Annotated in this window: 53 protein-coding genes, 1 tRNA gene and 1 pseudogene (2 of these 55 running past the window's edge); 34 read left to right on the top strand and 21 right to left on the bottom strand. The window is 67.7% G+C overall.

The window, feature by feature from the left end; translation table 11 throughout:
• From MRAB57_RS05520 to MRAB57_RS05510, 3 genes are all read right to left on the bottom strand, one after another.
• Positions 1–1,500, bottom strand: partial view of a PPE family protein gene (locus tag MRAB57_RS05520; RefSeq protein ID WP_077086669.1) — the 5' portion only. The gene continues 132 nt to the left of window position 1, outside the view; only the first 1,500 of its 1,632 coding nucleotides appear in the window; its start codon is at positions 1,498–1,500; the stop codon falls past the left edge of the window.
• Positions 1,501–1,741: 241 nt separating this feature from the next.
• Entirely contained in the window at positions 1,742–2,701 is a 960-nt protein-coding gene (locus MRAB57_RS05515; RefSeq protein WP_077086668.1) for a sulfotransferase family protein, read from the bottom strand.
• Positions 2,701–3,843, bottom strand: coding sequence for a cupin domain-containing protein (locus MRAB57_RS05510; RefSeq protein ID WP_245835844.1), 1,143 nt, complete (start codon positions 3,841–3,843; stop codon positions 2,701–2,703). Before MRAB57_RS05510 ends, MRAB57_RS05515 begins: the two co-directional genes overlap by 1 nt.
• A 149-nt stretch (positions 3,844–3,992) precedes the next feature.
• On the opposite strand from MRAB57_RS05510, the gene MRAB57_RS05505 reads away from it, so the two are divergent.
• The 13 genes from MRAB57_RS05505 to eccE all read left to right on the top strand — a co-directional run bounded on the left by MRAB57_RS05505 (position 3,993) and on the right by eccE (position 21,869).
• The gene (locus tag MRAB57_RS05505) at positions 3,993–4,898 is read left to right on the top strand and encodes a class I SAM-dependent methyltransferase (RefSeq protein ID WP_077086667.1); all 906 of its coding nucleotides are present in this window, start codon (positions 3,993–3,995) and stop codon (positions 4,896–4,898) included.
• Positions 4,899–5,062: 164 nt separating this feature from the next.
• Positions 5,063–6,601, top strand: a complete 1,539-nt coding sequence (locus tag MRAB57_RS05500; protein WP_077086666.1) for a PPE family protein — start codon at positions 5,063–5,065, stop codon at positions 6,599–6,601.
• 543 nt (positions 6,602–7,144) lie between these two features.
• Complete coding sequence (eccA, locus tag MRAB57_RS05495) at positions 7,145–8,998, top strand: type VII secretion AAA-ATPase EccA (protein WP_077086665.1); 1,854 nt, start codon at positions 7,145–7,147, stop codon at positions 8,996–8,998.
• The gene (gene eccB / locus MRAB57_RS05490) at positions 8,995–10,596 is read left to right on the top strand and encodes a type VII secretion protein EccB (protein WP_077086664.1); all 1,602 of its coding nucleotides are present in this window, start codon (positions 8,995–8,997) and stop codon (positions 10,594–10,596) included. The genes eccA and eccB overlap by 4 nt, the downstream gene beginning before the upstream one ends.
• A complete protein-coding gene (eccCa, locus tag MRAB57_RS05485) occupies positions 10,593–14,561 on the top strand; it encodes a type VII secretion protein EccCa (RefSeq protein ID WP_077086663.1) in 3,969 nt (1,322 codons plus the stop codon). Before eccB ends, eccCa begins: the two co-directional genes overlap by 4 nt.
• Before the next feature lie 43 nt (positions 14,562–14,604).
• The gene (locus MRAB57_RS05480) at positions 14,605–14,913 is read left to right on the top strand and encodes a PE family protein (protein ID WP_077086662.1); all 309 of its coding nucleotides are present in this window, start codon (positions 14,605–14,607) and stop codon (positions 14,911–14,913) included.
• A gap of 2 nt (positions 14,914–14,915) precedes the next feature.
• A complete protein-coding gene (locus MRAB57_RS05475; RefSeq protein WP_077086661.1) occupies positions 14,916–16,415 on the top strand; it encodes a PPE family protein in 1,500 nt (499 codons plus the stop codon).
• A 66-nt stretch (positions 16,416–16,481) separates the two neighbouring features.
• On the top strand, positions 16,482–16,775 hold the full coding sequence (gene esxG, locus MRAB57_RS05470; RefSeq protein ID WP_077086660.1) for a type VII secretion system protein EsxG: 294 nt from the start codon (positions 16,482–16,484) through the stop codon (positions 16,773–16,775).
• 30 nt (positions 16,776–16,805) lie between these two features.
• On the top strand, positions 16,806–17,096 hold the full coding sequence (locus tag MRAB57_RS05465) for a WXG100 family type VII secretion target (protein ID WP_077086659.1): 291 nt from the start codon (positions 16,806–16,808) through the stop codon (positions 17,094–17,096).
• 10 nt (positions 17,097–17,106) lie between these two features.
• A complete protein-coding gene (locus tag MRAB57_RS05460; RefSeq protein ID WP_077086658.1) occupies positions 17,107–17,976 on the top strand; it encodes an ESX secretion-associated protein EspG in 870 nt (289 codons plus the stop codon).
• 82 nt (positions 17,977–18,058) lie between these two features.
• On the top strand, positions 18,059–19,471 hold the full coding sequence (gene eccD, locus MRAB57_RS05455; protein WP_108638053.1) for a type VII secretion integral membrane protein EccD: 1,413 nt from the start codon (positions 18,059–18,061) through the stop codon (positions 19,469–19,471).
• Positions 19,468–20,859, top strand: a complete 1,392-nt coding sequence (gene mycP / locus MRAB57_RS05450; protein ID WP_077086656.1) for a type VII secretion-associated serine protease mycosin — start codon at positions 19,468–19,470, stop codon at positions 20,857–20,859. Before eccD ends, mycP begins: the two co-directional genes overlap by 4 nt.
• Positions 20,856–21,869: a type VII secretion protein EccE gene (gene eccE / locus MRAB57_RS05445; protein WP_077086655.1), complete on the top strand. Its 1,014-nt coding sequence runs from the start codon at positions 20,856–20,858 to the stop codon at positions 21,867–21,869. The genes mycP and eccE overlap by 4 nt, the downstream gene beginning before the upstream one ends.
• Here the strand turns inward: eccE and MRAB57_RS05440 are convergent.
• Positions 21,846–23,039 (bottom strand): alpha/beta hydrolase family protein, encoded by a 1,194-nt coding sequence (locus tag MRAB57_RS05440; protein ID WP_077086654.1) that lies wholly within the window; start codon positions 23,037–23,039, stop codon positions 21,846–21,848. The two genes, eccE and MRAB57_RS05440, sit on opposite strands and share 24 nt — an antisense overlap.
• Positions 23,040–23,159: 120 nt before the next feature.
• On the opposite strand from MRAB57_RS05440, the gene MRAB57_RS05435 reads away from it, so the two are divergent.
• Positions 23,160–23,945: a trans-aconitate 2-methyltransferase gene (locus MRAB57_RS05435; RefSeq protein WP_077086653.1), complete on the top strand. Its 786-nt coding sequence runs from the start codon at positions 23,160–23,162 to the stop codon at positions 23,943–23,945.
• Between the two features lie 3 nt (positions 23,946–23,948).
• Here the strand turns inward: MRAB57_RS05435 and MRAB57_RS05430 are convergent, their stop codons facing one another.
• Positions 23,949–25,304, bottom strand: coding sequence for a sulfatase family protein (locus tag MRAB57_RS05430; protein WP_077086652.1), 1,356 nt, complete (start codon positions 25,302–25,304; stop codon positions 23,949–23,951).
• Positions 25,305–25,440: 136 nt separating this feature from the next.
• Between MRAB57_RS05430 and MRAB57_RS05425 the strand changes: the two genes are divergently transcribed.
• Complete coding sequence (locus MRAB57_RS05425; RefSeq protein ID WP_077086651.1) at positions 25,441–26,307, top strand: SMP-30/gluconolactonase/LRE family protein; 867 nt, start codon at positions 25,441–25,443, stop codon at positions 26,305–26,307.
• On the opposite strand, the gene bluB is transcribed toward MRAB57_RS05425, so the two are convergent.
• On the bottom strand, positions 26,235–26,984 hold the full coding sequence (bluB, locus tag MRAB57_RS05420; protein WP_077086650.1) for a 5,6-dimethylbenzimidazole synthase: 750 nt from the start codon (positions 26,982–26,984) through the stop codon (positions 26,235–26,237). The genes MRAB57_RS05425 and bluB overlap by 73 nt on opposite strands.
• 56 nt (positions 26,985–27,040) lie before the next feature.
• Here bluB and MRAB57_RS05415 point away from each other — a divergent pair, with 56 nt between their 5' ends.
• A complete protein-coding gene (locus MRAB57_RS05415) occupies positions 27,041–27,325 on the top strand; it encodes a hypothetical protein (protein ID WP_077086649.1) in 285 nt (94 codons plus the stop codon).
• Here the strand turns inward: MRAB57_RS05415 and MRAB57_RS05410 are convergent.
• A complete protein-coding gene (locus tag MRAB57_RS05410; RefSeq protein WP_077086648.1) occupies positions 27,309–27,791 on the bottom strand; it encodes a hypothetical protein in 483 nt (160 codons plus the stop codon). The genes MRAB57_RS05415 and MRAB57_RS05410 overlap by 17 nt on opposite strands.
• A gap of 67 nt (positions 27,792–27,858) precedes the next feature.
• On the opposite strand from MRAB57_RS05410, the gene MRAB57_RS05405 reads away from it, so the two are divergent.
• The gene (locus MRAB57_RS05405) at positions 27,859–28,485 is read left to right on the top strand and encodes a phosphatase PAP2 family protein (protein WP_077086647.1); all 627 of its coding nucleotides are present in this window, start codon (positions 27,859–27,861) and stop codon (positions 28,483–28,485) included.
• Positions 28,486–28,545: 60 nt separating this feature from the next.
• Positions 28,546–29,226, top strand: a complete 681-nt coding sequence (locus MRAB57_RS05400; protein ID WP_077086645.1) for a L,D-transpeptidase family protein — start codon at positions 28,546–28,548, stop codon at positions 29,224–29,226.
• A 7-nt stretch (positions 29,227–29,233) separates the two neighbouring features.
• On the opposite strand, the gene MRAB57_RS05395 is transcribed toward MRAB57_RS05400, so the two are convergent.
• Both MRAB57_RS05395 and MRAB57_RS05390 read right to left on the bottom strand, forming a co-directional pair.
• Complete coding sequence (locus MRAB57_RS05395) at positions 29,234–29,713, bottom strand: nuclear transport factor 2 family protein (RefSeq protein ID WP_173813901.1); 480 nt, start codon at positions 29,711–29,713, stop codon at positions 29,234–29,236.
• Between the two features lie 4 nt (positions 29,714–29,717).
• Complete coding sequence (locus MRAB57_RS05390) at positions 29,718–30,338, bottom strand: TetR/AcrR family transcriptional regulator (RefSeq protein WP_077086643.1); 621 nt, start codon at positions 30,336–30,338, stop codon at positions 29,718–29,720.
• A 38-nt stretch (positions 30,339–30,376) separates the two neighbouring features.
• Between MRAB57_RS05390 and MRAB57_RS05385 the strand changes: the two genes are divergently transcribed.
• From MRAB57_RS05385 to MRAB57_RS05370, 4 genes and pseudogenes are all read left to right on the top strand, one after another.
• Entirely contained in the window at positions 30,377–31,606 is a 1,230-nt protein-coding gene (locus tag MRAB57_RS05385) for a hypothetical protein (RefSeq protein ID WP_077086641.1), read from the top strand.
• A gap of 153 nt (positions 31,607–31,759) precedes the next feature.
• A pseudogene (locus MRAB57_RS05380) lies at positions 31,760–33,537 on the top strand (Hsp70 family protein).
• A 104-nt stretch (positions 33,538–33,641) separates the two neighbouring features.
• Positions 33,642–34,028 carry a hypothetical protein gene (locus MRAB57_RS05375; RefSeq protein ID WP_077090406.1) on the top strand — a complete coding sequence of 129 codons (387 nt, stop codon included), beginning with the start codon at positions 33,642–33,644 and terminating at the stop codon, positions 34,026–34,028.
• Between the two features lie 7 nt (positions 34,029–34,035).
• Positions 34,036–37,212 (top strand): adenylate/guanylate cyclase domain-containing protein, encoded by a 3,177-nt coding sequence (locus MRAB57_RS05370; RefSeq protein ID WP_281254359.1) that lies wholly within the window; start codon positions 34,036–34,038, stop codon positions 37,210–37,212.
• A gap of 6 nt (positions 37,213–37,218) precedes the next feature.
• Here MRAB57_RS05370 and MRAB57_RS05365 read toward each other — a convergent pair whose 3' ends face one another.
• Positions 37,219–37,983, bottom strand: a complete 765-nt coding sequence (locus MRAB57_RS05365; RefSeq protein ID WP_077086640.1) for a DUF3060 domain-containing protein — start codon at positions 37,981–37,983, stop codon at positions 37,219–37,221.
• A 46-nt stretch (positions 37,984–38,029) separates the two neighbouring features.
• Here MRAB57_RS05365 and MRAB57_RS05360 point away from each other — a divergent pair, with 46 nt between their 5' ends.
• Positions 38,030–39,055: an NADP-dependent oxidoreductase gene (locus MRAB57_RS05360; protein ID WP_077086639.1), complete on the top strand. Its 1,026-nt coding sequence runs from the start codon at positions 38,030–38,032 to the stop codon at positions 39,053–39,055.
• A gap of 89 nt (positions 39,056–39,144) precedes the next feature.
• Here MRAB57_RS05360 and MRAB57_RS28905 read toward each other — a convergent pair whose 3' ends face one another.
• Positions 39,145–39,801 (bottom strand): hypothetical protein, encoded by a 657-nt coding sequence (locus MRAB57_RS28905; RefSeq protein WP_077086638.1) that lies wholly within the window; start codon positions 39,799–39,801, stop codon positions 39,145–39,147.
• 114 nt (positions 39,802–39,915) lie between these two features.
• Between MRAB57_RS28905 and MRAB57_RS05350 the strand changes: the two genes are divergently transcribed.
• From MRAB57_RS05350 to MRAB57_RS05340, 3 genes are all read left to right on the top strand, one after another.
• Complete coding sequence (locus tag MRAB57_RS05350) at positions 39,916–40,335, top strand: MarR family winged helix-turn-helix transcriptional regulator (protein WP_077090404.1); 420 nt, start codon at positions 39,916–39,918, stop codon at positions 40,333–40,335.
• Between the two features lie 18 nt (positions 40,336–40,353).
• Complete coding sequence (locus MRAB57_RS05345) at positions 40,354–41,184, top strand: glycoside hydrolase family 16 protein (RefSeq protein ID WP_077086637.1); 831 nt, start codon at positions 40,354–40,356, stop codon at positions 41,182–41,184.
• A gap of 126 nt (positions 41,185–41,310) precedes the next feature.
• A complete protein-coding gene (locus MRAB57_RS05340) occupies positions 41,311–42,150 on the top strand; it encodes a glycoside hydrolase family 16 protein (protein WP_077086636.1) in 840 nt (279 codons plus the stop codon).
• Here MRAB57_RS05340 and MRAB57_RS05335 read toward each other — a convergent pair whose 3' ends face one another.
• Positions 42,151–43,668 (bottom strand): glycosyltransferase family 39 protein, encoded by a 1,518-nt coding sequence (locus MRAB57_RS05335; protein ID WP_077086634.1) that lies wholly within the window; start codon positions 43,666–43,668, stop codon positions 42,151–42,153.
• Between the two features lie 45 nt (positions 43,669–43,713).
• Complete coding sequence (locus MRAB57_RS05330) at positions 43,714–43,926, bottom strand: hypothetical protein (RefSeq protein ID WP_245835841.1); 213 nt, start codon at positions 43,924–43,926, stop codon at positions 43,714–43,716.
• Positions 43,927–44,112: 186 nt separating this feature from the next.
• Between MRAB57_RS05330 and MRAB57_RS05325 the strand changes: the two genes are divergently transcribed.
• Both MRAB57_RS05325 and MRAB57_RS05320 read left to right on the top strand, forming a co-directional pair.
• The gene (locus MRAB57_RS05325) at positions 44,113–44,418 is read left to right on the top strand and encodes a hypothetical protein (RefSeq protein ID WP_077086632.1); all 306 of its coding nucleotides are present in this window, start codon (positions 44,113–44,115) and stop codon (positions 44,416–44,418) included.
• Between the two features lie 60 nt (positions 44,419–44,478).
• Complete coding sequence (locus MRAB57_RS05320; RefSeq protein WP_077086631.1) at positions 44,479–45,171, top strand: GAP family protein; 693 nt, start codon at positions 44,479–44,481, stop codon at positions 45,169–45,171.
• A gap of 14 nt (positions 45,172–45,185) precedes the next feature.
• On the opposite strand, the gene MRAB57_RS05315 is transcribed toward MRAB57_RS05320, so the two are convergent.
• Entirely contained in the window at positions 45,186–45,965 is a 780-nt protein-coding gene (locus tag MRAB57_RS05315; RefSeq protein WP_077086629.1) for a hypothetical protein, read from the bottom strand.
• 44 nt (positions 45,966–46,009) lie between these two features.
• Between MRAB57_RS05315 and MRAB57_RS05310 the strand changes: the two genes are divergently transcribed.
• Positions 46,010–47,500: a bifunctional phosphatase PAP2/diacylglycerol kinase family protein gene (locus MRAB57_RS05310; RefSeq protein ID WP_077086627.1), complete on the top strand. Its 1,491-nt coding sequence runs from the start codon at positions 46,010–46,012 to the stop codon at positions 47,498–47,500.
• Here MRAB57_RS05310 and MRAB57_RS05305 read toward each other — a convergent pair.
• Entirely contained in the window at positions 47,497–48,261 is a 765-nt protein-coding gene (locus MRAB57_RS05305) for an alpha/beta hydrolase family protein (RefSeq protein WP_077086626.1), read from the bottom strand. The two genes, MRAB57_RS05310 and MRAB57_RS05305, sit on opposite strands and share 4 nt — an antisense overlap.
• A gap of 261 nt (positions 48,262–48,522) precedes the next feature.
• Here MRAB57_RS05305 and MRAB57_RS05300 point away from each other — a divergent pair, with 261 nt between their 5' ends.
• Complete coding sequence (locus MRAB57_RS05300) at positions 48,523–49,095, top strand: hypothetical protein (protein ID WP_077086625.1); 573 nt, start codon at positions 48,523–48,525, stop codon at positions 49,093–49,095.
• 196 nt (positions 49,096–49,291) lie between these two features.
• On the opposite strand, the gene MRAB57_RS05295 is transcribed toward MRAB57_RS05300, so the two are convergent.
• Positions 49,292–50,098, bottom strand: coding sequence for a L,D-transpeptidase (locus tag MRAB57_RS05295; protein WP_077086624.1), 807 nt, complete (start codon positions 50,096–50,098; stop codon positions 49,292–49,294).
• Positions 50,099–50,184: 86 nt separating this feature from the next.
• Between MRAB57_RS05295 and MRAB57_RS05290 the strand changes: the two genes are divergently transcribed.
• Positions 50,185–50,808 (top strand): hypothetical protein, encoded by a 624-nt coding sequence (locus MRAB57_RS05290; protein WP_245835840.1) that lies wholly within the window; start codon positions 50,185–50,187, stop codon positions 50,806–50,808.
• Between the two features lie 89 nt (positions 50,809–50,897).
• Entirely contained in the window at positions 50,898–51,131 is a 234-nt protein-coding gene (locus MRAB57_RS05285; RefSeq protein ID WP_216823729.1) for a carboxymuconolactone decarboxylase family protein, read from the top strand.
• 33 nt (positions 51,132–51,164) lie between these two features.
• On the opposite strand, the gene MRAB57_RS05280 is transcribed toward MRAB57_RS05285, so the two are convergent.
• Both MRAB57_RS05280 and MRAB57_RS05275 read right to left on the bottom strand, forming a co-directional pair.
• Positions 51,165–52,265 (bottom strand): ferritin-like domain-containing protein, encoded by a 1,101-nt coding sequence (locus MRAB57_RS05280; protein ID WP_077086623.1) that lies wholly within the window; start codon positions 52,263–52,265, stop codon positions 51,165–51,167.
• 152 nt (positions 52,266–52,417) lie between these two features.
• Positions 52,418–53,221 (bottom strand): mycofactocin-coupled SDR family oxidoreductase, encoded by an 804-nt coding sequence (locus MRAB57_RS05275; protein WP_077086622.1) that lies wholly within the window; start codon positions 53,219–53,221, stop codon positions 52,418–52,420.
• Positions 53,222–53,476: 255 nt separating this feature from the next.
• Here MRAB57_RS05275 and MRAB57_RS05270 point away from each other — a divergent pair, with 255 nt between their 5' ends.
• A complete protein-coding gene (locus MRAB57_RS05270; RefSeq protein ID WP_077090402.1) occupies positions 53,477–54,289 on the top strand; it encodes a carotenoid biosynthesis protein in 813 nt (270 codons plus the stop codon).
• Positions 54,290–54,518: 229 nt separating this feature from the next.
• On the opposite strand, the gene MRAB57_RS05265 is transcribed toward MRAB57_RS05270, so the two are convergent.
• The 3 genes from MRAB57_RS05265 to MRAB57_RS05255 form a co-directional block, all read right to left on the bottom strand.
• Positions 54,519–55,781, bottom strand: coding sequence for a CaiB/BaiF CoA transferase family protein (locus tag MRAB57_RS05265; protein WP_245835838.1), 1,263 nt, complete (start codon positions 55,779–55,781; stop codon positions 54,519–54,521).
• A 64-nt stretch (positions 55,782–55,845) separates the two neighbouring features.
• A complete protein-coding gene (locus MRAB57_RS05260; RefSeq protein WP_077086621.1) occupies positions 55,846–56,082 on the bottom strand; it encodes a hypothetical protein in 237 nt (78 codons plus the stop codon).
• Between the two features lie 153 nt (positions 56,083–56,235).
• Positions 56,236–56,309 (bottom strand) — tRNA-Gly (locus tag MRAB57_RS05255).
• Positions 56,310–56,456: 147 nt separating this feature from the next.
• Between MRAB57_RS05255 and MRAB57_RS05250 the strand changes: the two genes are divergently transcribed.
• Positions 56,457–56,853 carry the 5' portion of a VldE C-terminal domain-containing protein gene (locus MRAB57_RS05250; protein ID WP_077086620.1) on the top strand. 251 nt of this gene lie beyond the right edge of the window, so only the first 397 of its 648 coding nucleotides appear in the window; it begins with the start codon at positions 56,457–56,459; its stop codon lies beyond the right edge, outside the window.

Below are 56,853 nucleotides of genomic sequence, written 5' to 3'. Positions count from 1 at the left end.
GCCGAGGGCGCCCGCACCTTGATCCGAAGCCGTCACCAATTCTGGCTCCAGGTCCATGTACTCATAGCCGCGGCCTAGTTCCTTCACTTTCGTGCGGCGGCGACGCACCCGTGCGGGTTCTCGCGTGCCGGCCGGGGCGGGGAGCGCGGGCGCCTTGCTGCCGCTACGGTAAAGCGGCTCATCCGTTTTGACCCGATCCTTGGCCCGCAACCCCATCGCCAAGTTACCCATCATGTAGCCGAAGCCCTCGGCGCCCGGTGAAATCGCCGGCGGCGGCGCGGGGGCCGGCGGAGCTGGCGGTGCCGTGATAGCGGGAACCGCAGACGGCACGGTCGCCGGTGTGGCGGCCGGCATGGACACCGGACTCGGGGCTGCGCTCAACACAGGCGCGAGCGCGATCGGCGGCACGGCCGGCGCCAGCGCCGGAACGATGGCGGGTAGAGCGGCGGCGTGCTGGGCAAGGGCTGCCAGCCCCGCGAACCCCGTGAGGCCCACCGTGGACAGGGGCGCGAACACGGGGAGCAACGGTATGAGGTACTGCGGCTCGAGGGCGAGATAGTTGACGACCGCCAGTATGTTGCCGATTCGCATGATGACGTACGAAAACAAGACCGCGATGGTGTTGAGGGAAAATATCTGGGAGAGATTCCCGTGCGCGATGGCCTGTAGGTCGGCCGGGAGCAGGTAGGTCGTCGTGTACCAGAAGTAGAAAAGCTGTTGTCCCACTTCCTGTCCCAGTGTCTCTCCCGGGTGGATCGTGAACTCGCCGGCGGTGATGTTGAGATCGTTCAAGATATTTGACAGAAAGCTGCCGCTGAGCGTTGGGTACTGACCCGGATTCACTGGGAGCGGCACTTTCGTCGGCGGAGTGTAGCCCAGCCACTTGAGGAGTTCCTGCAACCAGGACGGCAATGGCGGTGGTGCGCCGGTCGTCTTGGCGGCCACAGCGGTTGTCGCGTCGGCCTTTTCTATTTGGGGTGCGGGCGTGGCTTCCGGCGCCGCGGCCACTGCGGCCGTGGCGACGGCCTGGTAGGTGGTCATCGTGGTAGCCGCCTGCACCCACATCCGCGCGTAGTCGGCCTCGTAGACCGCGATCGGGATGGTGTTCACGCCAAAGAAATTCGTCGCCAGTAACGCCGCGTGGGTGACGTGGTTGGCGGCCAGCTCGCCCAACGTCGGCATGACGGCCAACGCCGCGGTGTAGGCCGTCGCCGCGGCCACATGCCGAGCGGCGAGCTCGGTGCTGTTCACGCTGTTCTCCCGCAACCAGGCCACGTAGGGCGCGTTAGCGGACACATAGGACTCGGCACTCGGCCCTTCCCAGACCCCGGCCTGGACTGCCCCGACAGTCGCGCCGAGTTCGTCAGCCACGGCGGCATACTCGTTACCGAGGGAACCCCATGCGGCCGCAGCGGCCAGCAACGAGCCCGGCCCCGGGCCGCTGCTCAGCAACGCCGAATGCACCTCCGGTGGAAATGCCATCCAGACCGGCGCGGTCATCTGAGGATCCGTGTCATCTCGCGTTCTCCTCCATGTTGAACGCTGTCGACTGCGTCAGTCAAAGTCGTTCAGGCAGAACAGTTTCTGTCAGAAGTAGCTTAGGCCGAGCCGTGCCATTGCCCGGCGGCATCGGCCCAATCGGTACTCAGCGTGAACAAGGGCTGTGGGCGCAGCCTACGACCGCTAGCTTCTGAGTGAGCTGTGAGTTTCCTCCGCGTTTGCAACCAAAGGTACCGCAGAACTACGGGTGCGACGAAAGCGCGCGGTAGCCCGGCTCGGCGAAGCGCTGGGCGGCCCGGCGGACAGCACCGGACACCGCCTGCTGCTCGGGGCTGTCGCCGGTGAAGGCTCTCGGCGTCGGATCCTTTGCGTAGAAACGGGATTCGGCGACCATGCGATCGATCGCCGCCGCGTCGACCTCAATCCCGAAGTGCGGTGCCACCCGCTGCCACACCGCCGCCGGCAGCTCGGCGTAGTCGACGCAAAGGCGCCCAGCCGGATCCGTCGCGGCCCCCTCTAGCATCGAGCCGAGCACACGGGCCGCGAACTCGGGACGCGTCATGGCGCCGACCGCCGCCGGGTCGAGGCCGAAACGTTGTGCCGCCTGCTGGGGCGCGGTCTGAAGGCGAAGCCAGCCAGGCGGTTTGGCGAGCAGCGAGGCCAGGACGCGCGTCGGGTCGCGCTGCACCCAGACCCACGGCGTCTCGGGAAAGGCGGCGGCCAGGATTGCCCGGCGGCGGACATTCCAGCTCGTGCACTTGAGCACCAACTGTCGTTCGTCGCCGTGCCGGCAGCGGCCCAGCGCCCGCACCACGAGCCGCACCAGCCCGGCCAGCCTCGCGTCGTCGACCCGAGTGGGGCCGAGCCCCAGGAGCGCGTTGAGCGGCGCCGGCTCGGCCACCACGACCACACCGGGAAGCGTGCCGAGTAGCCGCGAGACGAGCGTCGATCCGCAACGTGAGAGGTGAAAGATCATGCCCGCCGGCTCGAGCGACGGCTCACCATCGAGGGCGCGGAGCGCGTCGAGCCCGGTCCTGACGACCGGCCGTGCCCGCGGACCCGCGGCCCAGCGGGTGACGGTCTGTTCGAAGAAAGGCTCGGCGAACCGCTCCTCCGACAGATCGGCCCACTCGACCGTGGGGACGGCCCCGGAGAAGTCGAGCCGGACCGGCGTCCAGCGCGCGAGGTCAGCGTGCTCCATTACTCGTCGGGCAGCCGGATCAGGAATCCGCTCACGATCAGCGACCGGACCAGCTCGATCTGCTGCTTCTCGGTTAGGCCGGGCAGATCGCTAACCCGAAAGGGCTCAGTGCTTTTCGAGACGAACTTCATCGCCGCGTCATGGTCGGCACCGGCGCCGACCGACAACGTCGCGAACTGCAGCGCGACGCCGGTGTCAACAGCCTTGACGCGCGAATAGAGCGGCTGGAATTTTCGCACGACGGTTTCTCCGTCGATTCCCGTGCTGTTGGAGATCGGTCTGATTGGCGGGCAGCGGCCGCGGCGGACCAAGACGTCCGCCAACGCGTCCAGCCCTCCCGCAATGGCGTTCGGGTCTTCGACGGCTTTGACGGCGTCCCTCACGAGGGCGTTCAGATTTGCTTGTGCCCCGGCGTCATCGAGATGTCGTGGCGGCAGCTGGGAGTTCCAGCGATCGTCTTGGAAGCTTTGCGTATACAGCGTTCCGACGGCGAGCATCAGCAGGGTCGGCGCGTGAATTCCGACGGTCAGGTGGATCGACGGTTCTGAAGTGGTTTCCGCCATATGAACCCGGCCACGGGGCAGGTACAGCACGTCGCCGGGTTCCAGCCGTAAGTCGCTGGGCAGCGGGAGGTCGTCGATGGCGATCGCGTGGTCCTTGTCGGGCCGCATCTCGCGCGGCGGCACGTCGATACCGTTGTAGATATGCCAGGTCTTGGATCCCAGGATCTGCACGATCAAAACGTCGTGCTCGTCGTAGTGGGGCACCAGCCCCTGCGATCCGGGTGGGGTGATGTAGGCGTTGACCTGGACGGGAAAGTTCAGCTCGACCTCGATGGACTGGGACAGCAAGCCAATCGTGCGCACATAGCGCTCGACGCTCTCAAAGATGATCGTGTAGCCGTCGGCAAAGTCGTTGCGGACCCGGACGACATCGAGGCTGCCGTCAGCTAGTCGATAGCTGTCGCCCCGCCTTTTGTCCTTCTTGCGTATCAGGCGCAGTGCCGATGGCTGGCCGCAATAACGGTCCAGGAGTTCTTCGATCGCCGATTCCCCCGCCAGCAGGCCATCGAAGTAGCCTTCAGAGCAACGCTTGACGTGATATTGCGTCACTCCCCAGACCTCGTCGAGAAATGTCTGCACCGTGAGGGGCTCAAGTAACCCCGCTAGCGATGGCTCGATGATCCACCTCCCGAACGTCGTCTTGACGGGCAGTTTGCCACGTCCGCTATCACTACTACCGTTGCGCCCCAACGGAAAGGCGCCACAGCGCGGCGGCGTAGTCTCGTGGCATGCGCAGTGAAGGCGATACCTGGGACATTACAACGAGCGTCGGTTCGACCGCGCTGTTCGTCGCAACGGCGCGAGCGCTGGAGGCGCAAAAGCCCGAGCCGCTGGCGGTCGACCCTTACGCGGAGGCCTTCTGCCGCGCCGTTGGCGGACCGGCCGCCGACGTTCTGGATGGCAAGGATCCCGACCATCAGTTGAAGACCGCTGACTTCGGCCAGCATTTCGTCAACTTCCAGGGCGCGCGCACCAAGTACTTCGACGAGTACTTCCGCCGGGCCGCCGACGCGGGGGTGCGGCAGGTGGTCATCCTGGCTGCCGGCTTGGACTCGCGCGCCTATCGGCTGGACTGGCCCGCCGGGACGGTGATCTTCGAGCTGGACCAGCCGCAGGTGCTCGACTTCAAGCGTGAGGTGCTGGCCGGCCAGGGCGCCAAACCCAAGGCCGAGCGTCGCGAGATCGCGATCGATCTGCGTGAGGACTGGCAACAAGCCTTGCAGGACAACGGGTTTGACCCGGACAAGCCGTCGGCCTGGATTGCTGAGGGCCTGTTGATCTACCTGCCGGCCAGCGCCCAGGAGCAGCTGTTCACCGGCATCGACTCGCTGGCCGGTCCGGGCAGCCATGTCGCGGTTGAGGACGGCGCGCCGATGACCGCCGAGGCGTACGAGGCTGCGCTCAAGGAAGAGCGAGCCGCCAACGCCAGTGGTGACGGACGGGTGTTCTTCCAGCTGGTTTACAACGAGCAGCACGCACCGGCCACCGACTGGCTGAACAAGCACGGCTGGAGCGCGGTCGGCACGCCGTTGGCCGAGTACCTCCGCGAGGTCGGCCGTTCGGTGCCCGGTCCGGACACCGAAGCCGGCCCGATGGTCGGGCGCAACACCCTGGTGAGCGCGGTCAGGGCCTGACCGCCGGCGCGAATTCACCCGCTGGTCACCGGCGGGTTCTGCATGAGTCCGTCATGAGTCGGTGATGCGCGGGAACTTTTCCGCGCTGCGGTCCGACTACTAACGGGCTCATTGTTGCGTCGTCTCCAGCCCAGGCGGCCGTGCTCACCCCGTCAGGAGTCCGTATGACCGCGCCGGTGTGGATGGCACTTCCCCCGGAGGTCCATTCCGCGCTGCTGAGCAGCGGTCCGGGGCCGGGCGCCTTGATGTCTTCGGCCGCGTCGTGGAGTTCGTTGAGTACCACCTACGCGTCGGCCGCCGAGGAGCTCAGCGAGATTCTGGCCGCGGTGCAGGCCGGGGCGTGGGAAGGGCCCAGCGCCGAGTCATATGTGGCCGCCCATGTGCCGTATCTGGCCTGGTTGGTGCAGGCCAGCGCCGACAGCGCGGGCGAGGCCGCTGCGCAAGAAACCGCTGCTACCGCCTACACGGCGGCGCTGGCCGCCATGCCGACCCTGCCGGAGTTGGCCACCAACCATGTGGTGCACGGCACGCTGTTGGCCACCAATTTCTTTGGCATCAACACCATTCCGATCGCGGTCAATGAGGCCGACTATTCCCGGATGTGGGTCCAGGCCGCCACCACGATGACCACCTATCAAGCGGTCAGCACCGCGGCCGTCACCGCCGCCCCGCAGACCACGGCGGCCCCGCAGATCGTGAAGACGGACGGTCCGGTCCAAACCGGCCCCGGGCAGACCGGGGCCAGCTACGGGGGCGGCGGCAACAGCGACCAGGGGATATTGCCGATCGTCGACAACGACGCCGGCGACCCGTGGAACCTGAGCTGGTGGTTCAATCGATTCCTCGAACCATTCCAAACCCTGTTCCGAGATATCGGGTTGCTGGGACACGAACCGTTGCAGGATGTCCTCCTCCAGTTCGAGGAGGACATCGCCGGGGTGTTCGCGGACGAGTTCGGCCATGCGATCCAGGCACTTCAGTCTTTCGTTCCCCAACTGGTGACGATGGCGGTGGCCTTGCCTGCGGGATTGGCGGGAACTGGAGGATTGGTGAGCCTGGCCGCACTGGTCGGCAATCAGCCCACGGTCCCGCCCGTCGCGCCGCTTCCGCATACGCCGGGCTTGCCGGCGACGGCGGCCACCAGTTCCTCGTCGCTCGGCGCCGCGGGCGCGGCACCGGCGTCGTCGCCGGTCCCGTCGTCAGTGCCCGCCACCACGTCCACTGCGGCGCCCGCACCGGCGGCCCCGACCCCGCCGCCCACCGTGGCGCCGGCGACCTTCCCGTACCTCGTGGGCCCGCCGACCATCGGAGACAACATCGGGGCGAGCGCCGGTGCCCAGCGCAAGGCACCCGAGCCGGATTCGGCGGCGGTCGCAGCCGCGGCGGGTGCCGCGGCACGGGAGGCGCAGCGTGCTCGCCGGCGTCGGAGGGCCGCGATGAATGAGGGCCAGCGCGGCTACCGGTACGAATTCGTCGATGCCGACCCGGCGGCGGACGAGGACCCCGAGGCCGAGTTGGTCGGCTCCGCCCGGCCGTCCGACCGGGGCGCGGGTTCGCTGGGTTTCGCCGGAACGGTCCGCCGGGACGCCGCCGAGGCGGCGGGATTGGCCACGCTGACCGGCGACGAATTCGGCGGCGGACCGAAACTCCCGATGGTGCCCGGCAGCTGGGAGCCCGACGACCACGAACTGCCAGACCATTGACCACCCAGCGGGAACTTTTCCGGTCCGGCAGCCGACTAGTTCTTGCCTGCTCGTTGCGCCGCCCCGGCCCAGGCGGTCACTTGAGTGCACCCCCGATCGATTAAGGAGTCGCTGCTGTGACTGCGCCGGTCCGGATGGCGTCGCCGACCGAGGCGCGGCCGTCGGAATTTTGCTGGAGCCGCCCGCAGGAACATCGTCGAGCCGGCATGTCGGGGCCCGCCGGGCGGTGGTTCATCCGGGCGGACGCTGGCGCTCCCGACAACGCGGTGGCTTCGGTTACTCCGCCCGGATTGCTAATGAAAATGATTTTCAGTAAGGTTGCGAGCTTAGCGGCTACTGGCGGTGGGCTGCCAAAGTCCTTGCGTTTCTACATAAAGGCGAAAACGGGGCGAATGATCAGCGACAACGACCGTGCGAGCGGAACCGGAACGGGCAGCAAAGGCGCCAGCCGAGGGCTGCCGAGCGCCTCGACAGTTAGCTTATGCAATGCTAACTTCAGGCGAATTAGGTTAGGGGAGACTACCTAGATGGAAAAGGTGAGCCGTGGAACGCGGTGATACGGGCATGCTTGCAGCTCAGCCCGCCAATTCGGGACTGAACGGCAAGGTCGACGGCGACATCGTGAGCCGGTTCGCCACCTGTTGCCGGGCGTTGGGCATCTCGGTCTACGAACGCAAGCGTCCCGCCGACCTGGACGCTGCGCGTTCGGGTTTCACCGAGCTGACTCGCATCGCCTACGACCAGTGCGACGCGTGGACCGGGCTCGCCGCTGCCGGCGACGTATCGCTGCGCACGCTTGAGGCGGTTTCGCGGACTGCGGCAACGTCCGGCAGGTTGCAACGGCAGGTGGAACTGGCGCCCGGCGCCCTCGGCTTCCGCTACGACAGCGGGCTCTATCTACAGTTCCGCGCCAGCACCACCGACGAATTCCATCTCGCCTTCGCCGCGGCGCTAGCAACCGTGGGACGGTTTGCTGAAGCCGATCAGATAGTCACCGACCTGACCAATCGCCGCCCGAATTGGCGCGATGCCCGCTGGGTCGCCATCGTGATCAACTACCGCGCCGAGCGATGGTCTGATGTCGTCAAGCTGCTGACTCCCATCGTCAACGACCCCGAACTCGACGAGTCGTTTGCGCACGCGGCCAAGATTGCGCTGGGCACCTCGCTCGCGCGGCTGGGCATGTTCGCCCCCTCGCTGTCCTATCTCGAGGAGCCCGAGGGCCCCGTCGCCGTGGCCGCGCTCGACGGCGCGCTGGCCAAAGCGCTCGTGTTGCGCGCGCACGTCGACGAGGAGTCGGCGAGCGAAGTGCTGCAGGATCTCTACGCGGCGCACCCGGAGAACGAGCAGGTTGAACACGCCCTGACCGATACCAGTTTCGGGATCGTGACCACCAGTGCCGCCCGCGTCGAGGCGCGCACCGACCCGTGGGATCCCGCAACCGAGCCGAGTGCGGAGGACTTCGTAGACCCGTCAGCCCATGAGCGCAAGGGTGTGCTGCTGCACGAGGCCGAACGCCAGCTGGCCGAGTTCATCGGCTTGGAAGAAGTCAAGAACCAGGTGTCGCGGCTCAAGAGCTCGGTGGCCATGGAGATCGTGCGCAAGCAACGTGGTCTCGCGGTGGCCCAGCGCGCCCACCACCTGGTGTTCGCCGGCCCGCCCGGAACCGGTAAGACCACCATCGCCCGTGTCGTCGCCAAAATCTATTGCGGCCTAGGCCTTTTGAAGCGGGAGAACATCCGAGAGGTGCACCGCGCCGACCTGATCGGCCAGCACATCGGGGAAACCGAGGCCAAGACCAACGCCATCATCGACAGCGCGCTGGACGGGGTGCTGTTCCTCGACGAGGCCTACGCGCTGGTGGCCACGGGCGCCAAGAACGACTTCGGTCTGGTGGCTATCGACACCCTGCTGGCGCGGATGGAGAACGACCGCGATCGGCTGGTCGTCATCATCGCCGGCTACCGCGCCGACCTGGACAAGTTCCTCGACACCAACGAGGGTCTGCGGTCGCGTTTTACCCGCAACATCACCTTCCCCTCGTACAACGGGTCGGAGTTGGTCGAGATCGCGAACCAGATGGCCCAGCAACGCGACAGCATCTTCGAGCAATCCGCGCTCGACCACATGGATGCCCTGTTCGAGAAATTGGCGACGGCCACGACACCCGACTCCAACGGGGTCGAACGGCGCAGCCTCGACATCGCGGGTAACGGTCGGTTCGTCCGGAACATTGTCGAAAGATCCGAGGAAGAACGGGAATTCCGGTTGGACCACTCAGAACAGGCGGGAAGCGGCGAGTTCAGCGACGACGAGCTCATGACCATCACCGACCAGGATGTCAGTAATTCCGTTGAGCCGCTGCTGCGTGGCCTCGGGTTGTCGGTGCCGGCATGACCAACCCGGAACCGCAGGACGAACGTCGCTCCTTCTCCTCACGGACCCCGGTCAACGACAATCCCGACAAGGTTGTCTATCGGCGCGGCTTCGTCACCCGCCACCAGGTGACGGGCTGGCGCTTCGTGATGCGCCGGATCGCCTCCGGAATTGCCTTGCACGACACCAGAATGCTGGTCGACCCGTTGCGCACCCAGTCGCGTTCGGTCCTGATGGGCGTCCTCATCGTGGTGACCGGTTTGGCGGGCTGCTTCGTGTTTTCACTCATCCGGCCCAACGGGCAGGTGGGCAACAACGCGGTGCTCGCCGATCGGGAGACCGCGGCGCTGTATGTGCGGGTGGGCGATGAACTGCACCCGGTGCTCAACCTGACTTCGGCGCGGCTGATCGTCGGCAAGCCGGTCAACCCCGCCACGGTGAAAAGCGCTGAGCTGGACCGGTTTCCGCGTGGCAACCTGATCGGGATCCCGGGCGCGCCGGAGCGGATGGTGCAGAACACGTCGCACGACGCGAACTGGACGGTCTGCGACACGATCAGCGAGGCCGCCCAGGGCAGCCACGCGGCGCACAGTACCGGCGTCACCGTGATAGCCGGCCCGCCTGACACCCATGGCGCCCGGGCCGCAACACTCGGTGCCGCGCAAGGCATTCTCGTCGACAACGCCAACAGCACCTGGCTGCTGTGGGACGGCAAGCGCAGCCAGATCGACCTGGCTGACCACGCGGTGACCAACGCGCTGGGACTCGGTGTCGACGTTCCCGCGCCGCGGCCCGTCGCGGCGGGGCTGTTCAACGCGATTCCGGAATCGCCGGCGCTGACGGCCCCGGCCATTCCGAATGCCGGTGCCGCGCCGAGCTTCCCGGCCCCCGGCCCGATCGGCTCGGTGGTGGTGTCCTACGCATTGGACAGGTCTGCGTCCGATGCGGTGCGGTATTACGCGGTACTGCCGGACGGCCTGCAACCGATTTCGCCGGTGCTCGCCGCGATCCTGCGCAACACGAATTCCTACGGCCTGGATCAGCCACCGCGGGTCGGTGCCGACCAGGTGGCCAAGGCGCCGGTCTCGCGGCTGCTGGACGCGGCGCGGTATCCCGGCCAACCCGTCAGCCTGGTCGACGCGGCCAAAAACCCCGTCGCATGCGCCTATTGGAGCAAGCCGGCCGGAGCCGCCAGCAGCTCACTGAACCTGTTGTCCGGTTCGGCGGTGCCGGTGCCTGATGCGGTCCGCACCCTCGATCTCGTCGGAGCGGGCGGCGGGGTTGCCGCCCGGGTGGCTCTGGCTCCGGGCACCGGCTACTTCGCCCAGACGGTGGGCGGTGGCCCGACCTCACCCGGCGCCGGCTCGTTGTTCTGGGTTTCCGACACCGGGGTCCGCTACGGCATCGATACCGAGTCGGACAGTTCCGGCGCCGGACATGGGAAAGCCGTTGAGGCCCTTGGCCTGAGCGCACCGCCGGTAGGCATCCCGTGGTCGATCCTGTCGCTGTTCGCAAGCGGCCCGACGTTATCGCGCGCAGATGCTTTGCTCGCACACGACGGATTGCCGCCCGACAGCAAACCCGGCCGCCCCGTGTCGGCCGAAGGAGGACCTCGATGAGCCGCCTGATCTTTGAAGCCCGCCGACGGCTGGCGCCCCCGGCCACGCGCAAGGGCACCATCGCCATCGAAGCGCCCCCGGAACTGCCCCGGGTGATTCCGCCGTCGTTCCTGCGGCGCGCGATGCCGTATGTGATCGTCATTTTGATCGTCGGCATGATCGTCGCGTTGGTTGCGACGGGGATGCGGGTGATCTCCCCGCAGACCCTGTTCTTCCCGTTCGTGCTGCTGCTGGCCGCGACCGCGCTCTATCGCGGCAACGACAACAAGATGCGCACCGAAGAGGTCGACGCCGAGCGGGCCGACTACCTGCGTTACCTGTCGGTGGTCCGGGACAACATCCGGACCCAGGCCGCCCAGCAGCGGGCCGCCGCGCAATGGTCCCATCCGGACCCGAAGGCGCTGGCGACCATCCCGGGATCGCGTCGCCAGTGGGAGCGCGACCCGCACGACCCCGACTTCCTGGTGGTGCGGGCGGGGCGCGACCAGGTGCCGCTGGACACCGCGCTGCGGGTCAAGGACACCGCTGACGAGATCGACCTGGAGCCGGTGTCGCACAGCGCATTACGTAGCCTGCTGGACACCCAGCGCACCGTCCGCGACGTGCCGACCGGAATCGACCTGACCAAGGTCTCGCGGATCACCGTCCTGGGTGAGGCCGACGAGGTCCGGGCGGCGTTGCGCGCCTGGATCGCTCAGGCCGTCACCTGGCACGACCCCACCGTGCTCGGGGTGGCGCTGGCGACCCGGGACCTGGAAAGCCGCGACTGGTCCTGGCTGAAATGGTTGCCGCACACCGACATTCCCGGCGAGGTCGACGGCGTCGGTCCGGCCCGCTACCTGTCGGGTAATGCCGACGAGCTGGCCGCGCGGCTGGGCTCGGCGATCGCCGATCGGCCCGCGTTCACCGGTGAGCCCGCGGATGCGCTGCGGCACTTGCTGATCGTGGTCGATGACCCCGACTTCGACGTGAACGCCTCGGCGCTGGCAGTGGGCCGGGCCGGGGTCACCGTCATTCACCGCGCCACCACCGAGCCGAACCGTGAACAGTATTCGGATCCCGAAAAGCCGGTCTTGCGTCTCCTGAACGGTTCGCTCGAGCGCTGGCAGACCGGCGGTTGGCAGCACTACATCGGCAACGCTGACCAATTCGGTTCCGACGACGCTGGCCACCTGGCCCGGCAGCTGTCGCGCTGGGACTCCAACCCGACGCACACCGGGCTGCGCTCGGCGGCCACCCGGGGCGCCAGTTTCACCACGATGCTGGGGATTTCGGACGCGTCGCAGCTGGACGTGCCGACGCTGTGGGCGCCGCGCCGCCGCGACGACGAGTTGCGCGTTCCGATCGGCGTCACGACGACCGGCGAGCCGCTGATGTTCGACCTCAAGGACGAGGCCGAGGGCGGAATGGGGCCGCACGGCTTGATGATCGGTATGACCGGCTCGGGCAAGTCGCAGACCTTGATGTCGATCCTGTTGTCGCTGTTGACAACTCACTCGGCCGACCGGCTGATCGTCATCTACGCGGACTTCAAGGGTGAGGCGGGGGCCGACAGCTTCCGCAACTTCCCCCAAGTCGTCGCGGTGATCTCGAACATGGCCGAGAAGAAGTCGCTGGCCGACCGGTTCGCCGACACGTTGCGCGGTGAGGTGGCCCGGCGCGAGACCCTGCTGCGCGAGGCCGGCCGCCGCGTCCAGGGCAGCGCGTTCAACTCGGTCGTCGAGTACGAAAACGCCATCGCCGCCGGACATGACCTGCCGCCGATCCCGACGCTGTTCGTGGTCGCCGACGAGTTCACCCTGATGCTGGCCGACTACCCCGAGTACGCGGAGCTTTTCGACTACGTGGCGCGCAAGGGCCGCTCGTTCCGCATCCACATCCTGTTCGCATCCCAGACGCTGGACGTCGGCAAGATCAAGGACATCGACAAGAACACCTCATACCGCATCGGGTTGAAGGTGGCCAGTCCCAGCGTTTCTCGCCAGATCATCGGTGTGGAGGATGCCTATCACGTCGAGTCCGGCAAGGAACACAAGGGCATCGGCTTCTTGGTCCCCGCTCCTGGGGCCGCCCCGATCAAGTTCCGCAGCACCTACGTCGACGGCATCTACGACCCGCCGCGGGCGGCCAAAGCACTTGTCGTGCAGTCGGTTCCGGAGCCCAAGTTGTTTCAGGCCGGATGGGTCGAACCGGACCAGGGCACGGTGATCTCCGGCGGCGACGAAGAGGAGTCGTTCGTACCGCCGCGCAAGCTGATCGCGACCATCGGTGAACAGCTCGCGCAGTACGGGCCGCGGGCGCCACAGCTGTGGCTGCCGCCGCTGGACGAGCCGATCCCGCTGACCGAGGTGATCGCGCAAGCCGGCCTGCCGCAGCGGCAGTGGCGCTGGCCGCTGGGTGAGATCGACAAGCCGTTCGAGATGCGGCGCGACCCGCTGGTCTTCGACGCCACGTCGGCGGCCGGCAACATGGTGATCCACGGTGGCGCCAAGTCCGGCAAATCGACCGCGCTGCAGACCTTCATCATGTCGGCGGCCAGCCTGCACTCGCCGCGGGACGTGACGTTCTACTGCCTCGACTACGGGGGCGGTCAGCTGCGGACGCTGGAGAATCTGGCGCACGTCGGCAGCGTGGCCTCGGCGCTGGAACCCGAACGCATTCGCCGCACCTTCGGCGAGCTGGAGCAGCTGTTGCTGTCCCGGCAGAAGCGAGAGCTGTTCCGAGACAAGCACGGTTGCGCTCCCGACGACGGCTTCGGCGAGGTGTTCCTGATCATCGACAACCTGTATGCGTTCAGTCGCGACAACACCGACCAGTTCAACACCCGCAACCCGTTGCTGGCCAAGGTGACTGAGCTCGTCAACGTCGGCTTGGCGTACGGGATCCACGTGATCATCACGACGCCGAGCTGGCTGGAGGTGCCGCTGGCCATGCGCGACGGCCTCGGGCTGCGGCTCGAGCTCAAGCTGCACGACCCGCGCGACAGCAACGTCCGGCTCGCCGGGGCGCTGCGCCGCCCGGCCGAGTCGGTGCCGCACGACCAGCCCGGCCGCGGGTTGACGATGGGCGCCGAGCACTTCCTGTTCGCGGCCCCCGAGCTCGACCAGGTGGCGGCGATCAACGCCCGCTACCCGGGGGAGGCCGCACCGGCGGTGCGGCTGCTGCCCACCAACCTCGCGCCCAACGCGCTCGGGTCGCTGTACCGGGGCCCGGAGCAGGTGGTCATCGGCCAACGCGAGGAGGACCTGGCGCCGGTCGTCGTCGACTTCACCGACAACCCGTTGCTGATGGTGTTCGGCGACAGCAAGTCTGGGAAGACCACGCTGCTGCGCCACATCATCCGCACGGTCCGGGAGAACTCGACGGCGGACGACGTGGCCTTCACGGTGCTCGACCGACGGCTGCACCTCGTCGAGGAGCCGCTGTTCGCCGACAACGAGTACACGGCCAACATCGACCGGATCATCCCGGCGATGCTCGGCCTGTCCAACATCATCGAGTCGCGCCGGCCACCGGCCGGCCTGTCGGCGGCCGAGCTGTCGCGGTGGACCTACACCGGGCACACCCACTACCTGATCATCGACGACGTGGACCAGATCCCGGATACGCCGGCGATGAGCGGTCCCTACGTCGGGCAGCGGCCGTGGGCGAGCCTCATTCCGCAGCTCTCGCAGGCCGCCGATCTGGGGCTGCGGGTGATCGTCACCGCCCGCGCAACGGGGTCGGGACACGCGCTGATGACCAGTCCGCTGTTACGGCGCTTCAACGACCTGCAGGCGACTACCCTGATGCTGGCGGGTAATCCGCAGGACAGCGGCAAGATCCGCGGCCAGCGCTTCGGCCGGTTGCCCGCCGGACGCGCAATTCTGTTGGGGGACAGCGACAGTCCTACGTATGTACAGCTGGTCAACCCGTTGGTTGGCGAGTCGGTGGTTGGGGGAGCCGACGAAGGGTTCGCCCGTTGATGGTTAGTGAACACGCAACAGCAGGACCACAAAAGGAGTTGCCATGACATTGCGAGTGGTTCCCGAAGGCCTGGCCGCGACGAGTGCTGCGGTGGAGGCGTTGACGGCGCGGCTGGCGGCCGCGCACGCGGCGGCCGCCCCGGCCATCACCGCGGTGGTGCCGCCCGCGGCGGATCCGGTGTCGCTGCAGACCGCTCTCGGGTTCAGCGCCCAGGGCCAGGAGCACGCCGCCGTCGCCGCGCAGGGCGTCGAAGAACTGGGCCGCGCCGGTGTGGGCGTGGGACAGTCCGGTGCCAGCTATCTCGCTGGCGACGTCGCGGCCGCCGCCAGCTACGGAGTGGTGGGCGCCTGACAATGACCGCGCCCGTCTGGATGGCTTCTCCGCCCGAGCTGCACTCGGCGCTGCTGAGTGCTGGCCCGGGGCCGGGCCCGCTGTTGGCAGCGGCCGGCGCCTGGACGTCGTTGAGCGCCGAATACGCCTCAACGGCAGCCGAACTCGGCGGAATCCTGGGCGCGGTGCAGGCTGGCGGCTGGGAAGGCCCGACTGCCGCGCAGTACGTGGCCGCGCATCTGCCGTACCTGGCGTGGCTGCAGCAGGCCAGCGCGGACAGCGCTGGCGTCGCCGCGCAGCATGAGGTCACCGCCGCGGCCTACACCAGCGCCCTGGCGATGATGCCGACGCTGCCGGAGCTGGCCACCAACCACGTGGTGCACGGGGCGTTGGTCGGGACGAATTTCTTTGGGATCAACACCATCCCGATCGCCCTCAACGAGGCCGACTACGTGCGGATGTGGGTCCAGGCCGCCGCCGCGATGGGCACCTACCAGATCGTCTCGGGTACCGCGCTGGCATCCGCGCCCCGAACCACCGTGGCGCCCAACATCGGGACTCCCGGCGCGATGGAGGCGGACAACGTGTCGACCTTCGCCGCGCCGAATGCCCAAAGCTCGGGGAACTGGCTGGAACAGCTCCTGCAGCAGCTGGCGCAGATGCTGCAGGATTTCATGCAGAACCTGTCAAACATGCTGCAGAATTTCCTGTCGGAGTTGGGGCCGTTACTGGTGGCCAACTTCCCGCTGCTGTTCTTCATCGCCTATGAGGCGTTTTTCATTCCGTTCGGTTATACATTCTGGACCCTGCTTCTCGCCTCGCCTTTGCTGATACCGCTGGCGATCGCCATCGGCGTCAACGTGTTTCTGCAGCAACTTCCCGACCTTGGGGACGACGACATTCCCGGGGTCGCACCGGGTCTCACGTCGCAGCCTGCCGCGCCGATGCCGGTGGCGGCCATGGCTCCCCCCGCAATGGGCAGCGCACCCGGCGCTCCGGCCTCGACGCCCGCGGGCACCGGTGCGCCCGCCGCACCGGCGCCGGCGCCGGCTCCTGCAACACTTCCGTACGCGGTGGCGATGGGCGGTGACGCGGGACCCGGCTTTTCGCCGACGGTGGGCGGCCGCGGCGGCATCAAGGCGCCGGCCGGCACCATCCCGGCGGCCGCGGCGGCGGTACCGGCCAGCGCCGCGGCGGCGCGGCGGCGAAGGCGGGCGGCCATGCGCGATCACAGCGACGAGTACCTCGATATGAACGTCGACGTCAACCCCGACTGGGGCGCCCCGGCCAACGAGGAGGAGCGACTCGCCTTCGCGACGGCCTCTGCCAGCGGGGCCGGGCGGCTGGGATTCGCCGGGACCGCGTCCAAAGACGCGGACATGCAGGCGGCCGGGCTGACACAGTTGGCCGGCAATGGGTTCGGCAGCGGCCCGCGGATGCCGATGGTGCCAGGCACCTGGGATCAGGACACCGAGGGCCCGAATGGGTCCGGCGACAAGGGGAGGGGGGGTCAAGACAGTTAGCAGCATGGCTTTCAGAGTGGTTTTCAAAGACCGAAATCCGAAGAGACGGAACAGAAAGGAATCACGATGAGTCTTCTCGATGCTCACATCCCGCAGTTGGTGGCGTCGCAGTCGGCGTTCAGCGCCAAGGCCGCGCTGATGCGCAGCACGATCAGCCAGGCCGAGCAGGAGGCGTTGTCCGCGCAGGCATTTCACCAGGGTGAGTCCTCGGCGGCGTTTCAGGGTGCCCACGCCCGGTTCGTCGAAGCTGCCGCACGGGTCAACACGCTGCTCGACATCGCGCAGGCGAACCTCGGTGACGCCGCGGGCACGTATGTGGCCGCCGACGCCGCCGCCGCGTCCGGATACACCGGATTCTGACCCGACCGATAACCGACGAAAGGACTTGTGATGTCGCAAATCATGTACAACTACCCGGCGATGCTGGGTCACGCGGCGGACATGTCGGGTTATGCCGGCACGCTGCAGGGGCTCGGCGCCGACATCTCCACCGAGCAGGCCGCACTGCAGAACGCCTGGCAGGGTGACACCGGCATGGCCTACCAGGTTTGGCAGGCGCAGTGGAACCACGCGATGGAGTCGCTGGTGCGGGCCTACCAGTCGATGGCCACCACGCACGAATCCAACACGCTGGCGATGTACGCTCGCGACACCGCCGAGGCCGGTAAATGGGGCGGCTAGTTCCAGTCAGATGAGTGCCGAACCCAACGCCGTCGAGCTGACAGTCGACCAAGCGTGGTTCATCGCGGAAACCATTGGGGCGGGCAGCTTCCCGTGGGTGCTGGCGATCACCACGCCGTACTGTGATGCCGCGCATCGAGACGCGTTCTTCTCTCGTCAGCGCGACGAACTGACCCAGATGGGCCTGGTGTCGGCAGACGGCGTTATCAATCCAGCGGTGGCCGACTGGATCCGGGTGGTGTGCTTCCCGGACCGGTGGCTGGATTTGCGTTACGTGGGGCCTGCCGCGGCCACCGGTACCGGCGAGCTGCTGCGCGGCGTGATCGCGCAGCGCGCCGGGACCACGGGCAAAACCCTTGTCGCGCTGCGCAGCGCGCAGCTGATCACGTTCACCGCGATGGATATCGACGACGCGCTGGGGCTGGTTCCGGTTCTGGGCGTCGGGCTGGGGCAACGCCCTGCGGCACGGTTCGACGAGTTCAACATGCCGGCGCGCGTCGGGGCTCGTGCCGACGAACGGCTACGGTCCGGCGCACCGCTGGCGGAAGTCATTGACTACCTGGGCATCCCGTCCTCGGCGCGACCGGTGGTCGAGTCCGTCTTCACCGGGCCGCGCAGCTACGTCGAGGTCGTTGCGGGCGCTCACCGCGACGGGCAACACACCACCACCGAGGTCGGCTTGAGCCTGGTGGACACGACCGCGGGCCGGGTACTGGTCAGCCCGTCCCGCGCGTTCGACGGCGAGTGGGTCTCGACGTTTGCGCCGGGGACCCCGTTCGCGATCGCCGCCGCAATCGAGCAGCTGACCTCTTGCCTGCCCAACGGCCACTGGTTCCCCGGCCAGCGGCTGTCCCGAGATTTCTCCACCCAATACGCCTAACCGCACCGAGAAGAGAAGAGAGCACGATGTCCCAGGAATGGCCCCAGCGTAATTTGGGGGTCCGGTGACCTCCGGCACCGTCATGCCGATCGTCCGCGTGGCAATCCTCGCGGACAGCAGGCTGACGGAGATGGCCCTGCCCGCGGAGTTGCCGCTGCGCGAAATCCTGCCCGCGGTACAGCGATTGGTCGTTCCCACGACGCAAAACGGTGACGGCGGTGTGCACACAGACGCCGCGACCGGCGCGGTTTCGCACCTGAGCCTGGCACCGATCGGTGGTGCGCCGTTCAGCCTGGACACCAGCCTGGACACCGTCGGCGTCGTCGACGGCGACCTGCTGGCGTTGCAGCCGGTGCCCGTCGGCCCGGCCGCGCCCGGCATCGTCGAGGACATCGCCGATGCCGCGATGATCTTCTCGGCGTCCCGGCTAAAGCCTTGGGGCGCAGCGCATATCCAGCGCGGGGCGCTGGCCGCGGCGATCGTCGTGGCGTTGGTGGCCACGGGGTTGAGCGTCACCTACCGGGTCGCCACCGGCGCGCTGGTCGGCCTGGTCGCCGTCAGCGTGATCGCGGCGCTGACCGCGGTGGCCGGCCTGCTGCTCACGGCGCGTGCGGAGCGCACCGGGACGGCGCTGTCGGTCGCCGCGCTGGTACCCATCGCCGCGGCCCTGGCGCTGGCGGTGCCCGGCAAATTCGGTGCGGCGCAGCTGATGCTGGCCGCCGCGGGGGTCACCGCGTGGTCGCTGATCGCCCTGCTGGTGCCGAGCCCGGAACGCGAACGCGTCGTCGGATTCTTCACCGCCACGACGGTGCTCGGTGCGGGCGTGGCCCTGGCGGCCGGCGCCGAATTGCTTTGGCGGCTGCCGCTGCTCACCATCGGTGCCGGGCTCATCGTGGCCGCGCTGCTGGTGGCCATCGAGACCGCTCAGCTGTCCGCGCTGTGGGCTCGCTTCCCGTTGCCGGTCATCCCGGCGCCCGGTGACCCGAGCCCGTCGGCGCCGTCGCTGCGGGTGCTCGAGGACTTCCCGCGGCGGGTGCGCATCAGCGATGCCCACCAGAGCGGCTTCATCGCGGGCGCGGTGTTGCTCAGCGTGCTGGGGTCGGTGGCGGTCGCGCTGCGTCCCGAGACGCTGAGCGTGGTCGGCTGGTATGTGGTGGCCGCCACGGCGGCGACTTCCGTGCTGCGCGCCCGGGTGTGGGATTCGGCCGCCTGCAAGGCGTGGCTGTTGGCGCAGCCCTACCTGGCGGCCGGTGCCCTGCTGGTGATCTACACCGCGACGGGACGGTACGGCGCCGCGCTGGGTGCGGTGCTGGTGCTCAGCGTGCTGCTGCTGGCGTGGGTGGTGGTGGCGCTGAACCCGCTCATCGCCTCGCCGGACAGCTACTCGCTGCCGCTGCGCCGGCTGCTGGGCTTCGTGGCCTCGGGCCTCGACGCCTCGCTGATCCCCGTCATCGCCTACCTGGTCGGTCTGTTCAGCTGGGTCCTGAATCGATGATTCGGGCCGGCTTAGCCTGCCTGACCGCGACATTGACCGTCACGGTCTGGGCCTGCCCCACGGCGCTGGCGATCAACCAGCCCGCTGTCGACCCGGGTGTGCCGCCGCCGAGTGGCGCGCCGGGGCCGGTGCAGCCGATGGAGCAGCGCGGTCCGTGCAGCACCTCGGGCGTCATCGCCGGCAGCGACGCGGGCGCCGTCACGGCTAGCCAGGCGACGCTGAATCTGCCTGCGGCATGGCAGTTTTCCCGCGGTGAGGGCCAGCTGGTGGCCGTCATCGACACCGGCGTGCGGCCGAGTTCGCGGCTGCCCAACGTCGATCCCGGCGGGGATTTCGTGGAGACGACCGACGGCCTGACCGACTGCGACGGGCACGGCACGCTGGTCGCCGGCCTCGTCGCCGGCCAGCCGTCCGGCGACGACGGCTTCTCGGGCGTGGCGCCGGCTTCCCGGGTGCTGTCGATCCGGGCGACGTCGGCCAAGTTCTCGCCGCGCACCCCCGGCGGCGATCCGCTGCTGGCCCGGGCCTCGCAGGAGCTCACCGCGCTGAGCCGGGCGATCGTGCACGCCGCCGATCTGGGTGCGCGGGTGATCGATGTCTCGACGGTGGTCTGCGTGCCCGCCGACCGGCCCATCGACCAGGCCGCGCTGGGCGCGGCGGTTCGCTATGCGGCGGTCGACAAGGACGCGGTGATCGTGGCGGCCGCGGGCAACACCGGGTCGACCGGGTCGGTCGGCGGCGGAACGTCGTGCGAGTCCAACCCGCTGACCGACCTGAGCCGCCCGGGCGACCCGCGGAACTGGGCCGGTGTCACGTCGATCTCCGTCCCGTCAGTGTGGCAGCCGTATGTGCTGTCGGCGGCGGCGTTGAACCCCGACGGTCAGCCGTCGAAGTTCAGTATGGCCGGGCCGTGGGTCGGTGTCGCGGCACCCGGCGAAAGCATTGTCTCGGTGAGCAATCGCGACGGCGGTGGCCTGGCCAATGGCCTGCCCGACGAACACCAGCAGCTGGCCTCGCTGAGCGGCACCAGCTACGCGGCCGGCTATGTGGCCGGCGTCGCGGCGCTGGTGCGCAGTAAGTACCCGACGCTGAACGCGACCGAGGTGATGCGCCGCATCACGGCCACCGCGCACAACGGCTCGCGCGCGCCGTCCGATGTCGTCGGTACCGGCAGTGTGGACCCGGTCGCGGCGCTGACGTGGCAACTGCCCGCGGCCAACGCGGCCGCCGCGCCGTCGGTGAAACCGGTCGCGGTGCCGCCGGCGCCTGCGCCGAAGGACACCACCCCGCGCACGGTCGCGTTCGTGGGAACCGCCGCACTGGCTTTGGTTGTTGCGGTGATCGCAGGCGTTGCGGCGATCACCCGGAGAAAGGAGACCACCCGATGAGCCAGCTGAGCTCGATCCCCGTCCCAGGCCCCGGCCGAATCACGTTGGCGGCCTTGGCCGTGGTGCCTGCCGTGCTGGCCTACCCGTGGCACTCGACCCGCGACTACTGGCTGCTCGGCATCGCCGTCGCCGTTGTCGTCGTGCTGTTCGGCTGGTGGGGGCGACTGCACTTCACCACCATCCTGGGTCGTCGCCTGGCGATGACGGGCCGCCGCGGCAAGCCGATCGAGCTGGCCGGAGCCGCCGCGACCACCGCGCTGCTGCGCATCGGGGCGCCGCTCGACGACCGCGAGGTGCTCCCGCTGCCGGTCATCGCCCGCTACCTGGACCGCTACGGCATTCGCGCCGACAAGATCCGAATCACCAGCCGCGACAACGCTTCTGACGTGTCCAGGCGGGAGACGTGGGTCGGCATCACGATCTCGGCCGCCGACAACCTCGCGGCGCTGCAGGCGCGCTCGTCGCGGATCCCGTTGCAGGAGACGGCCGAAGTGGTGGCGCGCCGGCTCGCCGATCATCTGCGCGAGATCGGCTGGGACGCCAACGTTGTCGGGGTGGAAGATGTGCCGCGCCTGGTCACCCCGAAGGCCCGCGAGACCTGGTCCGCGGTGCAGCGGGGCGCCTCGGATCATGTGGTGGCATACCAGGTGAGCGTGGACGACGCGCTGTCGCAGACGCTGGACGCGATCCGGTCGTACGAGGCGCGCGAGACGTGCACGGCGCTGGAGATCGCCGGCGGCGGTCCCGGCCGCCCCCACACCATCGCGGCGGCCTGCGCGTTTCTGACCGAGACCGCTCCCGACAAGGGGACACCGCTGCCCGGCCTGATCGCCCAGCGCGGGAATCAGCTGCCGGCGTTGATCGCCCTGGATCTGCTGTCCACCCACCGGCTCGACGGGCACACCGAAGCGGCCGACGGCGTGCTGGCGACCCTGGACTGGCCCACTCCGACTTCGGGGGCGCACCGGGCGTCCGAGGCGGACACGCTAGTCGAACATGACCTCGTGTAGGAAAGCCGTCATCCGGCGCAGGTAGTCCAGCTGGCTCACGTGCACCACATGGTTGCCCGGAAACCAGTGCAGCGCACAGCGATCCCAGTGCTCCCACAGCATGACGGCCTGTCCGGGTGGGGCCATCCGGTCGCCGAGGCCGGTGATGATCATCCGGCGATCCCTGGGCAGCCGCGGCTGGTAGTTCAGGGGGCCGTGGTAGGCCAGGCCGGCGTCCAGCTCGTCGCGGCCGATGCCGTACATCTGGAATCCCAGCCGCGCCATCTTGTTGGCCGGGAACCATTCGTCGAACATCGTCGCAGGCGTGACGACCGGGCAGTTGGGGATGACGGCCTCGAGCCGGTCGTCCACCGACGCCACCAGCGCGGAGGTGTAGCCGCCCAGCGAGATACCGGTCAGCGCGATGCGCTCGACGCCGGTGTGCCGCAGATAGTCGATGACGGACCGGAAGTCGTGCACGGCCTGGGCCATCGCCTCGGCGAACCCGCTGAGGCCACCGGCGAAAAAGCCGAAACCACTGAACGGGGACAGCTTTTCGGCCCGCTGGCCGTGAAACGGCAGGCTGAACATCAGCACGTCGTAGCCGGCCCGGTAGTACCACGGCATCGAGAAGAACCGGCCATTGGCCAGATACGACGACCCCATGAAGCCGTGGATCACACACAGCGTGGGGCGGGGTCCGTCGTCATGACGCCAATGTTGCGCGCGCACAACATTGTTGGACTTGAATGCGTCCCACCGCTGTCGCATCGCCGGATTGATGGCACGGAAGCTGCTGGGGAAGGCGATGTTGTCGACCGTGCCGTGCGCCATCCACGCGGCAAGCCGGCCGGCCGGTCGCGACGAAACCCGGGGCACTTTGGTGGGCGGCGGAAACGACTTCTCCGAGTCGTGTTCGGCCGCGAGCTCGGCGTAGAAGTTCAGGTTGGTGCGCTCGTCGCTGTGGCGCATCGACGTCGCCGCGACGATCGGTGTCACGGTGGTGGCCAGCAGCGAGGCGACCCAGGTGCGCAGCGCGAGATCGCCGATCGCGGAGGCCTCGACGACGAGCCGGGTGCCCGGGCTCAGCGACGAGAGCGGCGGCAGTCCGTCGGCGCCCGGCGGCAGATCGGCACCGGGGACGTCGGGAATCCCCGGTGCCGGATCGATGGGATCCGAGTCCGGCGCCACAAATCGCAATGTTATCGCCTTGGGTGCGGTTTCCTGCCCCAACCGGCCCCGCGGGCGGGGTGCGGTAATACGGTTTGTCTATCCGCCGACGAGCGACGGTGTCGATCCAGGAGGCCCGACATGTGGGATCCCGACGTCTACCTGGCGTTTGCGGACCATCGCAGCCGCCCGTTCTACGATCTGCTGTCGCGGGTGGGGGCCGAGCGGGCGCGCCGGGTGGTCGATCTGGGTTGTGGGCCGGGGAACCTGACCAAATACCTCGAGAAGCGGTGGCCGGGCTCGGTCATCGAGGCGATGGACACCTCGCCGGAGATGGTCGCCGCGGCGCGGGAGCGCGGCATCGACGCCGCCGTCGGCGACCTGCGCGACTGGACGCCCAAGCCCGACACCGATGTGGTCGTCAGCAACGCGGCCCTGCACTGGGTGCCCGAACATGCCGACCTGCTGCTGCGCTGGATCGGTCAACTCCCGCAGGGGTCCTGGATCGCCGTGCAGATCCCGGGCAACTTCGAGACGCCGTCCCACGCTGCGGTGCGGGCGGTGGCGCGCCGCGAACACTACGCAAAGACGTTGAAGGACATACCGTTTCGGGTGGGTGCGGTGGTTCAGCCGCCCACGTATTACGCCAACGTCCTGATGGACGCCGGCTGCCGGGTCGACGCGTGGGAGACGACGTACCTGCACCAGCTGACCGGGGAACACCCAGTGCTGGAATGGATTACCGGCACCGCGCTGGTCCCGGTGCGCGAGCGGCTCGACGAGGCGGGCTGGGGGCAGTTCCGCGAGGAGCTGATTCCGTTGCTCGACGACGCCTACCCGGCCCGGGCCGACGGCACGACGATCTTCCCGTTCCGGCGGGTATTCATCGTCGCCGAGGTCAGCGGATCGGCCCGGTCAGGCCAGTAGCCGTCACTCTTCGACGCCACGGTCGACGGCGATGGCCGACCGGCTGGTCGGAGTGGTGTGGTGGATCTGCAGATACGTCTCGGTGTAGCGCTGCGCGATGCGGCTGCCGGCGAAGTCGGAAGGAATGACGTCGCCCGTCCGCTGGCGCCAATCATGCAGGCGCACAGCGAGATCGGCCGCGATCGCGTCCATGGCGGGGTCACCGTCGGCCAGCAGGTTACGCGTCTCGGTGGGATCGGCCCGTAGATCGTAGAGTTCGCGCGGCGGGCGCGGCGCCTTGACGAACGGCGCGACCGCCAGGCCCGACGGGCTTTCCTCGATGTCCCACGGCAGGTCGAGCAACGGCCGGGGCACGTAGTTCTCGATGTAGCTGTAATCCTTTGTGCGGATTGCCCGAATCGGATCGAACGAGTCGTGATAGGTCTTCGTGCTGTAGATCTGCTCGCGCACCGGATCGGCGGGCGTCTCCGGCGCGAGCAGCGCGTGCGCATGCGACACACCCTCGACATCGGCAGGCACGTCGAGGCCCAGCAGCTCCAGCAGCGTCGGGACCAGGTCGACGCCGCTGAACAACTCGTCGTAGACCCCCGGCGCGACGGCCCGCCCGGTCGGCGGGCGGATCAGCATCGCGACGCCCGTTCCCGCCTCGTAGAGGGTGGATTTCGCGCGGGGGAAAGCCGGACCGTGATCGGTGAAGAACACCACCCAGGTGTTGGCGTCCAGTCCCGTCTCGGCCAGCGTGTCCAGGATCCGGCCGACCGCGGCGTCGGCGGTGCTGATGGACCCGTAGAAGTCGGCGAGGTCGCCGCGCACCTCGGGGGTGTCGGGCAGGTAGTCGGGCGGGTCGACGGCCGCGCTGTCGGCCGGCTCGTAGCGGTCCCGCGGGTACGGCCGGTGCGTCTCGAAGAACCCCGCCGTCAGCAGAAACGGTGCGCGCTGCGGCACGTCGCCGCGCAACCAGTCGGCCACCTTCTCCACTACGTACTCGCAGTACGAGTTGGACACGTCGAACTCGTCGAAGCCCAGCCGCTTCGGATACGAAGATTCGTGCTGCATGCCGAAAAGCGCTGAATACCAACCGGATTCGGATAGTATCTGGGGCAGCGTCTGGACGCCGGCGCGATATTCCCAGCCGTGGTGGGCCAGCCCGACCAGCCCGTTGCTCTGCGGATAGCGGCCGGTGAAAAACGATCCCCGCGACGGCGAGCACAGCGGTGCGGTGGCGTGGGCCCTGGTGAACAGGATGCTTTCGGCGGCCAGCGCGTCGAGTCGGGGGCTGCAGACGTCCGGATGACCGTAGACACCGAGGTAGCGCCCCAGGTCGTGCCAGTGCACGATCAGTACGTTGTCGCCCGTCATCCGCGTCACCTCTTCACCATGCCTTGCGACCGGCGACGATACCGGAGGCGCTTGCGATGAATCTGAGTGTGCCGACAAGTCAGACCCTGCGGAGGGCATTTGATTCTCCGTGACGTCAACCGAGAGGGGCCCGGGAATGGACACGGTGCTACGCGGCCTGGGGCTGCTGGAGTCGCCGCGCTGGCACGCCGGTCGGTTGTGGGTGGCCGACTGGACGGCCGGGCTGATCCGCTCCATCGACGCCGCGGGCCGGGTCGAGGTCGTGGTTGAACACCGTTCGCTGCCACTGTGTTTCGACTTCCTGCCGGGCTCAGCCGGGCCGGAGGCGCTGCTGCTGACGTCCAGCGCGCAGCGGGCGGTGCTGCGGCTTTCGGCGGACGGCACGCTGTCGCGGTACGCCGACCTGGTGCCGTTGTCCCCGCACGGCCCCAACGACATCGTGATCGACGGCCGCGGCAACGCGTACGTCAACAACGTCAACTTCGACTTCGCGGCGGGCCCGCCCGCCGGGGAGCCGGCGCCCGGGGTCGTCGCCCTGGTCACCGAGGGAACCGCCCGCGTCGTCGCCGACGACCTGGCGTTTCCCAACGGCATGGCCGTCACCGCGGACAACTCGACGCTGATCGTCGCGGAGTCGTACCGGCATCGGCTGACGGCCTTCGACATCGGCGCCGACGGGTCGCTGTCGAACCGCCGGGTCTGGGCGGATCTCGGTGCGCACTCGCCCGACGGCATCTGCCTGGACCGCGACGGTGCCGCCTGGTACGCCGACGTGGGCGACCGCTGCTGCGTGCGGGTGCGCCACGGCGGCGAGGTGCTGGACCGGGTCCAGCTCGATCGCGGGGCGTTCGCCTGCATGCTCGGCGGCGACGATCGCGCCACGCTGTACGTGGTGGCCGCGCACTGGCCAGGCCCGCAGCGGCTAGCGGATCACACCGAGTGGGACGGCACCGTGCTGGCGGTGCCCGCCCCGGTGCCCGGTGCGGGCTGGCCGGGCGGCTGACCCCAGCGGTTTTCGGCGACGAAGTCCGACAGCGGGCGCGCGTGCGTCCAGCCGTCCAGTTCCAGGGCCGGCCGGTCGGGGAACTCAGGCACCGGGCCCACGCACAGGATCGCCACCGGGTCGGCATCGTCGGGCATTCCCAGCAGCTCGGCCAACGGCTGCGGGTCGAACAACGACACCCAGCCCACACCGAGGCCCTCGGCCCGGGCCGCCAGCCACAGGTTCTGAATCGCGCACGACACCGACGCGAGGTCCATGTGCGGCATCGTGCGCCGGCCGAAGACGTGCACGTCGCGTTTGTCGGACAGCGCCACCACCAGCAGCTCGGCGCACTCGAGGATGCCCTCGACCTTGAGCCTCAGGAACTCGTCGCCCCGCGGCCCCAGCGCCTCGGCGGTGCGCGGCCGCTCCTCCGAGACGAGGGCGTGGATGCGCGTGCGCACCTCGTCGTCGGTGATGCGGATGAACCGCCAGGGCTGCATCAGCCCGACGCTGGGCGCGGCGTGGGCGGCCTGCAGCAGCCGGGCGAGCGTCTCCTCGGGCACCGTGCTGCCGGGCACGAACCGGCGCATGTCGCGCCGTTCGGCGATCACCCGATAAATGGCCCGGCGATCCTCCGCGTTGAACGCGTACTCGCTCACCGCACCGTCGGAGAAATCGCCAGGGGAGAATGGCATTAGCGTGAATGTATCAACGCGGCGGTTCCCTCACACCAACACCAGGGAGTGTCGAAGTGAAGTATTCCGAAGTACTCGACCAGCTGCCCATCGACCGCAACGGCGGGCGCTGCTACGGCGAGCCGTACCAGACCCCCGACGGCACCACCGTGATCCCCGTGACCAAGCCGAACGGCATCTTCGTCGTCCGCGACGGTCAGTCGTCCTGGGTGCCCGCCGTGGACGGGAACCGAATCGCCCTGATCGGGGTGCTCACCGGCCTGCTCGCCGCGGTGATCGGCAGCCTCGCGGTGCTCCGGCAGCCGCCGTGGCCGTTGATCACGATCACGGAGAATAGGTGACCCCGACCGTCCGGTAGACGTTCTCGGGGGGCATGTCGAAGGCCAGCTTCTGCAGCGGCAGCGCGCTGAGCACGTCGGCCGGGATCGGCGTCTTGTAGTGCAACGACAGCTCGCCGCTGAACTTCGGGTCGACCTGCGCGACGTCGAGCTCGACGCGTAGACCGCTCGACGCGATCTCCGCCGTCGCCGCGCCCGCCTGCGCGGCGTCCCAGCGCACGTCGACGGTCGGGCCGGCGAGCCTGGGCAGCTGCGACATGGTGGCCAGCACCCGCTGTGAGGTGAAGGCCAGCGAACCGGTGTAGCTGGCGACGCTGTGCGGCAGCCGCACACCGGGGATGGTGCCGCTGAACCGCCGGGTCACCGCGACGTAGTCGGCGAGGTAGACAAGGCCTTCGCCCTCGAGCTGAGCGTGCAGCTCGTCGGGTAGCTTGCCGATGCCGAACAACCTTCGGACAAAGACCGCCATGACGCCAGTATGACTCCCGATGCCCTCGCGTCGCTCGCCGCTGAGGCGCCCTGGTATCCGTTAGGTCATGACTCGCTGGCGTATCACCCTGGCCGCCGCGGCGCTCTACGCGGTCATGTGGGTGGGCTACCGCCGGCATTGGGCCTGGGTGCACGGTCTTGATTGGTCGCTGCTGAACGCGGCGCGCGACGTCGCGATCAAGCACCCGGCGTGGGTGCGCTTCTGGGATGTCTTCACGTTCGTGTTCGGCCCGGAACCGCTGCGGCTGATCGGGCTGGCCGTGGCGATCGTGTTGCTGGTCCGGCGCAGAGTGCGGGCCGCGCTGCTGGTGGTGGCCTGTGCGCCGCTGAACGGTCTGGTCACGACGGGCGCCAAGGCGCTGGCGAACCGGCCCCGGCCGCCGACCATGCTGGCGTACGCGCCGTCGACGTCGTTTCCGTCGGGGCACGCGCTGGAGACCACCGCGGCCTGGCTCGCGCTGCTGACCCTGCTGTTGCCGGTGCTGAGCCTGTCGTGGCGGCGGGCGGCGATCGCGGTGGCCGCGGTGGTCCTGGTGCTGGTCGGCGTCTCCCGGGTCGCGTTGAACGTGCATTACCCGTCCGACGTGCTGGCGGGCTGGGCGCTGGGGTACTTATATTTCCTGCTGTGCCTCACTGTTTTTCGGCCCAGATCGGCGTTGGTCACGGCGCAGTGACCCAACTGGGTCTAAAGCTTTACTTGACCTTAAGTGCTGTGCCGCTTGACGATTGAACGTATGCGCCGACTGCTAGCTTTGCTGCGCGCCGCGGCGTGCGCACCATTCGCGTTGCTGATACTTGCCCCGGCCGCCAGCGCGGCCCCGACGGGCAACCCTCTGGCAGGCACCCCCTGGTTCGCGAATCAGGTTGGCAATGCCACACAAGTGGTGTCGGTCGTCAGCACCGGCGGCTCGAACGCGACGATCGACGTCTACCAGCGCACCGCGGCCGGCTGGCAGGCGCTGCGCACCGCCGTGCCGACCCACGTCGGTTCGGCGGGCCTGGCGCCGCAGGCCAAGAGCGGCGTGCCGGCCACCCCGACGGGCGTGTACAGCCTCGACTCCGCGTTCGGTACCGCAGCCAACCCCGGTACCGGCCTGCCCTACACCCAGGTCACCGACGCCAACCACTGGTGGAGCGGTGACGACCACAGCGCCACGTTCAACTCGATGCAGGTCTGCCCGAAGGCGCAGTGCCCGTTCAACACTGGCGAGAGCGAGAACCTGCAGATCCCGCAGTACAAGCACGCGGTCGTGATGGGCGTCAACAAGAACAAGACCCCGGGCGGCGGCGCGGCCTTCTTCTTCCACACCACCGACGGCGCGCCCACCGAGGGCTGCGTCGCGATCGACGACGCTCAGTTGGTGTCGATCATGAAATGGCTGCGCCCCGGCGCGGTCATCGCGATCACCAAGTAGCTATCAGTCAGGCGTCGGTCTTGACCGCGCGCCCTGGCTTGACCGTGAAGTTCATGCCCTCCAACGACATTGTGGCGTCGTAGGTCCGGTCGTAGCCGGTGCCGCAGATCTTCCAGCCTCCGTCGGTGCGACGGTAGGTGTCGCGGTAGAAGGCCGCACCGATCAGCATGAAGTTCAGGTCGCCGACGATCACGCGGTCCTGCAAATACCAACTGCCCGTTGCGGTGTCGCCGTCGACGATGATTTCCGGGTGGGTCACCCGGTGCTCGGTCAGGACGTTGCCGGGCAGCGACGTGCGCATGTACTCGACCAGGTCGGCGCGGTTGGTGAAGTGCAACTCGTTGCCGATCGACGGGCCGTAGTCGGCCTTGATGTCCTCGGCCAGTGTGTCGGCGAAGTCGTCCCAATGCTTGGTGTCCAGCGCGCGCAGATAGCGGTATTTGACTTGCTTGATGGCTTCGATGTCGGCCAGATCGTCGAGGGTCATCCCGTCATTGCAGCACACGGGTAACCATGTCGATCAGGGCGTGTCGTTCCAGGCCCCAATCGACGGCCGTCCCGGTGACCATCTGGGCCAGCACGACACCGCGTAGCGTTGCCCAAATGACCTCGGCTACACCGGCATTCGCCGGATCCTCGGTGATCAGCCGGCCCAGCTGGCCGATCGCCGAGTTCATCTCGAGCAGGTGCCGCCGCGAGGACTGACCCAGGCCGCCGCGGGTGGCCCGCAGGATCTCGAAGGCCGCCATCGAGGTCGGGCTGCTGTAGCAACTCCAGGCGGTGTCGACGACGACCTCGATGCGCTGGCGCAGCGGTAGCTCGCTGACGTCGGCCGCCGACAGGCTTTCGATCAGCCGGTCCACGCCGTCGTCCACCACGGCCATCAGCAGGCCGTTGCGGTCGCCGAAGTGGTATTGGATGACGCCCCACGTGACGCCGGCGCGTTCGGCCACGTGCTTGGCGGTGGCGGCCGCGAATCCCTCTTCCACGATGCAGCGGACCGTCTCGTCGATGATCTTGGCCCGGGTGTCGTCGCCGCGCTTGCGCGGCGCACTGGTGCGCCGGGTGGGGTTCGCCGGGCGACCGGGGTTGTGGCCTGCAGCAATGGACATTGTTGACTTTATAACATAGTCGAGTTTATTTTTATAGCGTGAGCAGCCCTTCACGTTATGCGCAATTGTCCCGCGAGCAGCTGGCCGTCTTGGTCCCCGAATTGCTGTTGATCGGGCAGCTGATCGACCGATCCGGAATGGCCTGGTGCATCAGCTCGTTCGGCCGCGACGCGATGGTGCAGATCGCCATCGAGGAGTGGGCGGGCGCCAGCCCGATCTACACCAGGCGCATGCAGAAGGCCCTCAACTACGAGGGCGTCGACGTGGTGACGATCTTCAAGGGGCTGCAGCTCGACATCGGCGCCCCGCCGCAGTTCATGGATTTCCGCTACACCGTCCACGACCGCTGGCACGGCGAATTCCACCTGGACCATTGCGGCGCGCTGCTCGACGTGGAACCGATGGGCGAGCAGTACGTGTTCGGGATGTGCCACACCATCGAGGATCCGACGTTCGACGCCACCGCGATCGCGACCAACGCGCGGGCCCAGGTGCGCCCCATCCACCGCCCGCCGCGGACGCCGGTGGACCGGCAGCCGCACTGCGCGTGGACCGTCATCATCGACGAGTCCTACCCCGAGGCGCAGAGCATCCCCGCCCTGGATATCGTCAGCCAAACCCGAGCTGCGACATGGGAACTGGACGCCATCGACCCGTCCGGCGAGGGGCAGGCCGACTACTCGGGCGCGTTGCTGTCCGATTTCGACTTCGCCGCCTTCTCGCACTCGGCACTGGTCCGGATGGCCGACGAGGTCTGCCTGCAGATGCACCTGTTGTACCTGTCCTTCGCGATCGCGGTGCGTGCCCGCGCCGCCGACGAGGCCGAAGCGATCTCGATATGCACCAAGGGCCTGACCGGCATCGCGGGCGTTGCCGCCGAACGCATTCACCACGCGCTGAAACTGCCCGACGGGCCCGAAGGCGTGCTGCGGGTGCTGGAATTGCACCCCCTGCTCAACCCGGTGGGCTACGTCTCGGCCGACATCGAGGCCAACCGACTGACCGTGCACTCCTCGCCGGCCCACGCCGACGCCTCCTGGATCTCGTTGTGCTCACCGGACTCCGTGCAGCCGCTGCAGGCCATCGCCACCGCGGTGGATCCGCATATCGAGGTGCGGGTTAGCGGGACGGCCACCGACTGGACCGCGGGATTCACCGAAACCGACGGCGTGGCAGCCGAACTACCTGAGGTGGAAGTGGTTAAGTTCAGTGGCGGAGCGTCGTTCGTGTTCGAGCCGAGACGTTCGCTGCCGCTGACCGTGGTCTGATCTCAGCGACTTTGTCAAGGGGGTCTTGATACCGCTTCGGTGACGCAATCGCATCGAGGCGATACCAATGACATTGCAAGCCATCGGCTTTGCGCGTGTCCGCGGCTATCGTTAACGCTGGCCACGACCCCTATAGACGAAAGTATTCGCTCTATGTACGACCCCCTTGGGTTGTCGATCGGGACCACGAACCTGGTCGCTGCGAGTAGTGCAAGTACGCCGGTTAGTCGCCGCGCCGTACTTACGCTCTACCCGCACTGCGCGCCGAAAATCGGTGTGTCCGGCGAGAACCCGCACGCGAGTGACCCCGGTGTGCTGATGTGCGGCTTTGTGGAGCGCATCGGCGACTCGGTGGCGCTCGTGTCCAGCGACGGGTCGACACACGATCCGGACCTGCTGATGGTCGAGGCTCTGGACGCGATGGTCCTCGAAGCCGGTGCGGACGCGGCGAACTCGGAGATCTCGATCGCCGTCCCCGGTCACTGGAAAGCGGGGACCGTACAGGCGCTACGTAACGCGCTGCGAACGCATCTGGGCTTCGTCCGAAGTGGGATGGCCCCCCGCCTGGTTTCGGACACCGTGGCGGCGCTGACGGCGGCTAACGCCGAACTGTGCCTGGCCGCGACGGGCGTGGTCGGGCTCGTCGACTTCGGCGGCTCGGGAACGTCCGCCACGCTGGTGAATATCGGGGGCGATTTCGAACCCGCTACTCCGACAATGCGTTACCCGGACTTCTCCGGCGACGAGATCGACGCGGCGATTCTGCTGCAGGTGTTCGAGGAACTGGGACACGGCAGCGGCATCGACCCGGCCAGCACCGCCGCGGTGGGGCAGCTCGCCCTGCTCAGGGAGCAATGCCGGCGGGCCAAGGAGCAGTTGTCCACGGACCGGGCGGTGGATTTCGAAGTCGAGCTCGGCGGGCGCCGGGCCACCATGCGGCTGACCCGCGACGAGCTGGGCGACCTGATCCAGGACCGGCTCACCGGCTTCATCTATGCCTTCGACGAGCTGCTGGTCCGTCACCGCAAGAGCTGGACGGACCTCGCCGCCGTGGTCACGGTCGGCGGTAGCGCCAGCATTCCGCTTATCACCGAACGTCTTTCGGTGCACACCCGCCGACCGGTCGTCACGCCGGCGCAACCGGCGTTCGCGGCGGCCGCCGGCGCCTTGCTGCTGGCCGACCGCGGCGAGGATGTCGACATCCAGGCCCGCACGTCCGCCGGGCTGCTCACGGCGAGCGCCAGCAGCGACATCGTCGACCTGCCGTCGCGGGACCTGTTGGTGATCGATCACGACGCGTTGACCGACCGCGAATTGGCTTGGTCGCAAACCGAATACCCGGGCGACATCCGGCTGCCGTACACGCCCGAGGCCTACGACGAGGACCATCAGGCCGGCTGGTCGATGCGGCTGAACCTGATCGAACCGCCGACGCCCATCGAACGGCCCTGGCGGCGGTTGCGCTTCTCGCAGTTGATCATCGGGATGTGCGCCGTGGTCGCCATGACGGCGATCGGCGGGGTGGCCTACACGTTGGCCGGCATCGAAAACCACGAGGCGCCGTCGGTGCCCACGGTGGTGCCGGTGCCCGCGCCACCGGTCAGCTCGCTGATCCCACGCGAGGGCCCGCCGCCGCCCACCGCGGTCCCGCCGCCGCCCAGCGCCCAGCTTCAGGCCGAACTTTCCCCGCCTAATACCCGGGGCCCAGGAACGGGTTCCCGCCGCCGACTACGTCGACGTCGGTACCCATGACCACGCAGTGGATCCACGTGCCGCTGCTGCCGGTGCCGATCCCGATTCAGGTGCCGGCCAACCAGGCGCCCCAGAACCAGGCCCCGCAGTATCCCCAGCAGTACCCGGGCCAGTATCCGGGGCAATACCCCCAGCAGTATCCGGGCGGCGGGAACCCGTTCCTGGGCCCCGGGTATTAGGCGGGGAAAGTTCGGCCTGAAGCAAACCCCGCGCAAATCCCATGGCGGATCGTGGCGACCCGGCGCACACTGGCAGGGACACCTACGAGCTGCAAGGAGGCCGCGTGGCCGAGCACGGTGCGTTCGGATTTGATCCCGACGATTTCGATCGGGTGATCAGGGAGGGCAGCGAGGGCCTGCGCGACGTGTTCGAGCGGGTCAGCAGGTTCGTCGGCACTCCGGGTGCCCGGAGTGGTTGGTCGGCGGTCTTCGAGGACCTGTCGCGGCGGCCGCGCCCCACACCGGAGACCGCCGGCGAGGCCGGTGACGGGGTGTGGGCCATCTACACGGTGGACGACACCGGCAATGCCCGGGTCGAGCAGGTCTACGCGAGCGAACTCGACGCGCTGCGCGCCAACAAGGACAACACCGATCCGAAGCGCAAGGTTCGCTTCCTGCCGTACGGCATCGCGGTCAGCGTCCTCGACGATGACTCGGAAGAGCCCGCGTAACACTCACGTGACCGCAGCATCGTCGGTGTGCCACGTGTGCGGTTCGCAGCCGCGCCCGGGTGCCCGATTCTGCGACGCCTGCGGGTCCCCGCTGGCGCCGAATTCCGAACCGGCCGAATACAAACAGGTGACGGTGCTGTTCGCCGACGTGGTGCGGTCGATGGATATCGCCGCGGCATTGGGCCCCGAGCGGCTGCGCGAGGTGATGACCGAACTCGTCGATCGGTCGGCGGCCGTCGTGCAGCGCTACGGCGGCACCGTGGACAAGTTCACCGGCGACGGCATCATGGCGTTGTTCGGGGCGCCAATCACGTTCGAGCATCACGCCTTTCGGGCCTGCCTGGCCGCGCTGGACATCCAGGAGGTGGTGCGGGAACTGGCGGTCGACGTGGGGCGCCGCGACGGGATCGACCTGCGGTTGCGGGTGGGGCTGAACTCCGGCCGGGTGATCACCGGCGAGGTCGGGGCCAGCCACCTCGGCTACACCGCGGTCGGTGAACAGGTCGGCATGGCGCAGCGGATGGAATCGGTCGCGCCCCCCGGCGGCATCATGCTCAGCGAGTCGACCGCCCGGCTGGTCGAGGACCGCGTCGTCCTGGGCGAGCGTGAAACCGTGCATATCAAGGGTTTTGCCACCGCGGTGCCGGCCCGGCGACTGCTGGCCGCCGACGGCGAACACCACGCCAAGGCCCGCCGCGAATCCCCGTTGGTCGGACGCCAAGCGGAAAAGGACGCCGTCGCCGAGCTGCTGGCCCGGGCCTTTCACGGCGAGGGGACCGTCGTCACGGTGACCGGCCGACCCGGCGTGGGCAAGACCAGGCTGGTCCGCGAGTCGCTGGCGACCGCGCGCCGAGGTGGCTTCGAGGTCTTCATCACCTACTGCGAATCGCACACCCGCGAAATCGCCTTTCATGTCGTATCCCGTTTGCTGCGTGCGATTTTCGGTATCGGCGGCCTCACCCTGGAGGTGGCCCGGGCGCGGGTGCGCAGCCAGATACCCGAGGCCGGCGCCGAGGATCTGGTGCTGCTCGACGATCTGCTCGGCATCCGCAACCCCGATGTGCCGTGCCCCGACATCACCCCGGACGCCCGGCGCCGTCGCCTCATCGACCTCATCACCACGCTGTCGCTGGCCCGTCCCGCCCCCGCGATCTACGTCATCGAGGATGCCCAGTGGATCGACAGCGTCAGCGAGTCGCTGCTCGCCGAGTTCGCGGAGGCGATGCCCGAGATGCGGGCGACGCTGCTGGTGGTCTACCGCCCGCAGTATGCCGGCGCGTTGGCGCGCATCCCCAGGGCACACCCATTCGCCCTTGCGCCGCTGAGTGATTCGCACATCGTCGAGATGATCAAGGAACTGCTTGGCCAGGATCCCTCGGTGCTCAGCCTGGCCTCGGTGATCGCCGACCGGGCTGCGGGTCTGCCGTTCGCGGCCGAGGAGATCGTGCGCGACCTGGTCGAGCGCGGCGAGCTCGAGGGTGCCCCCGGCGCCTACGTCTGCGTCCGGGAGGTGAGCGACATCCGGGTGCCGGCCAGCCTGCAGGGCATCATCGGGTCCCGCATCGATCGGCTCAGTGCCACCGCGAAGCGCACGTTGCACGCCGCGGCGGTGGTCGGCGCGCAGTTCGACACCGAGCTGTTGAGTTGCTTGCTCGGCGCCGTCGACGTGGCGCCGCTCATCGAGGCCGCGCTGGTGGAGCAGATCGGATTCACGCCGCACGCGACATATGCGTTCTGCCATCCGCTGATTCAGGCCGTGGCCTACGAATCCCAGCTGAAGGCCGATCGGGCGGAGTTGCATCGCCGGGTGGCCGCCGTGCTGCAGCGCACCCAGGGCGGGTTCACCGGGCAGGAGGCCTCGATCGTGGCCACCCAGTACGCGGCGGCCGGCGACCTGCGCGACGCGTACGAGTGGTACATGCAGGCGGCGACGTGGTACGGCAGCCGCGACATCCGGGCGGCCCGCGGCAGCTGGCAGCAGGCCCTGCGATTCGCCGATCGGCTGCCCGACGACCACCCGGACCGGCTGGCGATGCGGATCGCGCCGCGAGCACTGCTGTGTGGCAGCGTCTTTCAGGTCGGCGGTACACCCGACGAGACCGGGTTCGACGAATTGCGTTCGCTCACAACGGCCGCTGGTGACAAGAAGTCGTTGGCCGTCGGAATGGCCGGGCACATCACCACCCTGACGTTCAACTCCAAGCACCGGGAGGCGGCGGCCATGGCAATGGAGTTCGCCAACCTCGTCGAGTCGATCGGTGATCCGGAGATGACGGTGGGGCTGTTCTATGCCGGCGCCCAGGCGAAGTGGGAAGTCGGCGAGGCGACCGAGTGCCTTCAGCTGGCCGAGCGGATTATCGAAGTCGCACACGGTGATCCGACGATGGGTGACTTCGTGATCGGCTCCCCGCTGGCGTGGGCGATCACGCTGAAGGGCGCGGCCAAGATGTTCTTGGGGCGGCCGGGCTGGCGGGACGACCTCGACGAAGGCATCGCGCTGGCCCACTCCTTCGACTCGACGACGCGGCCGATGGCCCAGCTCTACAAGTACGCGGCCGCGATCGCAAACTGCGCCGTGCTACCCGACGCCGACGACCTGACCCAGGCGGCGGAGTCGCTGGAAATCGCGCAGCGCTCCGGCGACAACACCGCCCTGGCCTACTCGCTGGTGAATCAGGCCACCGTGCTGATCCACTGCGACTCCGGCGATACGGCCGCGGGGCTGGCAGCCCTGGCCAAGGCGCGCGAAATGCTGGTCGACGAAAAGCTGATCGTGGCGCTGCGCAGGATGTCGGACATCGAATTCGCCCGTGAGCGTGCCCGATCCGGCGATCTGGACGGCGCGATCGACTTGGCGTCAAACATCCTCGCGGCGCAGTTCGCGGCGGGAACCATGATCTTCCGCGCACCCGCTACCACGGCGTTGGTCGAGGCGCTGTTGGCGCGCGGGCGGGCCGGCGACGTCGAGAACGCCGAACGCGCGGTCAACCGGCTGGCCGAGGTCGAGACCGAGCCGGGGTTCGTGCTGCACGAGATACCGGTGCTGCGGCTGCGCGCGCTGTTGGCCCGAGCCCACGGCGACGAGGACGGCTATCGGCAGTTCCTGCAACGCTTTCGGGCCCGCGCGCGGGAGGCCGACTTCGAGGGCTATCTCGCGCAGGCCGACGCGATGGCCCAGGGCTGACGCGCGTCAGCCCTGCGCCACCACGTTGTCGACACCGGAGTTGGAGACCTTTGGCGCGCCCGAGTGAAATGTCACCCGGTTGTTCATGCCGGACGCGTCGATGGAGTCGGACGCGTCGACGGTCACCGAGTTCTTCATGCCCGACACCGTCAGGCTCGTGCAGTGGCCGGTGATCACGATCGTGTTGGAGATCCCGCTGACCGTGACGACGTTGTCGTTGCACGCGACAGTCTTGTTCTCCTCGATGCCGGAGATGTCGAGCGGCGCACCGGCCGCCGGCGCCGGTGACGTCGAGGGGCTCGCGCTGCGGGTCGACGGCCCACTGGTCGACGGTCTCGGGCTGCGCGACGTCGTCCGGGGTGTGGTGGTCACCGGCGCGGTGCTGGTCGGCGTCGACGAGTTGATGATCGATCGGACACCGGAAAGCTGGTGCGAGGCATACGCGGCGATGCCGCCCGCGAGGGCCAGCACGCCCACGACGATGATCGTCCCGACGATCCACCACATGCGGTTGCCGCCGCCGGGATTCGGCGACGACGTCGAGTACGGGCTGCCGCCGTAGCTGTACGGGGGTGGCGCACCGTACTGGGGAGGCCCACCGTACTGAGGAGGCGGCGCCGGCGGAACCGGCCCGGGAGGAGAGGGCGGGTAGGCGTGGGCGCCCGGCGGGATCCTGCTGAAATCGGCGCCCAGTTCGGACGCGCGTGCGGTGTCGGCCAGCGGCCGCTCGAGATCCCGGATCCGTTTTTCCGGGTCGTCCTGCGATTCCATGGACAGATGCTCCCACCGGACGGCCTCTAATGGGTAGTTTCAGCACGTGCCCGAACTGCCGAACCGCCAGATCCTGTTGCGCCGCCGTCCGACCGGGCTGGTTGCGCCCGACGACACCGAGCTGGTGACCACGCCGGCGCCCCAGCTCGCCGAGGGCGAGGCTTTGCTGCGGACCACCTATGTGGGGCTCGACGCCGCCGTCCGGACCTGGCTCAACGACCAGCCCGGCTACCTGCCGCCGGTGCAGCTGGGGGAGGTCATCCGCGCTGCGGGCATCGGTGAGGTGGTGCAGACGCGTTGCGACGCCTTCGCGATCGGGGATGTGGTCACCACGCTGTCCGGCTTCCAGGAGTACGTGATTATCCGCGACGACGTGTTCAGCACGCCCGTCCCGCCGTCGGACGCGACGGATCAGTTGGCGGTGATGTCGGTCTTCGGCCCGACCGGGGCCACCGCCTACATCGGAATGGTCGACGTCGGCGTGCCCCAGCCCGGTGAGACGGCCGTCGTCTCGGCGGCGGCGGGCGCCACCGGATCGATCGCCGGGCAGATCGCCAAGATCGCCGGCGCGCGGGTGGTGGGCATCGCGGGCGGGCCCGAGAAATGCCGGGCGGTGGTCGAGGACTTCGGGTTTGACGCCTGCATCGACTACAAGAACGAGGACGTCGCGGCGGCGCTCAAGCAGCATTGCCCGAAGCGGGTCGACGTCTACTTCGACAACGTCGGGGGCCCGATCCTCGACGCGGTGCTCGGCCGGCTGGCCCAGAACGCGCGCGTGGTGCTGTGCGGCGTCATCTCCAGCTACCTGACCGGCGAGCACCCCGGGCCGACCAACTACGTGAACCTGCTGGCGAAGACCGCACGGATGCAAGGGTTCAACGCCCTCGACCAATGGGGCCGCTTCGACGAGGCCTACGCCGCGCTGCGCAAGTGGGGGGACGACGGCCTACTCAGCCATCGCGAGACCGTCTTCGACGGCATCGGCTCCTGCGTGGACGCCCTCAACGGGTTGTTCACCGGAGCCAACATCGGCAAGACGTTGGTCAAGCTGAGCGAGCCCTCGGCCAACTAATTCGCGCCGAGATTGCCGTCATGGCTGTGATCTGAGGAAAGTACGACCACCACGGCAATCTCGACGCCCGCTTGACCTCTTCTAGCTCCCTAGTCCTCGCCGAGGACGCGGTGCAGCGTCTTCTTGGCGTCGGTCAGCGCCTCCAGCACCTTGGTCCGGGTCTCGGCGAGCTGTTGCTTCTGCTCGTCGGTGCCCTGCCAGGCGATGGTGCGGGACAGTTGGGCGACTTCGAAAAACGTGCGACGGATCTTGAAGACATCGGCGAACTTGGCCCGATGCTTCAGGAATGCGTGCGCCGTCTCGCTGCTGACGCCCCGCCACTTGAGCAGGTTCTCGCCGAGCTCGGTCAGCGTCGCCACACCGTTGTCGATGGTGACCACGCCGCGGCCCGCGAGCAGCCCAAGGGCGAGCTCCACCTTCTCCTGCCGAGGGCTGAACGCGCCCTCGGTCGCGTCCGAAACCCGTTGCACGAGCTGCGCGGCGTCAGCCGGCCCGTCGAGCAACAGCGCCGCGCTGACGAATGCCGCGCGCTTGAGGGGCGGACGACCACCGGGGCCGAAACCGCCTGGGCCGCCACCGAAGCCGGGGCCGCCGTGGTTGCCCCAGCCACCGCCGAAACCGCCTGGGCCACCGCCGAAACCGCCTGGGCCACCGCCGAAGCCGCCTGGGCCACCGCCGAAACCGCCGGGCCCTCCGAAACCACCGAATCCCGGGCCGCCGAAGCCGCCGAAAAATCCACCAGACATCCTGTCATTCCTTTCATTGCGTTATCAAGTTCCTTGATACCACCGACGGCGACAATGTCAATGAAATTGATGGTTGCGCGCGAGAAACCCCTTGGCGCATGCCAACATGTGTCTATGAGCCAACTGTGCGACGAGCCATTGGGGTTCCTCTTGTACCGCGTGATGAGGTTGCTGCGGCCTCAGATTTTGGCGGAGTTGAAGCCGCTCGAGCTCGGCCTGCCGGAATTCGTGTGCATGCGGGTGCTGGCCGAGAACCCCGGGCTCACCAGCGCCGAGCTGGCGCGTGGCACGAACGTCTCGGCGCAGGCGATGAACCAAGTGCTGCTCGGGCTCGAGGACCGTGGCGCGCTGAGCCGGCCGGTCTCGACCCCGAGCGGCCGGGCGATGCCGGCCCAGTTGACGCGACGCGGCAAAGGTCTGCTGAAGCGTGCGGATGCGGCCGCAAAGCGAGCCGAGCAGCGAATTCTGACGCGGCTCTCCGACGAGCAGCAAAGCCGGCTCAAGGAACTGCTTTATGCTGCGGGAACCCCATAGTCGGAAGGCAGCGCGCCCATGCCAGAGATGGATCGTCGCAGGGCAATGATGCTGGCGGGGTTCGGCGCGCTGGCCGCCGCGATCGCGGCCCCGCAGGTGGCCGCGGCGCCGGCGACGGCAACCGGTTCCTACCTGTTTCACGACGAGTTCGACGGCCCGGCTGGCGCGGCCCCCGATCCGTCGAAGTGGGTGGTGTCCAACAACCGCACACCGATCAAAAACCCGACGGGCTTCGACCGGCCCGAGTTCTTCGGGCAATACCGCGACAGCCGCCAAAACGTCTTCCTGGACGGCAAATCCAATCTCGTGCTGCGCGCCACCCACGAGGCCAACGGCTATTTCGGCGGCTTGGTCAGCGGCACCTGGCGCGGCGCCATCGGGACGACGTGGGAAGCCCGCATCAAACTCAACTGCCTGACCGGCGGGTGCTGGCCGGCCTGGTGGCTGTCGAACGACGACCCCGGCCGCAGCGGCGAGATCGACCTGATGGAGTGGTACGGCAACGGGCAGTGGCCGTCGGGTACCACCGTCCACGCCAACCCGGACGGCACGGCGTTCAAGACGCAGCCGATCGCGGTGGACGGCGGCTGGCACACCTGGCGCGTCACCTGGAACCCCAGCGGGATGTACTTCTGGGAAGACTATGTCGACGGCGCGCAGCCGTACTTCAGCGTTCCGGCAACCGGCATCGAGGACCTGCACGACCCGGTCAGCATGTGGCCCTTCAACGACGTCGGCTACACGGTGTTCCCGATGTTGAACCTCGCGGTGGGCGGTTCGGGCGGCGGCGACCCCGCCCCGGGCGCCTACCCGGCGGAAATGCTGATCGACTGGGTGCGCGTGTTCTAAGGCCGACCTCGGCGGGGGATGCGCGCCCCCGGCAGGCATGATTTCATAACACCGTTTGCGAAACGTTATAAAGGGGGATCGCAACCGGTTGACATCCCCGACCGATTGATTGGTGGGTATTTGCAGATGGACCGTCGGAGCATGTTGTTGACGACCGGGCTCGGCATGCTGGCGGCCGCCGCATCGATGCCCCTTCCGGAGGCCCTGGCGTCCCCGTCCGCACCGCAAGCGCCGCCGTCGGCCGGTGGCGGCGGGCCGTACATCTTCTCCGACGAGTTCGACGGGCCCGCGGGCTCGCCGCCCGACCCGGGCAAGTGGACGATCCAGACCTGGCAGGACGACGTCTATCCGCCGGTGGCGGGGATCTACCGCGACGACCGCCAGAACGTGTTCCAGGACGGCCACTCCAACCTCGTCCTGTGTGCCACCCACGATTTCCTGAGCAACACCTATTACACCGGGAAGCTGCGCGGCAATTTCCGCAGCATGATCAACCAGACCTGGGAAGCCCGGATCAAGCTCGACTGCCTGTTCCCGGGCCTGTGGCCGTCGTTCTGGGGCGTCAACGAGGACCCGCTGCCCGACGGTGAGGTCGACATCTTCGAGTGGTACGGCAACGGCCAATGGGCCCCGGGCACCACGGTCCACGCCGCGTCCAATGGCAAGACCTGGGAGGGCAAGTCGATCCCCGGGTTGGTCGACGGGGGCTGGCACACCTGGCGAATGCATTGGGGCGAAGAGGGATTCGAGTTCTCGCGGGACGGCGCCGAGTACTTCAAGGTGCCCAACAAGCCCATTCACGTCGCCGGTGGCGCCCCAGATGATTTCCGGTGGCCGTTCAACCTTCCCGGCTACTGGATGACCCCGATGTTCACCCTCGCCGTCGGCGGGGTGGGCGCCGGCGATCCGGCCGCGGGCGGCGTCTTCCCGTCGTCCATGCTGGTCGACTACATCCGCATCTGGTGACTAGCGCTGCGCTTTGAGCACCTGAACCAGGTTGAACTGCCAGCGCTCGACCAGGCGGAAGCCCAGGTCGTGCGGGACCGCGAACGACGGGGTCACCCCGTAGACCGGGCCGGGCGGCAGCGCCACACCCCGCTCGTGGGCGGGCATCGACTCGTCGGCCTGGGTGATGATCCACACGACGCCGCAGTGGCTCAGCGGAGCGGCGATCACCTCTGGGATGAGGTTGGTGTCGAAGACCTCGTTGCGATCGGTCGCCCGCTGCCACAGCGTGAGATCGTTCAGCTTGCGATAGGCGTCCGGGCGTGCCGCCAGCAGCGGGCGCATCGGGGCCGGCATGAACGTCACCGTGTCGTTGACCAGTAGGCAGTCGCCGGGCGCTGCCTGCGCGGTGATCAGGTCAGCCACCTGACTGTAGTCCATCCCGTATTTGGCATACGGATTACGTTGGGCGTGAAGATAATTCGGCGCGGCGGCCACGGTGAACAGCCCCACGACCGCGGCGGCCACCCAGGGCCTGGCGGCCACCGCGCCGACGCAGACGCCCAGGATCAGGGCCATCGCCGGCGCGGTGAAGGACAAGTACCGCGGCGTGTAAATCGGGTGGGCGGCGCCGGCCGACCAGGCCACGATCAGCGCGGTGGGTATCACTAGCCAGGCGACCGCCAGCGTCAGAAGCTGTCGATCTCCCGCGTCGGGCTTACCGGATGCGCGCAGCCACAAGGCAATTGCGGTGAGGATCAGGATCAGCGAGGCAATCGCGAACGGCGGGCTTCGTTCGAAGTATTGCTGCACCACCACGTCTTCGAACGTTCGGTACCCGATCGGCGCGATCCATTTGATCTGCGGGGCCTGCCCGACCACCTGGATCGCGAACGGCGCCAGCACGCCGACCGTCAGGACCGAAGCGACGGCGAACGGGACCACGACCGTCCGGCTGCGGCGGAACGCGAAGATGAAGACGACGTGCGCCAGCAACACCAGCGAGAGATAGATGTCCAGCAGCATCGACATCGCCAGGGCCAGCGCGTAACACCCCCAGAGCCAACGGCTTTCGCGGCGCGCGGCGACAACCAGCAGCACCGTCAGCCACACCGCTGCCGCCATCGACAGGGCGTACGGGCGCGCTTCGATGCCCGCCCACGTCGACCGCGGCAATATCGCGCACATGGCTCCGGCGGCCACCGCGACCGTGCGGGAGGACAACTGCCGGCCCAGCACGACGACGCCGGCCGCGGCGGCGCCCACCGCCAGCCCGCTGGGCGCGCGAGACCAGAACTCGGTGGGTTCGAAGAGCTGGAACCAGCCGTGCATCAGCAGGTAGTACAGGCCGTGCACGGCGTCGACGGTGCTCAGCATGTGCCACAACTGAGCCAGCGAACGGCTGTAGGACGCCGAGATGGTCGCGGCCTCGTCGTACCAGAACGAAGGACGGGCGGCGCCGGCCAAACTTATTGCGGCGGCGAGCACTCCGACGATCAGCGGGTCGCCTACGGCTGTCCGCCTGGTCTCGCTGAACACGCCGCTATGTTGCCAGAGGCGGCCGGACGCCTTTCGTTGTGTCGCTTAGGGGCTCAGCCAGACGTGCCAGAAGCCGTCGTTGCCGAACCGGCAGTCGAAGTGGTGGTACAGGTGATCGTTGTAAGTCAGCTCGACGTGCGGACCGTCTGCCAGGCAACCGGCCTCGCTCGAGTAGTTGCCGTCGACCTCGACATCGGCGTTTGCCACGCCCATCCCAGCGGTCATCAGGCCGCCCAACGCCACCAGACCGGCAGCCATCAACCTCATCATGCGAATTTCCCCTCGTAGACGTCCATTGCGCGGCCCGGATGCGCGGCCCAACTATAACGAGCACGCAGGGCGTCCGCGCGCTGAATCAACGGACTTCGCGAATCTCGGATTCGTTTGCCGGCCGGGATGCCCGATGGAGGTTTCGCTCCGGGCATTCGAACGTATGATCGATCAATGGGTTCGCTCGCCTCGATCGGGTACAACGGCCAGCCGGCCCGGGACCCGTTTCGGGTCGTCCGCCCGCCGGTCGCGGTGCTGGTCGATCTCACGATGCTGTTCCCACGCGAGCCGCACCGCTCGGGTCGCTATCAGCCCAACGGCCTGCAGCTGCACAAGGTGGTGGAGGGGCGGCTGAGCTGTTGGGGCATCTGCGAGCAGGGCGACTGGTGGGGGCTGGTGACCTACCCGGTCGCCTACGGGTCGCGGCGGCGAACCGTCACGCATTGGGTGCCGGCCTGGACGTTGCGCCGAAAGTACTAGACGATTTCCTCCAAACCCGTTCCGGCTGCGGCCACCTCCGGTGGCACGGCGGCGCCGACAATGAAAGGATTGCTGCCCGTGGCAGGAAGCTGGACCTCGGTGTTGGACACGCTGATTCCGCTCGCGCTCGTGATCGCCGTCTCGCCGCTGTCGCTCATCCCGGCCGTCCTCGTCCTGCACGCGCCGCGGCCACGGCCCGCCGGGCTGGCGTTCCTGGGCGGCTGGGTGTTCGGGCTGGTGGCACAGACGGTGCTCTTTGTGGCGGGGTCCGGCGCGCTCGGCGACATGCACAAGTCGTCGCCGCCCACTTGGGCGTCCTGGCTGCGCGTGGTGCTGGGGTCCGCGCTGATCCTGTTCGGCGTCTACCGGTGGTTCACCCGGCGCAGCCACACCGAGTCGCCGGCCTGGATGCGGTCCTTTTCCACCATGAATCCCAGGCGCGCGGCCATCACCGGACTGGTGCTCACGGTGATCCGGGTCGAGGTGCTGCTGATGTGCCTCGCGGCGGGCCTGGCGATTGGGACCAACCACCTCGACCGTCCCGACAAGCTGGTGGCCGGGGTGTTCTTCGTCGCCCTCGCCGCGTCGACGGTCGCTGTCCCCATCCTGGCCTACGTGGCCGCGGGTCATCGCCTCGACGACTTCCTGGAAAAGCTCAAGGACTGGATGGAGAAGAACAACGCCGCGCTGATGGCCGCCATCCTGCTCCTGATCGGTTTGATGGTGCTGCACAACGGGATTCGCGCCCTGTAGCGCGCGTCCTAGAGTTACCGGTAGCCGCCGTCGGCCAGGCCGGCCTCCTCCTCTAGCCGGTTGGTCTGGCGAAGGCCCTTGTCGCGGAACACTTCCCAGAGGTAGGCCGCGATCATGCGGCCGTGGCTCTTCGCGGCCCACTGCTGGGAGTGCAGCTCTTCGTGATGCAGCACCCGGTCCAGCGCAAGGCCGCTCTCGAAGGGCCTGCCCTTGCGGTCGGTGTACCAGGAGTGCCCCGACTGCACGATCTGGCGCAGCCTATTGGCGGGGGCGCCGGCGTCGTCGACGTTGACCATGAAGATGTCGCCCCAGGCGGTGCCGCCCTGCCTGCTGAACAGGCGCTGGATCCGGTTGCCGCCCAAGCCCATCAGCATGCCGTTCGGGGTGGTGACCAAGCGCCCGTCGTTGCGGTGGACGAACGCGACGTCCTGGTCGTAGCTCCAGGCGTTGGCGCGCTGCCGGTCGCTGATGCGCTGCATCTCGTCGGCGCCGTACGGTGTCTCGGCGAAGTCCGCGGGCCGCTCGCCGGCGTCGCTGTAGCCGGTGCCCGCGTTGACGACGTAGGTCAGCAGCACGGCGTCGCGGGCGTCTTGGCCGGTGCTGCCCCGGGGCAGCAAGAAGAAAGACTTGCCGTCCGGGTCGTTGATCTCGGTCAGCGCCGCGAGGACGGCGAAGCTGCGCTCGGTGATGCCGTGCCGCCGCGCGATCTCGTCGACCACCGCCGACGGCACGCCCCGGCGTTCGGTGTTTTCCCGCCACCTCGCGTGGTAATCGGTAACCGGCGGCCTGGTCATAGTTCGTCAATTCTTATCAGCGGGCGACGGTTAGGGTGTAGCGAATGAGCAGGCGGCCTTGGCAACGCGCGCGCGGCATCAAGCAGATCACCAAGGGTCTTGGCACCCTGGACCGGGAGTTGTTCACGGCGATCGCCGAGAGCCCCACCCCGCTGCTGGACACTGTGATGCCGCCGCTCACCCGCGCGGCCGACCATTCCAAGCTGTGGCTGGCGATCGCGGCCGCGTTGCTCGCGTCGGGGAAGCCGGGCGTGCAGCGCGGCGCGGCCCGGGGCGTCGTGACGCTGGGGTTCACCAGCCTGCTGACCAATCAGGTGGCCAAGCGAATTCACCAGCGCCCGCGCCCGCTGTCCGATTCGGTGCCGGTGGTCAGGCGGGTCCGTCGCCGTCCCACGTCCAACTCGCTGCCGTCGGGGCACTCGGCCAGCGCGGCCGCGTTCGCCGTCGGGGTGGGATTGGAAAATCCGCCGCTGGGTTTCGGGCTGGCGCTGCTGGCCGGGCTGGTCGGCCTGTCGCGGGTCGCCACCGGGGCGCACTATCCCGGTGATGTCGTCGTGGGGCTGGGCATCGGCGCGGGGATCGCCGTCGCGGGCGGGCGACTGGTGCCCCCGATCGCCGAAACCGCGCTGCCCAGAACGGAACCGCTGCGGGTCGAGATGCCCGAGCGGCCGGACGGCTCCGGTGTGGTGCTGGTGATCAACCCGGAATCCGGCAGCGGCACGGGAAGCCGCGTCGTCGACGAGGTGCGCGCCGCGTTGCCCAAGGCCGAGATTCGCGAACTGGGTCCCGACGACGATCCGGCGGAGGTGTTGCGCGACGCCGCCGAACGCGCCGAGGTGCTCGCGGTCGGTGGCGGCGACGGCACGGTGTCGGCGGCCGCCGCCGTCGCCGTGGACGCGGGGCTGCCGCTGGCCGTCTTTCCCGCCGGGACGTTCAACCACTTCGCCAAGGACATCGGCTGCGGCACCGTGGCCAACACCGTGGACGCGGTCCGGCGTGGCAGCGTGGTGTGCGTCGATGTGGTGTGCCTCAACGAAACTCGGACGTTGCTCAATACCGCCAGCATCGGTGCGTATCCCGCGTTCGTGCGGCGGCGGGAGAAGCTGGAGAAGCGCATCGGCAAGCCGCTGGCAAGCTTCTACGCCATGCTGCGGACATTGCGCAGCGACCGGCCCGTGCGCATCTGCTACGACAACAAGACGCTGCTGACATCGCTGTTTTTCCTGGGCAATTCGGTGTACCTGCCGACGGGATTCGCCCCGTCCCGCCGCAGCCGGATGGACGACGGCCTGATGGACGTGCGCATCCTCGAGGCCGGTCGCCGGTTCGCCAGGACCCGGATCCTCACCGCCCTGGCGCTGGGGCGGTTGCAGCGCAGCCCGCTGTACCACGAGCTGCAGGTGCCCGAGTTCAGCTTCACCGCCGTGGACGGCCCGACGACCGTCGCCCGCGACGGCGAGGTCGACGAGGAATGCGAGCAGGCCAAATTCGTCGCGAAATACCGTGTACTGCCGGTCTTTTCGCCGACGACTTAGTTCGGCACCCCGAGGTACGCGTCGGCCCAGGCGCCGATGATCCGGCCGGCCCGGTGGGCTTGGCCGCGCGCGGTGAGCAGGTGATCGGAGCCCTCGAGCGAGACGAAGCTGCGCGGGTGACGGGCTTCGCGGAAGATCTCGCTCGCATTGTCGATGCCGACGGTGTTGTCGGTCGGCGAGTGCAGGATCAGCAACGGCAGCCGCAAGGCTTTGATCTTGTCGTGCAGCTCGGCCGCGCGGACGTCCTCGACGAATGCGCGCTTGAGGGTCAGCTTGCGCCCACCGACCAGCCACTCGACGCTGCCCTCGGCCAAGCAGCGCTCGACCACTGCGTCGTAATGCTTTTCGACGTGGCTGGGGTCAAACGGTGCCGCGACGGTGACGACCGCGCGCACGCCCGGCGCCCGCATCGCCGCGGCGATCACCGCGGCACCACCCCACGAGTGCCCGACCAGAAGATCGGCCGGCGTACCGCGGTTGGCCATGAACTCGCACGCCTGGGCGATGTCGTCGACCTTGACGGTGAACGATCCGTCACCCCAGTTCCCGTCTGATCCGCCGAGTCCCAGCGCGTCGAAGCGCAGCATCCCGATACCGTCGGACGCCAGCTGCTTGCAGATCCGGGCCGCGGCCGGACAGTCCTTGCCCAGAGTGAAGCCGTGCGCGAACACCCCCCACCCGCGCGCTGCGGTTTCCGGGATCTCGATGACCCCGGCCAGATTCGCGCCCGTCGAGCTTTGGAACGTGACACGTTCGCCCATAGGGAGATCTAACTACGCGGCCACAGTGGGTGCGCCGGTGGCCGAATCGCAACGCTGTAGTTATAGAGACGTTATCTCGCAATGCATCCCGCGGTATCGCGAAGTTGAACGTCACCGTTTGGAAACGGTTGCAAACGGCGCGGTGCGGCGCGGCGTGTCTTGCACGTCGGCTGCTCACAATTGAGCCGGTCGTCTAACCATGACCTCGGTACGGCTCTGCGGTGTCGATTGAAGAAAATATCTGAGCGCGAGTAAAAGGAGTTGACGTTGATGGCGATCTTCGATCGGTTCAACATCAAAGTGGTGGCCAGCGCTGGGTTGTTCGGAGCCGCGATCGCGATGTGCCCGGACGCGGCGGCCACGCCGCTGAAAACAGGGGGCGCGTGCATTCAGGGGCAGGCGGGTGACATTGCTCCGTTGCCTGCCGCCGGTGGGGTGGCCGGGGCCGGGGCCGGGGCGCCTGCGGCCGCGGGCGCGTGTGGCGCGGCCGGCACGCCCGCCATGTCCGTCATCGGGGCCGCGGGCGCGTGTGGCGCGGCCCCGATGACGGACATGGCGGGCGTGCCGATGGCATTTCCCGGGCCGGTGCCCGTGGTGCCCTTAGCCCCCCCGATACCGCTGGTTCCCCCGGTACCGGTGGTGCCTGCCGGCGTGCCGGTGGGCGCTCCGCTGCCGATTGGCGCGCCGCTGGTGGCCATGGGCGGCGACGCGCCAGGCGCACCGCTGATCGACATGTCCGGTGTCAAGGACGCGCCGATGGGTCCGGCGCCGACGGGTGGTCCGATTGCGGGACAACCGATTCAGCCCGGCCCCGCGGCTCGCCCGCCCAGTTAAGACCGAATCCCCCTTTCGGGGAAACGGGCCCGCTGGTTCACGCCAGCGGGCCCGTTTTCGTGTGGGGTCTTTGCGGGTGAGGGCACGGCGTGTGCACGACGGGCTTGGTGTGTGCACGACGTGCTTGCACGACGCTTGCGCGACAGAAAGACGGGACTCTAGGCGCGGGCTACCGCGAAATCGGCTGTCGCCGTTGTTATTCCTCGACGATGACCGGGTCGCCGACGTTGACCGTGTTGTAGTACCACTCGGCGTCCTGCGGGCTTAGGCTGATGCAGCCATGGCTGACGTTCTCCAGCCCGAGCGCATTGACGGCCCACGGGGCCGAATGCACGAAGAGGCCGCGGCGGGTGATGCGTACGGCGTAGTCCACCGAGAGCAGGTACCCGTTGGGATCGTCGACGGGAATGCCGACGCTGCTCGAATCCATAAGCACCGTGCGGTCTTTGGACAGGACGGTGTAGTTGCCCACCGGGGTCTCGTATTCGGGCCTACCCATGGAGGCCGGCAGCACACCCGGTTCCCCGAAGTGGGGTCGGTGGTGCGGCACCGGCAGCTGGGGCGGCGGGCCGGCCTCGACTCCGTCGATGCTCACCCGGAAGGTGTGCTCCGAGAGGCTCGCGACACCGATGACCTTGGGGCCCGTCTTGAATTCCTCGGACCGGCCGTCCACCGACAGCGCCACCGTGCTGTGCGCCGGCCAGTAATGGTCGGGAACCCACTGCACGTTCTTGTTGTCGAGCCATTCGAACTTGCCGGTCATCGCGGGCGTCGACTTGACGTTGATCGCACGCTCGGCCGCGTGCCGGTTGGCGACCGGCTTGTTGAAGGTCACCGCGACGGGGTGCGCGACGCCCACGACCTCGCCCTGCGTGGGCAGGACGGACGCGACCGACAGGTCATATGACTTGTCCGCCGCCGCCAGCTGAACGTCGGGTGCCTCCGCAATCGCACTGCCGGCAATCCCGAATACCGCGACAGCACACCAAACAACCGGCCGCATGATCCAATTCCTTTAACTGACAACGTTGGAATAGTGATGATGGTAAATGTGCCCTGACCAGTGGAAGTGCAAGGGCGCGTTTGTAATTGATCAAGGATTCGTCACGATTTGGCAACGGCGAGGTTGGAGGAAAGTTGAGAACCCGACTGCTGACATTCGTCATCGCTCTCGGCCTGGCCCTTACGGGCTGCGGACACGATAAAACCGCTGGCCAGCAGCGTATCTGGGGCGCGTTCACCGAACGTAGCTTCCAGACCGTCGCGATGAAGCCCGGCATCAATGTTCGGGTGTTCAACGACGTCTCCCTGGATGCGCAGGACTACATCAAGTACGACAAGGCAACTGGATACCTCACGCTGGAGCCGGGCACCTATCGGTTCAACGGATGGTCGTTGACGTCCTTCGGCATCAACCTGACTCCCGAACAACGGGCGGCGACGTTCTCGGCCCCCGGCTACGCGTTTGTCTTCAACGCCGACGAGAAGAAGATGGAAATTCTGGGCTCTATTTCGGATCCGTTCTATTCGCTGACGAGCGTGCTTGACGGGGTGATCAAGGTTGCGAAGACGACGCGGTACTACCTAGGCCATCAGAACGGCGACAAGGTCACCGGCGTCATCATTGAGTTCTTCGACCCCAAGATCACGATGCCTGACGGGCAACCCTCGACCAACCACGCGTTCGCGCAGCTCGTCGTCGAGCGGCTATAGGCGCACCCGGTAGACGTCTCGACTCCGGAGAGATCGCAGCGCTGGTGCGCGGCGGTTCGGATGACGAACGGTGGAGGGAAGGGGACCGAGTGCTCATCCGGCTTTGCGACACCTTGCACGAATCCTGCACCGTCGACGACGACTTGTGGGAAAGCCTCACCAGGTACCACTCGGATGAGGCGATCATCGAATTACTCATGCTCGCCGGTTACTACCGGATGGTGAGCTATCTGGTCAACGGGCTTCGGCTACCTCTCGAGCCGGGCGCGCCGCGATTCACCGACTTCAACGACGGTCGCCCCGCGAAATCGGTTGCGACGTAGAAGTTTCGGCCGGCAACCCGCCGACCGGGCAGATTAGCTCGCGCCCGCCGCGATCACCTGGTCGACCTCGAGGGCCCGTTCGGCCATCTCGGCATGTGCCTTGTCCAGTTCCTCGGCCTGATCTTCGTCGGCCTTCATCATCGACTCGATGTCGAAGCCGCCCATGTCGTGAACGCCCATGTCGCGGAAGGCCGTCTGCACCTTGTCGCCCCACAATCCAATGTCCTTGACGATCGGCACAATTCGACTGAAGAGGTGCGAGCGAAACTGGATCATCAGCGGCGACGTGTTGACCCATTCCGAGCAGGCTTCGACGTCCATGTCGAGGGTTTCGAAAACCTCCTCGCCGCGGAACCGGTCGCGCATCAGGTAGCACGCGTCCACGACGAACTCTTCACGCTCGCCGCGTTCGGCCTCGGTCAGCTGAGAGTAGTAGTCCTTCAACGAGATTCGGCCGAAGGCCACGTGCCGGGCCTCGTCCTGCATGACGTAGGCCAGTACCTGCTTGGCCAGCGAGCCCGGTGCCGCCATGTCGCGCAGCACCCCGAACGCCGCCAGTGCCAGGCCTTCGATGAGGACCTGCATACCGAGATAGGGCATGTCCCAACGGGAATCGTGCAGGGTGTCTTCCAGAAGCGAGGTCAGGTGCTTGTTGATCGGGTAGACCAGACCGACCTTCTCCTGCAGGAACCGCGAGAAGGCCTCGACGTGCCGGGCCTCGTCCATGGTCTGAGTGGCCGCGTAAAACTTCGCGTCCAGGTCCGGAACGACTTCGACGATCTTGGCCGCGCACACCATCGCCCCCTGCTCGCCGTGCAGGAACTGCGAGAACTGCCAGCCCTGGAAGTGCTGGCGCATCTGGGCGCGATGGGCCTCGTCCGCGGAGTCCCACATCGGGCTGCCGAACAGCGGATGGAACTCGTCGGGCAGCCCGATCGGATTCATCGGATCGACGTCTTGCGTCCAGTCGACCCGCAGCTGGGCATCCCACTGCTTGTCCTTGCCCTTTTGGTACAGGGAGAGGAGCCGCGCGCGTCCCTCGTCGTACTCCCAGGTGAAGCGTGCGTCGCCGGCGCTGGGGACCTCCCACGAGAAGGGCGCGGGCACATCCGTGTATTTGTCTCTCGTGGTCATGAGCTGCGCCTTTCCCCAGGTGACCAGTGGTCATGTGATGGCTATCACAATGCGCCGCATTCGACTGCGACGTCAACCCCTGTCCTATTGGTAACGAAAAAAGCGTGGCAGCGTTGACACCGCACGACACGCGTAGCCGGCTACCTCACGTATCAGTGGATGCGGGCGCTGCCGCCGAGGCCGATCTCCAGCACGCTTCCGGTGACGACCCCGGGGTCGGTGACCAGGTAAAGCACGCCGCGGCTGACGTCTTCGGGTTGCAGCCAGGGCTGCGGTATCGGGTTGGCCCTCGTCATCCGGCGCACCAACTCGTCGGGGACGTCATCGCTGCCGGTGGGTTGCACCATCGGCGTCTGCGTGGTGGTCGGGCAGACGACGTTGATCGTGATGCCCTCCTTGGCGACCTCGAGGGCGGCGGACTTCGCGAGGCCGATGACACCCCACTTGGTGGCGTTGTACGCGGCCAGCTCGGGGATGCCCATCCGGCCACCCATCGAGGAGGTGACGACGATCCTGCCGAACCGCTGCTGCCGCATCACCGGTATCGCGGCCCGCAGCGTGTGAAACGCGCCGGTCAGGTTGGTGTCGATCAGCTGCTGCCACACCACGTCGCTGACGTCTTCCAGCAACCCGGTGCTGACGATTCCGGCGTTGGCCACGACGATGTCGAGGCTGCCCAGGTCGGCGACCGTCTGCTTGACCGCGGCGTCGACCGCGGCCGCATCGCGCACGTCCAGGGTGAGCGGCACGCAACGCCCGCCCAGCGCCTCGACCAGCTTCGCGGTTTCCCGCAGGTCGTCCTCATTGCCTAAGGGGTAGGTCAGGTCTTTCATCGCGTCGGGGGCGTCGGCGGCCACGATGTCGGCCCCTTCGGCCGCCAGCGCCAGCGCGTGTGCGCGACCCTGCCCTCGAGCCCCGCCGGTAATCAAGGCCACGCGTCCGTCCAAAGCACCCATGGCGGTAAAGCTACCAGCGACTTACGCGCTCGCCGTGGGTCTGGGGTCATCAAACCGATTGGTGTGGACGATGTTTCAGCGCTGCAGGTGGCGGCGTCAGGCTTGGCCGCAAGCGCGCGGCGACACCACGCTGTTGGCTGTCGACCGCGACGCGTTTCACCGCACCCAGCAAACTGGCCAGCCGATATGCTGACCGGGACGGGGGCCTGGCAGTCGGAGGCGCGCATGAAAGTTCTCACGCCGTTGTGTTGGGTTTTGCTCGTCCTCACGGTGCTCGCCGCGGCGGTCATGGCGGTGCGTCCGTCGCTGGCTGCTCAAGCCGGGGGCGCCCAAATGGGATTTCTCATCCTGTTCGTCGTCGTCCATGCGTGGCTGGGTTACTCCGCTCGAGGCATGGCCGCGTTCGTGGTCATCGCCGCCGTCGTCGCTTTCGCATTGGAGGCAATCGGCGTCGCCACCGGGTTCCCATTCGGTTCCTACGTCCATCACCTGCCGGGTCCGAAACCCCTGGGCGTCCCCCCGGTGGCCGTCGCCAGCTGGATTATGTTCGGCTGGCTGGCCTGGGCGCTGGCGCGGGTGATCATGCGACCCGCTCCCGGTGTGGCTGTCGGTGGCGCCGAACGCTTTACGACGCCCATCGTGGCGACATTCATCCTCGGGGGTTATGACCTCGTGAACGACCCCATCGGGGCGACGGCGCACGACTGGTACTCCTATGACCATCCGACCGGAGCGCTGGGAGTTCCGCTGACGAACTTCCTCGGCTGGCTTCTCACGGGCTGGTTGATTTTCCAGCTCGTCGCGCTCGTAGAGACGCGATTCCCCGCGCGACCGGTCACTCAGAGCCGCGGCTACTGGCTGCTACCGTGCCTGTTCTGGCTTTCCACCGCCACCCAGGTCTTCACCAGCCTGATCCATCCGGCCGAGGGCGTCGCGGTCCGCGGCGGCAAAACCATCCAGATCGCCGACGTGTACGAATCAGGCGCCTCGGCGGCGTTATTCACCATTCTTCTCACTGGGATCATGGCGCTGGTCCGCCTCTACAGTCGTCAGCCGTCGCCTCGCTGATTTCCGTTGCATCGACTGTCCGACACCATTATTTCGTTGTGCGACAGATACTTTCGCAATATGTGGCAGATGGACGACTCACAGTGGTTCAGCGGCGACGCCAACAAAGGGGACCAGGCTCAACTCGCCACGGCGAGCGTAGCGCAGCAACCAGCCGCTACGCCGGTGGATTGCCTCGCTTTGTACGCCATAGCGAGGCGGATGCGTCCAAAGCAAACCGCCCTCTCGATCAGATGATCGCCTGCTCCTGCAAGCCCGCGATCCGCGCCGCGTCATAGCCCAGTTCGCCCAGTATCTCTGCGGTGTGCTCGCCGATCAGCGGCGGTGGGCGGCGGATCGTCGCAGGCGTCGCGCCCATGCCCGCCAGCGGGCTGCCGATCAGGTCGACCGATCCGGCGGCGGCCCACACATGCGGCGTCGTCGCGCGCAGGCCCCGGTGCTGTACCTGCGGATCGTCCCAGACCTCCGCCAGATCGTTATAGCGCGCGGCCGGGATCCCCACGCTATCGAACTTCGCCTGAAGCTCCTCCGTCGTGAACTGCCGGCTCCACACGTTGATGATGTCGATCAACTCCGCGCGATTGGTCTTGGCCCGCTTGGCGTTGGTGTCGAAGCGCGGGTCGGCGTAGAGCTCGGGCTCGCCCATCAACTCCGACATGCGCCGCCAGTGGGCGTCGCTGCCGGCCGTTATATACGTCATGCCGTCGCGCGCATGGATGAGGTCAGCGGGGCCGCCGCCGTTGCCACCATTGCCCAAACGCTCCGCCTGGACGCCGTTGATGAGATAGTCCTGCATGATGTGGCAGATCATCGCCACGGAACTGTCGAGCAGCGCCATGTCGATATGCTGGCCCTCGCCCGTGCTGTTGCGATGGTTCAGCGCGGCGAGGATCGCGATGGCGCTGTTGTGGCCGGTCACGAAATCGACCAGGCTGGGACCGGCCTTCACCGGCCCCGCGCCGGGCTGGCCTTCGGGGATGCCGGTCACGGCCATCATGCCGCCGCTCGCCTGGAACAACCCGTCGTAGCCCGCGCGCGCCGCCATCGGCCCGGTCTGGCCAAAGCCGGTGATCGAGCAGTAGATGAGGCGGGGATTGATCGCCTTCAGGCTCTCGTAATCCAGCCCGAACCGCTTGAGGTCGCCGACCTTGTAATTCTCGATCAGGACGTCCGCGGTCTTGACCAGGGCGCGCAGGATGTCCTGCCCCTCCGGCTTGGAGTGGTTGACCGTGATCGACCGCTTGTTGCGGTTCGACGCGGTGAAGAAGCCGGACTGGCGAAGGTCCTTGCCATCCTTGCCCTCGACCGAGGCAAGACCGTAACCGCGCCCTTCGTCACCGCTGCCCGGCCGCTCCACCTTGATCACGTCAGCGCCGAGGTCGCCCAGTATCTGCGCGCTCATCGGGCCGGCGAATACGCGGGTCATGTCGATGACCCGGATACCCTTCAGGGCAAGCTGTGTCGTGCTCATGATCTCCTGCTGCTCATCCATTTCAAGTCGTGCTGCGCGCAATCATAGGTTCGCATCGAAGCGCCTGACGCTTTGCGCACCCCATCTATCGGTCGCGCACGTTGATCCGGCCCGACCGGATGTCGGCGATGAGGCGCGGATAATCCCGGTCCGGGCGCGCGCCGCCATTGAGCATGGAAACGATCTCGCGTCCTCGCCGCACCGCGTCGAGGGTGAACGATCGGTGGCCTTGTCTCGATCCGTGACGCGGGTTAGCTCGCGCCCCCGCGATCGCCTGGTCCGCGCCGACTTCCGCCGAGTAGAAAGAACCCTCGTGCTGCACTGGTGGCGATAGCCAGCATGGCACTACTCACCCGCGACTCAGCAAACCGTTTCGAGGACGGGGTGTCGCCAGGCCACGGTCAAGCGACGGTTAAGAGAGCCTCATAACGGCGGATTTTCAGTCGGCTGACATGCCCACTGAAGAGGGGTTTCATGGAGCCGATGACGGGAATCGAACCCGCGTATTCAGCTTGGGAAGCTGATGTTCTGCCATTGAACTACATCGGCATTGCCGCCAAGGAAGGCTAGCACCCGGCGACAGACGCCGTGGTCAGGTCCGTGGGCAGCGTATCCGGCTGCCGAACGGAGTTATTCCTTTCACAAATTCGCATTTCTATATTTATTATTTCGTTATTGCACCGTAATGTGCTTTCCGTGGGTCGCCACAGATTAGCCAGCAAGCACCGGAAGTCGCCGGTAGTGCTGGCTGCGCTGCTGCTCACGGCCGACGTCCTGTTCGCGGCGGGCGGCGATTTCCATCCATTCGCCAACGCCGAGGCGGCCAAACCCGTAATTGGTGTTGACGAGCCGTCCTACCTGGAACTCGTCGCGGCGGGGCCGAAGGTGGCCCACAACGCGGCCGAGACGGCATTCCCCGACGGCCAGCAGGCCGCATCGAGATACCACACGCGAGCGCGCTTCCTGCCTGTCGGCATCGCAAACGAACGGGGCTTACAGGTCCGCACGATCCTGGTGGAGCGCAGCATCAGCGCGAAGTTCCCGCAAATCCACGAAATCGGTGGTGTGCGACCGGATCCGCTGCCGTGGCACC

The sequence above is a fragment of the Mycobacterium rhizamassiliense genome, assembly GCF_900157375.1.
In the GTDB taxonomy this organism is placed as follows: domain Bacteria; phylum Actinomycetota; class Actinomycetes; order Mycobacteriales; family Mycobacteriaceae; genus Mycobacterium; species Mycobacterium rhizamassiliense.
This window is presented reverse-complemented; position numbering and strand designations above follow the sequence as displayed.

Coding starts and splice junctions, on each gene's coding strand:
- MRAB57_RS28905 (WP_077086638.1), bottom strand. CDS start 39,801: ATGTCTGGTGGATTTTTCGGCGGCTTCGGCGGCCCGGGATTCGGTGGT.
- MRAB57_RS05310 (WP_077086627.1), top strand. CDS start 46,010: ATGAGCAGGCGGCCTTGGCAACGCGCGCGCGGCATCAAGCAGATCACC.
- MRAB57_RS05305 (WP_077086626.1), bottom strand. CDS start 48,261: ATGGGCGAACGTGTCACGTTCCAAAGCTCGACGGGCGCGAATCTGGCC.
- MRAB57_RS05435 (WP_077086653.1), top strand. CDS start 23,160: ATGTGGGATCCCGACGTCTACCTGGCGTTTGCGGACCATCGCAGCCGC.
- MRAB57_RS05315 (WP_077086629.1), bottom strand. CDS start 45,965: ATGACCAGGCCGCCGGTTACCGATTACCACGCGAGGTGGCGGGAAAAC.
- MRAB57_RS05425 (WP_077086651.1), top strand. CDS start 25,441: ATGGACACGGTGCTACGCGGCCTGGGGCTGCTGGAGTCGCCGCGCTGG.
- eccE (WP_077086655.1), top strand. CDS start 20,856: ATGAGCCAGCTGAGCTCGATCCCCGTCCCAGGCCCCGGCCGAATCACG.
- MRAB57_RS05295 (WP_077086624.1), bottom strand. CDS start 50,098: ATGCGGCCGGTTGTTTGGTGTGCTGTCGCGGTATTCGGGATTGCCGGC.
- MRAB57_RS05350 (WP_077090404.1), top strand. CDS start 39,916: ATGAGCCAACTGTGCGACGAGCCATTGGGGTTCCTCTTGTACCGCGTG.
- esxG (WP_077086660.1), top strand. CDS start 16,482: ATGAGTCTTCTCGATGCTCACATCCCGCAGTTGGTGGCGTCGCAGTCG.
- MRAB57_RS05390 (WP_077086643.1), bottom strand. CDS start 30,338: ATGTCCATTGCTGCAGGCCACAACCCCGGTCGCCCGGCGAACCCCACC.
- eccCa (WP_077086663.1), top strand. CDS start 10,593: ATGAGCCGCCTGATCTTTGAAGCCCGCCGACGGCTGGCGCCCCCGGCC.
- MRAB57_RS05515 (WP_077086668.1), bottom strand. CDS start 2,701: ATGGAGCACGCTGACCTCGCGCGCTGGACGCCGGTCCGGCTCGACTTC.
- eccD (WP_108638053.1), top strand. CDS start 18,059: ATGCCGATCGTCCGCGTGGCAATCCTCGCGGACAGCAGGCTGACGGAG.
- MRAB57_RS05480 (WP_077086662.1), top strand. CDS start 14,605: ATGACATTGCGAGTGGTTCCCGAAGGCCTGGCCGCGACGAGTGCTGCG.
- MRAB57_RS05330 (WP_245835841.1), bottom strand. CDS start 43,926: ATGGCTGCCGGTCTGGTGGCGTTGGGCGGCCTGATGACCGCTGGGATG.
- MRAB57_RS05400 (WP_077086645.1), top strand. CDS start 28,546: ATGCGCCGACTGCTAGCTTTGCTGCGCGCCGCGGCGTGCGCACCATTC.
- MRAB57_RS05410 (WP_077086648.1), bottom strand. CDS start 27,791: ATGGCGGTCTTTGTCCGAAGGTTGTTCGGCATCGGCAAGCTACCCGAC.
- MRAB57_RS05280 (WP_077086623.1), bottom strand. CDS start 52,265: ATGACCACGAGAGACAAATACACGGATGTGCCCGCGCCCTTCTCGTGG.
- MRAB57_RS05460 (WP_077086658.1), top strand. CDS start 17,107: ATGAGTGCCGAACCCAACGCCGTCGAGCTGACAGTCGACCAAGCGTGG.
- MRAB57_RS05505 (WP_077086667.1), top strand. CDS start 3,993: ATGCGCAGTGAAGGCGATACCTGGGACATTACAACGAGCGTCGGTTCG.
- MRAB57_RS05405 (WP_077086647.1), top strand. CDS start 27,859: ATGACTCGCTGGCGTATCACCCTGGCCGCCGCGGCGCTCTACGCGGTC.
- MRAB57_RS05325 (WP_077086632.1), top strand. CDS start 44,113: ATGGGTTCGCTCGCCTCGATCGGGTACAACGGCCAGCCGGCCCGGGAC.
- MRAB57_RS05475 (WP_077086661.1), top strand. CDS start 14,916: ATGACCGCGCCCGTCTGGATGGCTTCTCCGCCCGAGCTGCACTCGGCG.
- bluB (WP_077086650.1), bottom strand. CDS start 26,984: ATGCCATTCTCCCCTGGCGATTTCTCCGACGGTGCGGTGAGCGAGTAC.
- MRAB57_RS05430 (WP_077086652.1), bottom strand. CDS start 25,304: ATGACGGGCGACAACGTACTGATCGTGCACTGGCACGACCTGGGGCGC.
- MRAB57_RS05275 (WP_077086622.1), bottom strand. CDS start 53,221: ATGGGTGCTTTGGACGGACGCGTGGCCTTGATTACCGGCGGGGCTCGA.
- MRAB57_RS05320 (WP_077086631.1), top strand. CDS start 44,479: ATGAAAGGATTGCTGCCCGTGGCAGGAAGCTGGACCTCGGTGTTGGAC.
- eccB (WP_077086664.1), top strand. CDS start 8,995: ATGACCAACCCGGAACCGCAGGACGAACGTCGCTCCTTCTCCTCACGG.
- MRAB57_RS05365 (WP_077086640.1), bottom strand. CDS start 37,983: ATGGAATCGCAGGACGACCCGGAAAAACGGATCCGGGATCTCGAGCGG.
- MRAB57_RS05265 (WP_245835838.1), bottom strand. CDS start 55,781: ATGGATGAGCAGCAGGAGATCATGAGCACGACACAGCTTGCCCTGAAG.
- MRAB57_RS05345 (WP_077086637.1), top strand. CDS start 40,354: ATGCCAGAGATGGATCGTCGCAGGGCAATGATGCTGGCGGGGTTCGGC.
- MRAB57_RS05340 (WP_077086636.1), top strand. CDS start 41,311: ATGGACCGTCGGAGCATGTTGTTGACGACCGGGCTCGGCATGCTGGCG.
- MRAB57_RS05500 (WP_077086666.1), top strand. CDS start 5,063: ATGACCGCGCCGGTGTGGATGGCACTTCCCCCGGAGGTCCATTCCGCG.
- MRAB57_RS05395 (WP_173813901.1), bottom strand. CDS start 29,713: ATGACCCTCGACGATCTGGCCGACATCGAAGCCATCAAGCAAGTCAAA.
- mycP (WP_077086656.1), top strand. CDS start 19,468: ATGATTCGGGCCGGCTTAGCCTGCCTGACCGCGACATTGACCGTCACG.
- MRAB57_RS05465 (WP_077086659.1), top strand. CDS start 16,806: ATGTCGCAAATCATGTACAACTACCCGGCGATGCTGGGTCACGCGGCG.